At 35.6% G+C, this 57671-nt stretch carries 48 protein-coding genes and 1 rRNA gene (1 of these 49 running past the window's edge); 29 read left to right on the forward strand and 20 right to left on the reverse strand.

Annotated elements, in window-relative coordinates; all coding sequences use genetic code 11:
* Nucleotides 1-69: 69 nt before the first annotated feature.
* The 4 genes from rrf to WH188_RS10580 all read left to right on the forward strand — a co-directional run bounded on the left by rrf (nucleotide 70) and on the right by WH188_RS10580 (nucleotide 5852).
* Nucleotides 70-181: ribosomal RNA gene (gene rrf, locus WH188_RS10565) — 5S ribosomal RNA — on the forward strand.
* A gap of 219 nt (nucleotides 182-400) precedes the next feature.
* Complete coding sequence (locus tag WH188_RS10570) at nucleotides 401-1459, forward strand: efflux RND transporter periplasmic adaptor subunit (protein ID WP_339423908.1); 1059 nt, start codon at nucleotides 401-403, stop codon at nucleotides 1457-1459.
* Between the two features lie 9 nt (nucleotides 1460-1468).
* A complete protein-coding gene (locus tag WH188_RS10575; RefSeq protein ID WP_132770033.1) occupies nucleotides 1469-4546 on the forward strand; it encodes an efflux RND transporter permease subunit in 3078 nt (1025 codons plus the stop codon).
* A 1-nt stretch (nucleotide 4547) separates the two neighbouring features.
* Nucleotides 4548-5852, forward strand: coding sequence for a TolC family protein (locus WH188_RS10580; RefSeq protein ID WP_206368580.1), 1305 nt, complete (start codon nucleotides 4548-4550; stop codon nucleotides 5850-5852).
* A 37-nt stretch (nucleotides 5853-5889) separates the two neighbouring features.
* Here the strand turns inward: WH188_RS10580 and WH188_RS10585 are convergent, their stop codons facing one another.
* The 4 genes from WH188_RS10585 to WH188_RS10600 form a co-directional block, all read right to left on the reverse strand.
* A complete protein-coding gene (locus WH188_RS10585) occupies nucleotides 5890-6279 on the reverse strand; it encodes an SRPBCC family protein (RefSeq protein WP_339423909.1) in 390 nt (129 codons plus the stop codon).
* A gap of 223 nt (nucleotides 6280-6502) precedes the next feature.
* Complete coding sequence (gene coaBC, locus WH188_RS10590; protein ID WP_132770031.1) at nucleotides 6503-7714, reverse strand: bifunctional phosphopantothenoylcysteine decarboxylase/phosphopantothenate--cysteine ligase CoaBC; 1212 nt, start codon at nucleotides 7712-7714, stop codon at nucleotides 6503-6505.
* A gap of 20 nt (nucleotides 7715-7734) precedes the next feature.
* Complete coding sequence (locus WH188_RS10595) at nucleotides 7735-8064, reverse strand: DNA-directed RNA polymerase subunit omega (RefSeq protein WP_132770029.1); 330 nt, start codon at nucleotides 8062-8064, stop codon at nucleotides 7735-7737.
* Nucleotides 8048-8989, reverse strand: a complete 942-nt coding sequence (locus WH188_RS10600) for an outer membrane protein assembly factor BamD (RefSeq protein ID WP_132770027.1) — start codon at nucleotides 8987-8989, stop codon at nucleotides 8048-8050. The genes WH188_RS10595 and WH188_RS10600 overlap by 17 nt, the downstream gene beginning before the upstream one ends.
* A gap of 229 nt (nucleotides 8990-9218) precedes the next feature.
* Between WH188_RS10600 and WH188_RS10605 the strand changes: the two genes are divergently transcribed.
* A complete protein-coding gene (locus tag WH188_RS10605) occupies nucleotides 9219-9500 on the forward strand; it encodes a NifU family protein (RefSeq protein WP_021190738.1) in 282 nt (93 codons plus the stop codon).
* A gap of 62 nt (nucleotides 9501-9562) precedes the next feature.
* Nucleotides 9563-10195 carry a hypothetical protein gene (locus WH188_RS10610; RefSeq protein ID WP_021190737.1) on the forward strand — a complete coding sequence of 211 codons (633 nt, stop codon included), beginning with the start codon at nucleotides 9563-9565 and terminating at the stop codon, nucleotides 10193-10195.
* 8 nt (nucleotides 10196-10203) lie between these two features.
* Here WH188_RS10610 and WH188_RS10615 read toward each other — a convergent pair whose 3' ends face one another.
* From WH188_RS10615 to polA, 11 genes are all read right to left on the reverse strand, one after another.
* On the reverse strand, nucleotides 10204-11433 hold the full coding sequence (locus tag WH188_RS10615; RefSeq protein ID WP_021190736.1) for an FtsX-like permease family protein: 1230 nt from the start codon (nucleotides 11431-11433) through the stop codon (nucleotides 10204-10206).
* A 5-nt stretch (nucleotides 11434-11438) separates the two neighbouring features.
* On the reverse strand, nucleotides 11439-12080 hold the full coding sequence (locus WH188_RS10620; RefSeq protein WP_132844408.1) for an MBL fold metallo-hydrolase: 642 nt from the start codon (nucleotides 12078-12080) through the stop codon (nucleotides 11439-11441).
* A gap of 82 nt (nucleotides 12081-12162) precedes the next feature.
* The gene (locus WH188_RS10625) at nucleotides 12163-12906 is read right to left on the reverse strand and encodes a shikimate dehydrogenase family protein (protein ID WP_132770023.1); all 744 of its coding nucleotides are present in this window, start codon (nucleotides 12904-12906) and stop codon (nucleotides 12163-12165) included.
* Nucleotides 12907-14313 carry a tetratricopeptide repeat protein gene (locus WH188_RS10630; protein WP_339424106.1) on the reverse strand — a complete coding sequence of 469 codons (1407 nt, stop codon included), beginning with the start codon at nucleotides 14311-14313 and terminating at the stop codon, nucleotides 12907-12909.
* A gap of 178 nt (nucleotides 14314-14491) precedes the next feature.
* Nucleotides 14492-15868: an OmpA family protein gene (locus tag WH188_RS10635; RefSeq protein WP_132770022.1), complete on the reverse strand. Its 1377-nt coding sequence runs from the start codon at nucleotides 15866-15868 to the stop codon at nucleotides 14492-14494.
* A gap of 248 nt (nucleotides 15869-16116) precedes the next feature.
* A complete protein-coding gene (locus tag WH188_RS10640) occupies nucleotides 16117-17127 on the reverse strand; it encodes an inorganic phosphate transporter (protein ID WP_132770020.1) in 1011 nt (336 codons plus the stop codon).
* A gap of 32 nt (nucleotides 17128-17159) precedes the next feature.
* Nucleotides 17160-17807 carry a DUF47 domain-containing protein gene (locus WH188_RS10645; protein WP_021190730.1) on the reverse strand — a complete coding sequence of 216 codons (648 nt, stop codon included), beginning with the start codon at nucleotides 17805-17807 and terminating at the stop codon, nucleotides 17160-17162.
* Nucleotides 17808-17896: 89 nt separating this feature from the next.
* Complete coding sequence (locus WH188_RS10650) at nucleotides 17897-18931, reverse strand: sensor histidine kinase (protein WP_132770019.1); 1035 nt, start codon at nucleotides 18929-18931, stop codon at nucleotides 17897-17899.
* 69 nt (nucleotides 18932-19000) lie between these two features.
* Nucleotides 19001-19654, reverse strand: coding sequence for a phosphatidylserine decarboxylase family protein (locus tag WH188_RS10655; protein WP_132770017.1), 654 nt, complete (start codon nucleotides 19652-19654; stop codon nucleotides 19001-19003).
* Nucleotides 19655-19689: 35 nt separating this feature from the next.
* Nucleotides 19690-20793 carry a toxin-antitoxin system YwqK family antitoxin gene (locus tag WH188_RS10660; protein WP_339423910.1) on the reverse strand — a complete coding sequence of 368 codons (1104 nt, stop codon included), beginning with the start codon at nucleotides 20791-20793 and terminating at the stop codon, nucleotides 19690-19692.
* A gap of 22 nt (nucleotides 20794-20815) precedes the next feature.
* Nucleotides 20816-23602 (reverse strand): DNA polymerase I, encoded by a 2787-nt coding sequence (gene polA, locus WH188_RS10665; protein ID WP_339423911.1) that lies wholly within the window; start codon nucleotides 23600-23602, stop codon nucleotides 20816-20818.
* 109 nt (nucleotides 23603-23711) lie between these two features.
* Between polA and rsgA the strand changes: the two genes are divergently transcribed.
* Complete coding sequence (rsgA, locus tag WH188_RS10670; RefSeq protein WP_021190727.1) at nucleotides 23712-24632, forward strand: ribosome small subunit-dependent GTPase A; 921 nt, start codon at nucleotides 23712-23714, stop codon at nucleotides 24630-24632.
* A gap of 5 nt (nucleotides 24633-24637) precedes the next feature.
* Here rsgA and WH188_RS10675 read toward each other — a convergent pair whose 3' ends face one another.
* Both WH188_RS10675 and WH188_RS10680 read right to left on the reverse strand, forming a co-directional pair.
* Complete coding sequence (locus tag WH188_RS10675) at nucleotides 24638-27049, reverse strand: hypothetical protein (protein ID WP_168127819.1); 2412 nt, start codon at nucleotides 27047-27049, stop codon at nucleotides 24638-24640.
* On the reverse strand, nucleotides 27015-27914 hold the full coding sequence (locus WH188_RS10680; RefSeq protein ID WP_231577846.1) for a hypothetical protein: 900 nt from the start codon (nucleotides 27912-27914) through the stop codon (nucleotides 27015-27017). Before WH188_RS10680 ends, WH188_RS10675 begins: the two co-directional genes overlap by 35 nt.
* 268 nt (nucleotides 27915-28182) lie before the next feature.
* On the opposite strand from WH188_RS10680, the gene WH188_RS10685 reads away from it, so the two are divergent.
* From WH188_RS10685 to WH188_RS10700, 4 genes are all read left to right on the forward strand, one after another.
* Complete coding sequence (locus WH188_RS10685) at nucleotides 28183-29988, forward strand: hypothetical protein (protein ID WP_132770010.1); 1806 nt, start codon at nucleotides 28183-28185, stop codon at nucleotides 29986-29988.
* Between the two features lie 145 nt (nucleotides 29989-30133).
* Nucleotides 30134-31855 carry a TrkH family potassium uptake protein gene (locus tag WH188_RS10690; protein ID WP_232789373.1) on the forward strand — a complete coding sequence of 574 codons (1722 nt, stop codon included), beginning with the start codon at nucleotides 30134-30136 and terminating at the stop codon, nucleotides 31853-31855.
* Between the two features lie 10 nt (nucleotides 31856-31865).
* Nucleotides 31866-32552: a potassium channel family protein gene (locus WH188_RS10695; protein ID WP_132770008.1), complete on the forward strand. Its 687-nt coding sequence runs from the start codon at nucleotides 31866-31868 to the stop codon at nucleotides 32550-32552.
* Between the two features lie 93 nt (nucleotides 32553-32645).
* Nucleotides 32646-35123 carry a YfhO family protein gene (locus WH188_RS10700; protein ID WP_021190725.1) on the forward strand — a complete coding sequence of 826 codons (2478 nt, stop codon included), beginning with the start codon at nucleotides 32646-32648 and terminating at the stop codon, nucleotides 35121-35123.
* Between the two features lie 35 nt (nucleotides 35124-35158).
* On the opposite strand, the gene WH188_RS10705 is transcribed toward WH188_RS10700, so the two are convergent.
* The gene (locus WH188_RS10705) at nucleotides 35159-35755 is read right to left on the reverse strand and encodes a ribonuclease HII (protein WP_132770006.1); all 597 of its coding nucleotides are present in this window, start codon (nucleotides 35753-35755) and stop codon (nucleotides 35159-35161) included.
* A gap of 431 nt (nucleotides 35756-36186) precedes the next feature.
* Here WH188_RS10705 and WH188_RS10710 point away from each other — a divergent pair, with 431 nt between their 5' ends.
* From WH188_RS10710 to fabD, 4 genes are all read left to right on the forward strand, one after another.
* Complete coding sequence (locus tag WH188_RS10710) at nucleotides 36187-39027, forward strand: outer membrane beta-barrel protein (protein ID WP_232789374.1); 2841 nt, start codon at nucleotides 36187-36189, stop codon at nucleotides 39025-39027.
* Between the two features lie 161 nt (nucleotides 39028-39188).
* Nucleotides 39189-39641, forward strand: a complete 453-nt coding sequence (locus WH188_RS10715) for a GNAT family N-acetyltransferase (RefSeq protein WP_021190724.1) — start codon at nucleotides 39189-39191, stop codon at nucleotides 39639-39641.
* A gap of 21 nt (nucleotides 39642-39662) precedes the next feature.
* The gene (locus WH188_RS10720) at nucleotides 39663-40892 is read left to right on the forward strand and encodes a M16 family metallopeptidase (RefSeq protein WP_132844380.1); all 1230 of its coding nucleotides are present in this window, start codon (nucleotides 39663-39665) and stop codon (nucleotides 40890-40892) included.
* Nucleotides 40893-41076: 184 nt separating this feature from the next.
* The gene (fabD, locus tag WH188_RS10725) at nucleotides 41077-41967 is read left to right on the forward strand and encodes an ACP S-malonyltransferase (protein WP_132770002.1); all 891 of its coding nucleotides are present in this window, start codon (nucleotides 41077-41079) and stop codon (nucleotides 41965-41967) included.
* A gap of 45 nt (nucleotides 41968-42012) precedes the next feature.
* Here fabD and WH188_RS10730 read toward each other — a convergent pair whose 3' ends face one another.
* Nucleotides 42013-42738 carry an RDD family protein gene (locus tag WH188_RS10730; protein ID WP_021190721.1) on the reverse strand — a complete coding sequence of 242 codons (726 nt, stop codon included), beginning with the start codon at nucleotides 42736-42738 and terminating at the stop codon, nucleotides 42013-42015.
* Between the two features lie 33 nt (nucleotides 42739-42771).
* Here WH188_RS10730 and WH188_RS10735 point away from each other — a divergent pair, with 33 nt between their 5' ends.
* The 6 genes from WH188_RS10735 to WH188_RS10760 are packed head-to-tail and all read left to right on the forward strand — an operon-like array spanning nucleotide 42772 to nucleotide 48936.
* A complete protein-coding gene (locus tag WH188_RS10735) occupies nucleotides 42772-43734 on the forward strand; it encodes a stage II sporulation protein M (RefSeq protein ID WP_339423912.1) in 963 nt (320 codons plus the stop codon).
* On the forward strand, nucleotides 43725-44639 hold the full coding sequence (locus tag WH188_RS10740; protein WP_339423913.1) for an ABC transporter permease: 915 nt from the start codon (nucleotides 43725-43727) through the stop codon (nucleotides 44637-44639). Before WH188_RS10735 ends, WH188_RS10740 begins: the two co-directional genes overlap by 10 nt.
* Entirely contained in the window at nucleotides 44629-45423 is a 795-nt protein-coding gene (locus WH188_RS10745) for a DUF4129 domain-containing protein (RefSeq protein ID WP_339423914.1), read from the forward strand. The genes WH188_RS10740 and WH188_RS10745 overlap by 11 nt, the downstream gene beginning before the upstream one ends.
* Nucleotides 45420-46619, forward strand: a complete 1200-nt coding sequence (locus tag WH188_RS10750) for a DUF4350 domain-containing protein (protein WP_339423915.1) — start codon at nucleotides 45420-45422, stop codon at nucleotides 46617-46619. Before WH188_RS10745 ends, WH188_RS10750 begins: the two co-directional genes overlap by 4 nt.
* Nucleotides 46619-47608 (forward strand): AAA family ATPase, encoded by a 990-nt coding sequence (locus WH188_RS10755; protein ID WP_021190716.1) that lies wholly within the window; start codon nucleotides 46619-46621, stop codon nucleotides 47606-47608. Before WH188_RS10750 ends, WH188_RS10755 begins: the two co-directional genes overlap by 1 nt.
* Nucleotides 47608-48936 (forward strand): DUF58 domain-containing protein, encoded by a 1329-nt coding sequence (locus tag WH188_RS10760; RefSeq protein ID WP_168127814.1) that lies wholly within the window; start codon nucleotides 47608-47610, stop codon nucleotides 48934-48936. The genes WH188_RS10755 and WH188_RS10760 overlap by 1 nt, the downstream gene beginning before the upstream one ends.
* Before the next feature lie 101 nt (nucleotides 48937-49037).
* On the opposite strand, the gene metK is transcribed toward WH188_RS10760, so the two are convergent.
* Nucleotides 49038-50291, reverse strand: coding sequence for a methionine adenosyltransferase (gene metK, locus WH188_RS10765; protein ID WP_021190713.1), 1254 nt, complete (start codon nucleotides 50289-50291; stop codon nucleotides 49038-49040).
* A 311-nt stretch (nucleotides 50292-50602) separates the two neighbouring features.
* On the opposite strand from metK, the gene WH188_RS10770 reads away from it, so the two are divergent.
* From WH188_RS10770 to WH188_RS10805, 8 genes are all read left to right on the forward strand, one after another.
* Entirely contained in the window at nucleotides 50603-51481 is an 879-nt protein-coding gene (locus WH188_RS10770; protein WP_132769988.1) for a diacylglycerol/lipid kinase family protein, read from the forward strand.
* Between the two features lie 8 nt (nucleotides 51482-51489).
* Nucleotides 51490-51840: a translation initiation factor gene (locus WH188_RS10775; protein WP_132769986.1), complete on the forward strand. Its 351-nt coding sequence runs from the start codon at nucleotides 51490-51492 to the stop codon at nucleotides 51838-51840.
* Nucleotides 51841-52307: 467 nt separating this feature from the next.
* On the forward strand, nucleotides 52308-53138 hold the full coding sequence (locus WH188_RS10780; RefSeq protein ID WP_132769984.1) for a MotA/TolQ/ExbB proton channel family protein: 831 nt from the start codon (nucleotides 52308-52310) through the stop codon (nucleotides 53136-53138).
* A 98-nt stretch (nucleotides 53139-53236) separates the two neighbouring features.
* Entirely contained in the window at nucleotides 53237-53896 is a 660-nt protein-coding gene (locus WH188_RS10785) for an ExbD/TolR family protein (protein WP_021190709.1), read from the forward strand.
* A gap of 24 nt (nucleotides 53897-53920) precedes the next feature.
* Nucleotides 53921-54475, forward strand: a complete 555-nt coding sequence (locus tag WH188_RS10790) for an ExbD/TolR family protein (protein ID WP_021190708.1) — start codon at nucleotides 53921-53923, stop codon at nucleotides 54473-54475.
* A 36-nt stretch (nucleotides 54476-54511) separates the two neighbouring features.
* Nucleotides 54512-55399, forward strand: coding sequence for an energy transducer TonB (locus WH188_RS10795; RefSeq protein WP_021190707.1), 888 nt, complete (start codon nucleotides 54512-54514; stop codon nucleotides 55397-55399).
* A 300-nt stretch (nucleotides 55400-55699) separates the two neighbouring features.
* Nucleotides 55700-56635: a PstS family phosphate ABC transporter substrate-binding protein gene (locus WH188_RS10800; RefSeq protein WP_132769980.1), complete on the forward strand. Its 936-nt coding sequence runs from the start codon at nucleotides 55700-55702 to the stop codon at nucleotides 56633-56635.
* 26 nt (nucleotides 56636-56661) lie between these two features.
* Nucleotides 56662-57671, forward strand: the 5' portion of a protein-coding gene (locus WH188_RS10805; protein WP_132769978.1) for a tetratricopeptide repeat protein. The gene runs 709 nt beyond the window's last position; 1010 of the gene's 1719 nt are visible here — the first part of the coding sequence; its start codon is at nucleotides 56662-56664; the stop codon falls past the right edge of the window.

A 57671-nucleotide genomic window follows, 5' to 3' on the forward strand; every position in this document is an offset into this window, starting at 1 on the left:
TAGCCTTTTAACAAGGCTATTTTGCTTTAATCTGATTTGTTTACATCAACATTGTTGATTCAAAATATTTTAGGTGTCTATATCGGCGGTGTCTACCTCTTCCCATTCCGAACAGAGAAGTCAAGCCCGCCAGAGCCGATGGTATTGCCGTAACAGGTGGGAGAGTAGGTCGATGCCTTTTTTTATACAGCAAAAAGCCTCTAGAATTATATTCTAGAGGCTTTTTGCTGTATAATGCTTTTTTATAGATCTGTAATTGTACAATTGGAATTTATAATGGTATTATTTATTCTGTTATTATCATAACAATATTACGAAGTTCTACTTATTTAGTCGTTAAATTTTTATAAACTTGAATATTGAAATGTATTTTACGCATTTCTATATGCTATACTGGATTATGAAAATTAAATATATTGTCATTGCGCTACTAATTCTTGTATTTGGATACTTGATCTGGCAAAGAATAACGACAAATAAAGAGAAGAATGAAGTTCCGACAGCCGGAAAAGGAAAAGCGGCTACCATGTCTGTATATGGTGCTGTTATTTTTGCTGAATCGTTCGCTGATAACCTTAATCTGACAGGTACCATTGAACCAGATGAACAAGTGGAAATTCGTTCTGAGGTTTCTGGATTAATAGATCAATTAAATTTTTCTGAAGGAAGTCGCGTAAACAAAGGTGCTATACTTGTGAAAATCGTTGCCTCAGATTTATTAGCACAATTAGAGCAAGCTAAAACAAGAACGCAATTGACTTCGGAAAATGAACGAAGAGCAAAACTGCTACTGGAGAAAGAGGCGATTAGTCAAGAGGAGTATGATATTGCAAGTGCTGATTATAGAACGGCGAAATCGCAAATCGCATATATCGAAGCACAATTATCTAAAACATACATACGGGCACCATTTTCTGGAATAATTGGTTTGCGATCTGTATCTAAAGGCGCATATATCACTCCTACTACCCCTATTGCGAAACTTGTAAAGTCAGATCGTGTTAAATTATCATTTGCGATCCCAGAAAAGTATGTAAGCAGAGTGTCGGTGGGTAAAAAGATTTCATTTACAATTCCTGAATCTAAGGAGGTTTTTGCAGCAGAAATTTTTGCTATTGATCCTGCTGTTGATTTGACAACTCGAACTTTACTAATAAAAGCTCGTGCTGATAATTCAAATAATAAATTTGTTCCTGGTGTCTTTGTGAATGTGATCTTACCACTGGAGAGCATTGATGATGCTTTAATGGTTCCTTCCGAAGCACTAATTCCTATACAGAATGGAAAGAAAGTATTTGTTGTAAAAGAGGGGAAAGCAAGAGAGGTGATTGTAGAAACAGGAGGAAGAACTAAGGATAAGGTGAATGTATTGTCTGGTTTAATGAACGGTGATACTGTTTTGACTACAGGAGTAATGTCGCTGAAGAATGATGTTAAAGTGAAGGTTAAATTACGTTAATCGTGTTATATGAGTTTATCTACAACAAGTATTAAACGCCCAGTATTAACTATTGTACTGAATTTGATGTTGATCTTATTTGGTATCATTGGTTATTCCTACTTGGGTGTACGAGAATTCCCTTCTATTGACCCGGCTCAAATATCGGTTAGGACAAGTTACGCTGGTGCTAATGCCGATATTATCGAGTCTCAGATTACGGAACCTTTGGAGAAGGCTATTAATTCCATCGATGGGATCCGAAATATTTCCTCATCGAGTAATCAAGGTACTAGTAATATAACGGTGGAATTTAATCTAGGTAAAAACCTAGAGGAAGCGGCAAATGATGTGCGCGATAAGGTGTCACAGGCTGTTCGAAGTCTACCTCAGGATATTGATGCAGCACCTGTGGTATCAAAAGCTGATGCAGACTCTGAACCTATTATTACCATGACAGTGCAAAGTTCTGAAAAGAATATTTTGGAATTGTCTGATTATGCTGAAAATACGATTTCACAGCGTCTTCAAACAATTCCAGGGGTTAGTTCGGTACAAATCTGGGGGCAGAAGAAATATGCTATGCGACTTTGGCTAGATCCAGTCAAATTGAATTCTTATGGTGTTACTGTTCTGGATGTGCGATCTGCTTTAAACCTACAGAATGTTGAATTACCTTCTGGTAAATTAACGGGTTCTAACACGGAGCTGACAGTAAAGACCATCGGTAACTTGGCTTCGGAAGAGGAGTTTAATAATATTATTATTAAATCGACAGGAAATAGTATTATCCGTCTGAGTGATGTTGGGAAAGCTGCGCTAGAGGCTGAAAATTTCGAAACTAAAATGTCTGACTCAGGATTACCCATGTTGAGTATGGCTGTGATCCCACAGCCCGGTACGAATTATCTGGAAATTGCAAAAAGTTTCTACAAGGAATTTGATCAGTTGAAAAAGGACCTCCCTGATGATATTGTCATGAAAATAGCGCTTGATAATACGCTTTTTGTTAAGCGTGCTGTTCTAGAAGTCGCGGAAACATTATTGATTTCTGTTGTACTGGTGGTCCTCATCATTTTCTTATTCTTTCGGGATTGGTCGATTGCATTTCGACCTTTAATTGATATACCTGTTTCATTAATTGCTACATTTTTTGTGATGTATCTCTGTGGTTTCTCGATTAATGTGTTAACGTTATTAGCGATCGTTCTTGCTACAGGACTTGTTGTTGATGATGGTATCGTCGTCACAGAGAATATATTTAAGAAAGTGGAAGAAGGTATGTCTCCTATTCAGGCGGCTATTAAAGGTTCTAATGAAATTTTCTTTGCTGTTATATCGATTTCTATTACACTTGCCGCTGTATTCTTACCAGTCGTGTTTTTAGAGGGATTCGTAGGTCGGCTTTTTAGGGAGTTCGGAATCGTTATTGGAGCTGCTGTACTTATCTCAGCATTTGTTTCCTTAACATTAACTCCGATGTTGAATGCTTATTTAATGAAGGGCGGAGAACAGAAGAAAACTAAATTTTATGATCGGACAGAACCTTATTTTGTGGCGCTAACAGATGGATATGCAAGTTCTCTGATAAAATTTTTGAAAAAGAAATGGATCAGTTATCCAATTGTTTTAGCTTGTTTTGGTCTTATTTATCTTTTCTTTAGCTTATTACCAAAGGAAACGGCTCCCTATGACGATAGAAGCTATCTGACAGTGCGAGTCACTGCTCCTGAGGGTGTATCTTATGATTATATGGATCGTTTTATGACTGAATTAACAACTCTTGTCAATGATTCAGTTCCTGAAAAAGATGTCAGTTTGGTGATTACTTCTCCCGGATTTGGGTCAGCCGCGGCTAATAGTGGTATGATTCGTCTTGGTCTTGTACAGCAGGAGGACCGAGAGCGTACGCAGGCGGAAATAGCACGTGATTTGTCCCGTTTAACGCGATCTTCTTCTGAAGCTAAGGTTTCAGTTATGGAACAACCGACTATCTCTGTGAATAGAAGAGGAGGGCTACCTGTTCAATATATTATACAGGCTCCTAATTTTCAGAAGTTGGAAGAGAAAATACCTGAATTTATGGACGCGGTGAATGATGATCCAACTTTTTCAATCTCTGATGTTAATTTGAAATTCAATAAACCTGAGCTTTATGTCAATATTGACCGTGAAAAGGCCCTAAGTTTAGGTGTTTCTATATTAGATGTTGCTCAAACATTACAAATGTCTCTTTCTGGACAGCGATTTGGGTATTTTATGATGAATGGGCGTCAGTACCAAGTTATTGGTCAGTTTGATAAAAAAGATACGAGTACGCCACTCGACCTTGCCTCGATCTTTGTTAAGAACAAGGATGGACAATTGATTCAGCTGGATAATATTGTAAAGATTGAGGAACGGAGCAGCCCTCCTCAGCTATATCATAATAATCGCTACATGTCTGCTACTGTTTCTGCTGGTTTAGCCCCAGGAAAGAGTTTAGGAGAAGGAATAGAAGCAATGGACCGGATTAAAGCCAAGGTACTGGATGAGACTTTTACGACAGATTTAGGTGGTGAGTCGAGAGATTTTAAAGAGAGTGGATCCAATACAATGTTTGCCTTTGGTTTGGCTTTACTTTTAATTTATTTGATTTTAGCAGCGCAATTCGAAAGTTTTATTGACCCTTTCGTCATTATTATTACAGTACCACTAGCCGTTGCAGGAGCATTATTTTCACTTTGGTTATTTGGTCAGTCTTGGAATATATTTAGTCAGATTGGAACGATTATGTTGATTGGACTGGTAACGAAAAATGGTATTCTAATTGTAGAATTTGCCAATCAGTTAAGAGAAGAGGGGAAATCTAAATATGATGCAATTGTTGAGGCTTCTGCTGGACGATTACGCCCGATTTTAATGACGTCTTTAGCAATCGCGCTTGGAGCATTGCCGATTGCCTTGTCATTGGGAGCAGCCTCTACAAGTCGTATAGGAATGGGCGTTGTTATCGTAGGAGGAACTATGTTTTCACTCGTATTGACTTTATTTGTGATTCCTGCAATCTATTTAATGTGGTCTAGAATAAAGAAACACAATCCTGAACTGACGAATATTGAAGATTAATATGAATAAGATTTTTTATCTACTAGCCTTGCTTTTTATTCCTGTAGGCAGTGCTTTCTCACAAAATGTACTTACTGCTCACGATGCAGTTGCTATAGCTATGGAAAATAACTTTGATGTATTGTTGACAAAGAAGGATGTGATCATCGCTAAGGAAAATGCAACATATGGGAATGCTGGAATCTTACCAAATCTTACTGCAAATTTTAGCCAGAGCAACAGTAATCAAAATTCCAAGCAAACACAAAGTACAGGTGAGGTGAGAGAGTTGGAAAACGCAAAAAATAACAGCATGAATTATGGTGTTAGTTTAGGCTGGACCATTTTTGATGGCTTTGGTATGTTTGCGAGGTACGAGAAATTGAATCAACTGAAAGCAAGGGGTGACCTCGAGTTGAAATCGATCATTTTAACGACTGTTGGCGATGTGCTGAATATGTATTATACAATTGTTCTGGAAGAGAATCTTTTGCACACCATAGATTCTTCAATAGTTATTTCCACTGATCGTTTAAAAACGGCAGAAAATCGTTTTCAAATTGGAAAAGCTTCTAAATTGGAAGTTCTCAATGTACAGGTGAACTTAAATGCGGACCAATCCTTGCGATTAAAAAAATTGGAAACAATTGCCAATTTGAAAACGGAGTTAAATAGATTGATGGCTCGGGATTTAACGATAGATTTTGAGGTTCAATATGAGTTTCAATTCAATGAGAATTTGGAAATTAATGCTTTACTAGAACAGGCTACTAATCAAAACATCGAGCTCCAATTAATCAAATTGGATAAACGTTTGGCCGAGCTGGAGCAAAAGGATGTCCGCTCGAAACGCTTACCTGTTGTTCGTCTTAATTCTGGCTATAACTTTTCGTCATCAGAATCTAGTTTGGGATTTGTTTCTCAATCTAATGCAAGAGGTTTGACTTATGGTGTAACGGCATCGATGAATATTTTTGATGGTTTTAATCAACGGAGGAGTGAGCGAGTGGCTAAACAAATGGTGGAAAAAGCCTCGATTCAAATTGAGAGATCCAAAGAACTCATTAATGCCACTATTTTGAAAGCATATCAAAGCTATGTGACAAATATCAGCTTAGCTAAACTGGAAGAGCGAAATGAAAAAATCGCAAAGCAAAATTTAAATATAACTTTAGACAAGTATAAGATAGGTACGATAAGTGCAGTTGAATTTAGAGATGCTCAAGAAAACTATGTAAATGCTATGAGTAGGCTTAAAGAGGCTAGCTATCAGGCTAAGCTGTCTGAGATAGGTTTAAAAGAATTAGTCGGTAACTTGGACCTCTAACTCTTTTATAAATAAGCTAAGAGCCTTAAAAGGGCTCTTAACGTCCATCTTCTGTATAGAAGTCTAATAAAGAGCTCATGTATGGATCATCCCATCCATCAACAATATCATCATAAGCTTCATCAGGTATATTGACGTGGTTTATCTCGACTGAAGTTCCTTTTTTGTGTTCATGTAGTTTGATGGTAACAATGGAATCAGCCTCTTCTTCTCCAAAATACCATTGCTGAACAATCGTTTTATTGGGAACCAAATCGATAAATTTTCCTGTGATAGCACCATCCCACATCGAGAACTCACCACCGATAACAGGATCGATTTCTACTAAATCACCTGTCCAAAGACGTATGGTAATGTCCGTCTTCAGTGCTAGGTATATTTCTTCTGGCTCTGCAGGTATTATATAATATTTTTTGAAATCTTTCATAGCACAAAAATACGTTAATTATGAAAGAGTGCCTTCATCTATTTTAATCTTTTCTTGAATGAAAAAGGCTCTTGGAAAATATTTAGAAAACTGTTATTTGTTTTATGATGGGGTGATCTAACAGGGAACAGCTTGGTAAGAGCTCGTGCAATATCTGATCAGTTTTAATTATGATGGAATAGTATCTTGTTCGGCTTTTGAGGAGAAGCTATAGTTAATAGTACTATTTTTGAGTTAAAATAGGGTGTTGTACGATCAGTTGACAAATATCTTTTGCAACATCTTCTTTTGATTTTAATGTAAATTCTTGAATATGCTGAAAACGGTCAATTACAGTTACTTTATTGGTATCTGTTGCAAAACCTGCTCCTTTATCCTGCATTGAATTTAAGACAATGAAATCCAGGTTTTTACGTATTAATTTATCTTTTGCATGCTCAACTTCGTTATTTGTTTCTAAAGCAAAGCCGATTAAGAGCTGTTTTTCTGTTTTCTTAGTTCCGATAGATGCTAGAATATCTGTCGTTTTCTTGAGTGCAATGGAGAATTGATCTTCTTTCTTTTTTATTTTCTGCGAAGCAACTTCGATCGGAGTATAATCCGCAACAGCAGCACTCATAACAATAATGTCTGATTGTGAAAAATGTTGTACGACAGCTTCAAGCATTTCATGTGCAGAAGTAACTTGAATACGATCTACGTTTTGCGGGGCGTCTAAAGCGGTAGGTCCACTGATTAAGGTTACCTTAGCACCAAGAGCTACAAGCTGTTTTGCTAAAGCATAGCCCATTTTTCCACTAGAATGATTCCCAATAAATCGTACAGGGTCTATCGCTTCATATGTAGGTCCAGCAGTGACTAATGCATTCCTTCCGCTTAAAGGGAGTTGAGGAGAAAAGCTTTGCGTAATAAAATCTAAAATTTCTTCAGGTTCTGCAAGTCTTCCTTCTCCAATTAAGCCGCTAGCTAGTTCTCCATTACCTGGATGAATTATTCTGTTTCCATAGGATTGGAGTAAGCGGATATTGTTTTGAGTCGAGGGATGTTTCCACATGTCTAGATCCATCGCAGGAGCTATAAACACAGGACATTTTGCAGATAGGTAGACCGCAGTTAACAAGCTATCACAGATTCCATTTGCGAGTTTTCCAATAGTATTGGCAGTTGCTGGTGCAACCAGTATCAGATCAGCTTGTAATCCGATATGGACATGATTATTCCATTCCCCTGTTTTAGGATCGAAATAATCGATTAAAACGGGGTTATTTGAAAGGGTTGACAACGTGAGTGGCGTAATAAATTCAGCCGCTTCTTTTGTCATAATGATCTGAACATTCGCTTTTTCTTTAACTAGCAGTCTAGTCAAATGTGCAATTTTGTATGCGGCAATACTACCGCATACAGCAATCACAATATTTTTTTTAGCTAAGCTCATATCAACTGAGATAAAGCAAATTATTCTTGCTCTTTAGCGGGATTTCTGAAATAAACCTTATCGTGTAAGAATTCATCAATCGCAATAAGTGTAGCTTTTGGCATACGCTCATAGTGTTTTGAGATTTCAATTTGCTCACGGTTTTCGAATACCTCTTCTAAGTTATCATTGTTAGTAGCAAATTCTGCAAGTTTGCTGTTCAACTCCTCTTTGATGTCAACAGAAATTTGATTAGCACGTTTGCTGATCACTACGATTGACTCATAAATATTGTCGGTAACGGTGTCTAATTGTCTTAAATCACGAGTTACAGTTGAAGTTGCTACAGTGCTGTTATTTTTTTGACTCATTTTTTTGGGTATTATCTTTATTATCTTTATTTTCTTTAGCGGCTATTGCTGCTTTTCTTTCTTTTTCTTGTTCGGCTATGGCTTTATTAACAGTTGCCATGTAGGTCGCCGCAGTTTTCATTTTTTTCTCGGCGCTATCACGAAGAGATTCAACTTCCTTCATATATTTGCTATTCGGGAATGACATTGCAAAAGAGCGATAATAGTCAATAACTTCAGAAAAGCGATCTGCTTGCTTGACAGGACTACTCTGAGTTGCAAGTTTATACTGAGACTTTACCGTAAGGTACTCAATTTCTTCTGCATACTTGGTATCAGGATAGGCTTTCAATACATTTTGCAATGCAATCACAGCAGCTCTATAGTCATCGTTTAATCCCATGTCATAGAGCAACCTAGCATTTGAAAATGCTTTAAGCTCTAATTTATCACGCAGCTTTTGAATTAATTCACCAGCTTCTTTTGCCCTTTCAGATTCAGGATACAAATTGACAAATAACTGTAGTGCATCGATTGCTTTCCTTGTATTCTCTTGGTCAAGACTTGACTTTGGAGAATCTAGATAATAACAATATGCAGACATAAAACGACATTCTTCGGCTCTAGGACTATTGGGATAAACATCTGCGAAATCTTTAAAATGATAACGTGCAGAGGTATAATCCTTTAGTCTGTAGCTTGCAAAAGCTGTGAAATAATATAAATTTTCTGCTTCGGCCTGTCCTCTAAATTTAGTTCTTAAATCTTCGAACAATATTAAAGCCTTGCTATATTTTTTGTTTTCGTATAGTTTTACCGCTTCTTCGTACTTCTGAGCGATATTATTGCTTGCTCGCAACTTCTCAAACTTACTCTTACAGCTACTGAACGATACCAATAACAAAATTCCGGCACATAAAGCCGCTATACGCCTATTTAAAAACATTTTACAAAGATAAGTGAATTTGTAATACTAATCAATTAAATTTTTATGTTGCAATATAGTGCAATATTGGAAGCTATACAATGAATTTAATCATATTAACTTTTTTTAACCATAAATTCTGGAATGTTAATACTATTGTCATTTGCTTGTTTAAAAACAGTATCAATCGGATAGTCTTCTTATCATTTTAGTAAATTTTGATTATATTTACATTCAAATTGTTTTTAGTATGACATTAAAAGAAAGAGTTGAACAAGCATTGGATACAATTAGACCGTATTTGGAAACTGATGGTGGTGATGTTAGTGTGGAAGAAATCACTGCAGATAATGTTGTTCGTTTGAAATTATTAGGAGCATGTGCTTCATGCTCTATGAGTATTATGACTTTTAAGGCTGGTCTTGAACAAGCTATTAGAAAGGCTGTGCCTGAAATTACTGCTGTGGAAGCGATTAATATTACGGACATGAATGACCCTAATGCTAGTTTGCCGACACCTAAGGCATTATAATTGACCGCTTTAATTAACACAATTTAACAGCAGTGTAACTGTTAATGTCTTAGATTTGTGCTATGAAATTCAACTACCACTTTATTTTTGTTCTATTTTTCATCCTCTCTGGGTATGCTTCATATTCCCAAGAGCGTAAAATCTTGCAGTTTAGTGGTATTGTAGAAACGATTAGCTCTGGTCTTCCTGTGGGCTATACAACTATAACGAATGAAAGCTTTCGCAATGAAGCCTATATGGCCAATAACGAGGGCTTTTTCTCTTTTGTAGCGCATGTCGGAGACACGCTCCGTTTTACATCTGTCGGTTATGAGACCTTAAGGTATGTTATTCCAAATATTCAGGGTGATCGTTTGTCCACTGCGATCGTTATGAAAAATCTGATTACGGAGTTACCGATGGTGACACCTTATCCTTGGGCAAGTATTGAGGAATTTAACATTGCATTTATGAATCTGGAGGTTGATTCAGACAATATTATTCGTGCGAAGCGAAATTTGTCGAAGGAATCTTTAGATGCTTTGGCAGCTAGAGTACCTCGAACTGCCGATGAGATGCATAATTATAATGTAAATGATAATCATCGCAGTATGAATAATAAAGTTATTAATCAGCGGTATGCGAATCCTCTATTAAACCCTTTTGCTTGGGGCAGCTTAATTCAACAAATTTCCAAAGGGAAAAAAGGGAAGTAAACTATCCTTTATTCTGTCGCTTCTAATTTATTTAATTCCAGTACACTTATTTTCGAAGTAAAATAGGCAATTAATCCGGCTATACTTGTTATGGTAAAGAAGACGATGACAAAGTCTGTCCAACGGATTGCAATGGGGTAGCTGTCAATTAACATATTAGCTCCCTCTTCCACTTTTATGATACCATAGTTTATTTGTAAATAACAAAAGATGTAACCAATTAGCAAGCCCGTTACACAACCCACTAAGGATATCATTAGTCCTTCATAGAAAAATATTCTTTGTATTAACGAGCTGTTAGCACCGAGATTCTTTAAGATGTTCATATCTTCTTTTTTATCTAGTACGAGCATGGTTAATGATCCTACAATATTGAAAAGGGCAATTATACTGATCAATGTCAAAATAAAAAATACGGCCCATCTTTCAACGCGAACATTTTTATAAAGAGTCGGATTTTGTTCTTCCCTGTTTTTTACAACATATTTTTCTCCAAGATCCGTCTGTAGTTTCTTTTTGAAATGTTGAAGATTTGCTTTGTCTTTTATATAAAATTCAATTGCTGAAACGCGATCATATTCTCCAAGCACTTCTTGTGCAAAGGAAATTGGGGTGATAATTAAATTGTCAAAATCTTGTTGACTTTTTAATATTCCTTTTGGCTGTATAGATCTGATATTAAATTCATCGGCAGGATTTGCTGCATTTTTAGCTCCCTTTCTAGGTGAATATACATCAATATTACGGAGGCCACCGTGAATAGATACGCCCAAGTTTGCTTGAACACCTGCTCCAATAACGGCAGATGGAATACTGTCAGTTTGCAAGGTATAACTTCCACTTATTAATAAACTGTCTTTGCTTTTATGGTCTATTGAATTTGCCTGAATACCTTTAATAGTACCAATATACTGGCGGTTATCGTATTCCAATAGTACCTTTTCCTGCAGTACTTCGGTGTAATCGATTACATTGGAATCTTTCTTTAGCGCAAGGATAGGAGGTTGATTTGCATCAAACAGCTTTCCTTGGGCAGGTTCTATCTTTATTTCTGGCACAAATTGGCTGTACATGGAAATTATCAGGTTTTCCATACCGTTAAATGAAGAAAGTAAGATAATGAGTGCCGCACTGCTTACCATAACGCCAACGATGCTAATACCTGATATAATGTTGATCGCATTAACAGATTTTTTTGAAAATAAGTATCTTTTAGCAAAAAGGTATGGTAAGTTCATTGTGATTAGCCTCTAATAAATGGATTGGTCGCTTTTTCAAAACCGATGGTCGTAGTCGGTCCATGCCCAGGATAAATAGTAACTTCATCGGGAAGTATATATATTTTTTCCTTGATATTCTTTAATAACAAATCATGGTTACCTCCTGGAAGATCTGTTCTACCAATGCTGTTTTTAAATAAAACATCGCCGCCAATCAGAAATTTTTGCGGCTCACTATAAAAGCATAAATGAGCAGGGGAATGACCAGGAGCAAATATAATTTTCAATTCATGATCACCAATCTTTATCACATTTTCTTCAGTAAGAAATGTTTCTCCAATCGGGGAGATATCATACCTGAAACCCATTTGTGGAGCATAGTTCTGTACCTCGATCAATACCGGAAGTTCTCCCTCATGAAACTGGGGATAAAGACCATAAGTGTCAAATATAAATCTATTACCTAGCACATGGTCAATGTGACAATGTGTATTTAATAAGATCTTTGGATTTAAACTATTTTGCTCAATGAAATCTGTTAACGTTCTTTCATCAGCAGGTCCATACATGCCGGGATCAATGATGACACAGTTTTTTTGTTCATCATAAATGACGTACGTATTTTCTTGGTAAGGGTTAAAGGTAAAAGTCTTGATCTGCAACATAATTTGTAAAAATAAAGTTTTATTTCGAATGTAAGGTATTCAACTGATCTTCTATAAGGCCACTGTGAATGAATAATTATAATTACAATTCATTCCAAATTTCCCAATTTTTTTCTGCCTGAAGTTCTAGCATTTCCAGTCCATTCTTAATTTTTGCACCATTGTTTTTCCCTTTTTTAAGAAATGCGGTTTCTGCTGGATTATAAACAAGATCGTATAATAAATGCTTATTGCCAATATATTCATAGGGAATATTGGGCGCATCTTCCATATTAGGGAAAGTTCCGACAGGCGAACAGTTAATAATAATATAATGTTCATTGAGGATGTCGGCATCAAGTTCGCTGTAAATCAGATTATTTTCACTTTTATTCCGGCTAACAAATTTATAAGTAATTCCAAGTTCATTTAATGCATACTCCACAGCTTTCGCTGCACCCCCATTGCCTAGAATCAATGCTTTTGTATGTTGCTCTTCCAGGAGTGGTTTCAGCGATTCTTTAAAGCCGTAAACATCCGTATTGAAGCCTTTTAAGTAAGGTCCTGACGGCGTATGTTTAATCTGAATACAGTTGACCGCCTGAATTGCTTCGGCCTCAGGAGATAGCTCCTGAAGATAAGGTAGCACATTGATCTTATGTGGTATTGTTACATTAACACCATAAAAGTTTTGATCGTTAAAAATCCGTTCAAATTCCCGAATGTCTTCTATACTATATAAATCATAGTTAATATCTGTAATAATTTCTTTATCAAATTTATCCAGATAGTATTTTTTAGAAAATGAATGTCCTAATGGAAAACCGATGAGTCCTAATTTCTTCATTTATTTAGGAGTATATTTTTTTATGATTTCTGAAATAATATGATTTCCTTGCAATTGCGGAAGATAATCAAAAAGAATATAATGTTTTTCAGGGTCGGTTGCCAAGCCTAATTCAAGAAAAACTATAGCATCATTGTACTTGCCATTAGCAAATAAATAGGCTACCATTCTAAAATATAATTCGGCAGCTTCTGGGTTATTCGTAATAGCCTCCGATACAATTTCAATTGCCTCATCTACTTTATCTTGTTCAAAGAAGATCGAAGAATAATCTAACCAGGCATCAACATCTAACGGGTTTAATGCGACAACCTTAGCATAGGCTTCTTGTGCAAGATCAATCTGTTTTAATTTATAGCGAGCATCCGCGATTGCAAACCAGTAATCTGGATTAGCATCGTCAAGTTCAAGTGCTTTTTTATAAAAATGGAGTGATTCAAAGTGTCTTTCTTCAAAGTCTAGTGTAACGCCTATCCCAAACCAGGCATCAGCTAAATCACCGTCCATTTTGACTGCTTTTTTATAGAAAACTCGAGCTTCTTCCATTTGCTCTAATTTTTCTAGGCATTCTCCTATAGCACAATAGGTGTCGGCGCTAGGTTTTTCATATTCAAAAGTTTGTTTATAGACCTCTAGAGCCTCCTGATAACGATCAAGGTTTACTAAAGCATTTCCTTTATTGAAGTATGCTGAAGAAAAATTTTCTTTAATTAAAATAGCATAATCGTAAGCATCAATAGCTTCCGGATATTGCGTCAGCTTGTGATATGCGTTACCTAGGTTATACCAGGCATAATAAGAGTAAGGCTCTGAATCGATGTATTTTTTATAAAACTCTACGCTCTCCTCTTGTTTGTCCAATATGTCATAGCAGTAAGCGAGTTCATAAAGTGCTTCCTGATTTTCCATATTGAGTTCTAGCGTTTTCTTTAAATAGTAAATCGCTTTTTCAAAATCACCTTCTCCCTGATAAACTACGCTAATGTGGAAATAGATTTCATCTTTATTGTCAGAGAGGCTCAATGCTTGGAATAATTGTTCCTTAGCTTCGTTAAATTGCCCTCTAGAACCATAGACTCCGCCTCGGATAAAAAAAATATCTCCTTCAGAGGGTTCTAACAATTCCGCTTTTGCCAGTGCATGCAACGCTTTATCAAATTGCTGTGTTGAAGAATAGAGTTGTGCCTGTTTGAGTAAAAATGTAATATCAAAAGGGTGCTGATTAATTGCATAATCGGCAACCTGTAATGCTTTTATAGGATCATTTTTTTCAATGTAATAGTCTATAATCCCTTCAAATGCTTTGGAATCAAAGAAATATTGGTCTTCGTTCCTAATCATTTCTTCGTACCGATCCACCGAGATTTTTCTTTCCTCAGGGGATTCAAAATCAAATTCCTCTTGCATCATCCTTATTTAATCTATCAATAAACCCAACTTAGTTGAAAATAGTGATTTTTAATAACTATGTCTAATTAATTTACTAACAAAATTAATTTCACTTTACAAAGATACGGATTAAAGTATGCAAAATAAAAAAGCCGATTCGCAAGAATCGGCTTTCTAAATTATATGTTAGCTATAATTATTTTTTGATCTCAACACGACGGTTTTGAACACGACCTTCTTCAGTTGCATTAGATGCTACTGGATTAGCCTCACCGTAACCGTTAGCTGTGATTTTAGAAGAAGCAACACCAGCGTTAACTAAGTATTGTTTTACTGCGTTAGCACGGTCTTTAGATAAAGAAACGTTGTAAGCTTCAGAACCTTCAGCAGATGCATAACCATCTAAAGTAACAGAAGAGTTGTTATCACGAACTTCTTTAGCAACTTTGTCTAATGTAGCGTAAGATTGAGTTTTCAATACAGAGCTATCAAATTCAAATTGAATAGGAGCAACGTAACCGTTTGATGAAGTGAATTCATTTGCAACTGGCTCAGGGAATTTGATTTGACGACCAGATCCATCAACTACTGCACCTGCAGGAGAGTTAGGCTCTTTATCGAATTTATCAGAAACACCGTCACCATCAGAATCAGTATTTAAAGCATTAACTGTACCTTCTAAAGTAGATACGCGTTGTTTTAAAGCTTCAACTTCGTTACGTAATGAAGGATCTTTCAATTCATCATACATTGTAGCAACTGGGTTAGCAAAAGTCAAGTTTTGTTTGTCTCTTGAACCTAAAGTGAATTCTAAACCACCGTATACGTTAGAGAATTTACCTTTAACATCTGAACGTCCTGGGCCAAACAATAAGTTGTCATCAGTGAAGTTCATTGTGTAACCTAAGTTTAAAGCAACAACTTCAGATAATTTGAATTTAGCACCAACACCTACCGGAACGTAAGCAGACAATTTGAAATCTCTATCTCCAACTTTTTCACGGTCTCCGAAAATTTCTTCACCCCATTTACCTTTGTTTGAATATTCTGCACCAGTAAAGTCATTGTTCGCAAATTGAACAGGATTACTAGCCATAACACCTAAACCAACTTTAGCGTAAAAGTTTACTGAATTTTCTCTTCTCAAGAAATCGATAGTACCTAATTGGAATACACCATTTAAGCTAGCAGCCCAGTTTACTTCAGTTTCAGCAGATTTAGCACCACCAGAAAGCCATTTTGTACTTTCAACTGCATTGTTTTTGTTGAAAGTTTTAACTTTACCACGGTTACCTTCTAATTCTAAACCGAATAAGTGAGAAAATTGTTTACGAACTGTTAATCCGTAGTACTCACCTACTTTATTTTGGAAGTAACCAACTTTCTGACCGAAGTTGTTAGATCCACCGACCAAAGCGTTAGGTGTAGTGATACCACCTTGAACACCGATTGACCAAGTTCTGTATTGTGATCTTCCACCAAATACAGTTTGAGCTTGTGCTACATCAGCGAAGCCTAAAGCGGCAACTAAGGAAGCAGCAACAGCTGTTTTTTTAATTGTAGAATAGTTCATACTCTTGTTTTAAGGTTATTATTAAATTTTAATTGTTCTTGTTTTGTATGCAATTGTTTAAAGTGCAATCACGGTTTGAAATAATCAAACACCGTGCCGAAATTAAAAAAGGATCAATTGTTTTAATTCTTACTATAATAAAAACTCATTTTTCCCGCTTTTATTGCAAAGCAGTAAAACAAAAATCCGGACGAATGTACCAAATTTTTGTTTTACTTTATATTTTTTTGAGAAAATACTTTAAATTATTACAATATGTAGTGTATAATAAACAATGTGATCGCCCCAAGCAATGCGGAGACAGGAATAGTTAATACCCAGGCCCATAATAAACTAATAGTAACTCCCCATCTTACTGCCGAAACTCTTTTAACAATACCTACCCCGATAATTGAACCGGTGATGGTATGTGTAGTAGAAGCTGGAATACCGAAGTGTTCAGTAAGTCCTAAAGTCAAGGCACCTGCAGTCTCTGCTGCTACACCTTCCAAAGGAGTCACTTTTGTAATTTTAGTACCCATTGTTTTTACAATTTTCCAACCACCACTCATTGTTCCCAATGAAATTGCTAGGTAACAGGTTAATGGAATCCACTCGGGCATGTGCTCTGTGTTGGGTAAATAACCTCCTGCAACCATTGCAACTAAGATAATACCCATTACTTTTTGCGCATCATTACCACCATGAGCAAAACTTAATGCCGCAGAAGAAACGAGTTGCAATACTTTAAACCATTTCTCTGCCACTGCAGGTCTTGAGTTTTTGGCAATATTAATAATGACAAGTGTAATGATAATGGATATGATCATCCCGATAATGGGGGCGAGGACAATAAAGGCAATGATTTTTAATGTTGCATCAATGTTAATCGCATGGATTGGATCTCCACCTACAATGAAAGCATAAGCCATACCTGAACCTGCAAATCCTCCAATAAGCGTGTGAGAAGAGCTGGATGGTACACCATAGTACCAAGTGAAAAGGTTCCAACCTATTGCGGCTAATAAACCAGCAAAAATAACTTCTAATGTAATATATTCTTCTAATACAGTTTTTGCAACCGTATTGGCCACTTTATGGTCGGTAAAATAAAAGTAAGCTGCGAAGTTGAAAATCGCGGCCCACAATACTGCCATAAAGGGGGTTAGTACTTTTGTTGAAACAACTGTAGCAATTGAGTTGGCCGCATCATGAAAACCATTAATGTAGTCAAAAGCAATCGCTAGTATAATTACAACAATTAATAATGTTGACATCATAATATGAATGTGTTAATATGCTAAATTCGCAATTATGCGTTTTTAACCAAGATGCTTTCTAATACGTTTGCTACGTCTTCACATTTGTCTGTAGCGTCTTCCATTGCAGATAATACTTCTTTGTGTTTAATTAAAGTAATGGCATCTTTCTCGAATTCGAATAAATCAGCTACCGCTTTGTCAAATATATAATCAGCTTTATTTTCAACACTGTTGATACGAACACAAGAATCTGTGATGTTACGAATATTTTTTAAATCTTTTAATTCAAAAATTGCTTTTGCAACATGGTCAGTAGCCTCAACAATCAGATCCGCCATTTCTATCATGGGTTCAGTTGCTTTTTGAACCTTGTATAGATCCATTTTATTAGAAGCACCATTGATGAAGTCAGCAACGTCGTCTAGTGAGCTTGCTAATGCGTGGATGTCCTCACGGTCAAAAGGAGTGATAAAATTTTTACCTAATTCTAAGTGTATTTGGTGTGTGATGTTGTCACCTTTATGTTCTAAATCTTCGATTTTGCGAACGATTTCTTTACGTTTTTCCGCGTCACTAGCGTTAACGGCTTCTTTAAGTAGCTTAGACATTTCTATCAAATTACTACCTGCTTGTTCAAATAAAGGGAAAAACTTTTTATCCTTAGGAACGAAATACTGAAAAATGCTATTTAAAGACATATCATTATTAATTATTTTTTGCGAAATTACTAAGTTAATGTTAAGTTAATGTTAAGTTTTGAGGAATGTTAAGTTGTGTTTTGTTAACATTAGATTTGCGAAACTTTTTCTAAAGTAAACCCAAATGTTGTACCTATACCTTCTGTACTTCTTACATTTACATTTTGCTGATGTGCTTCAACAATGTGTTTAACAATGGATAAACCAAGGCCAGAACCACCTATCCCCCTAGATCTACTTTTATCGATTCTATAAAATCGTTCGAAAACACGGCTTAGATTTTTCTCTTCAATGCCATAACCATCATCTGTTATCTCCACCAAAACTTGTTCAAATAGTGGGAATATCCTGATTTGGCTTTTGCCCCCGTTCTTACCATATTTAATGGAATTCTCAATTAAATTGACAAGTACTTGACTAATCTTATGCTTGTCGGCTTTCACCCAGTATGGAGTACCAGGTTTAGTTTTTAGTTGGACCTCTATATTATGTGCTTTTGCTTTGTCATCCAGAGATTCTTTCGTTTCTTTAATAAGTTCTACGATATCAAATTTTTCGATATTTAAAACCATTTTACCAGATTCAAGTTTTGAGATTTCGTCTAAATCTTGAATGAGGTAATTCAAACGATCTACATTTTTAGATGCTTTGTTTAGAAATGTCTTAGCCATCTCGATATCCTCTTCCATCAGCCCATCCTGTAATGTTTCTATATATCCTTGTATAGAGAATAAGGGAGTTTTAAACTCGTGTGAAACATTTGACAAAAATTCTCTTCGAAACTTCTCCTGTGATCTAAGTTGTTCTATTTCTATTTTCTTTGCTTTTGCCCATGCCTTAACCTCATTTTCGGCATCCCCTATAGGATCTGCTGTAACATGTTCACCCAAAGCGTCCTTTAGATCCTTACCTAATTTTAGGTTATGAATCAGTTTGTACATGGTATTGATCCTTTTATAGATGTAGCGTTCAAATACAAAGTTGAACATGAGAAAACTGATCAGCGTAGAAACGGCGAAAATGATGAGGAAAGATTTCCAGTCCGAATGATAGTAAAAACTAACAGCAGAAATAGCTAATCCTACGGCTAATGAACAATTTAAAACAAGTTGTCTAAAATTCATGTATGTAATAAAAAAGGCTTTAGTAAAAATACCAAAGCCTAAGTTAGTGATTCCTATATTAATAAATTGTTATAATTTTCCTATGATCGTTTTACCTCCAACCACTTTATCGCCAATATTGACATCGATCTGTGTTCCCAGGGGGAGGAATAAATCTACTCGTGATCCGAATTTAATAAAGCCAAATTCCGAACCTTGTGTAACAGCATCATTTTCTTTTAAATACCAAACAATACGACGGGCAAGTGCTCCTGCAATTTGTCTAAAAAGAACCTCTACGCCATTAGCATTTTTAACAACTACTGTTGTTCTTTCATTGTCTGTTGAAGATTTTGGATGCCAAGCGACTAAAAACTTTCCTGGATGGTATTTGAAATAGCTGACCATACCAGAAATCGGGTTACGATTTACGTGTACATTTATAGGTGACATGAAGATGGAAACCTGTAATCTTCTGTCATGAAAATATTCGTTCTCTTCTGTTTCCTCTATCACAACAACTTTTCCATCTGCAGGACATAAGATCGTTCCTTCTTGTACAACGATTTGTTTTGTTGGACTACGGAAAAATTGAACAATCGTAATAAAAAGAAATGCTGAAAGGATGTAAATTATCCATTTAATAACTTCAGGAGCATCATAGTAGTCCGCGATTGCGTTAGCAATAAATATTACTAAAACAGTAATTGCCAGACTTGTATATCCTTCTTTGTGAAATTTCATGTCTATAAGTTTTTTGCAAATATAATCAAATAGTCCTATTGTCCTTTTTCTCGATGAATTATTATCGGTAGGACTTCAATTTTACCTTCCGAATTCTTGTACATTTTACCTGTTACTGTAAGTATATCAGCTATTGGTTTACCATTTTCTAATGATGGATAATAGAAGCTGATATCCGCAATTAATTGTTCCAGTATGTTATTAAGATTTTCAGAGGATGTCTTTTTTATAAAATCTACTTTTGAAGGATTCCCTTCTTTATCTAATTTAGTTTTGTATTCAAAACTCTCTTCTGTAAAGTTTTCAGCACTGATTAGGATCATTGAATTGGTTAGTTCTTTACTAATGAGTATATTGAAGTTAGAGAAATCGTCAAAATTACATGCTTTGAATGTAAGAAATTCTCCTCTAGAAAAATTATCATAGGGAATAATGCCAAATTTACTATGTCGGTAATTATTGTCCAAAAAGTAATCCTCTCCGATTAGTAGATTGCCGTTTTGATATTTTTCCAATGCAATTAATGTCTGCTTACCTCCTTTGTCATGACCTAAAATTTGCCAATTTCCTTCTTGTTTACCATCTTTAATTTTTCCTTTTGCAAGATAAAATTCGAAACCATACTGATTGTAGCCTTCAAATGGTATTGAAAAGGAATAGTTTCCTTCTCCGTCTTTTATTTTTTGAGTTCCGTTCGGAAGCCAGAAATCTTGAATCAGAATAACGCTATCGGTATATAAAAGCTCCATAGCCACTTTATCACTTGGGTAACGATGTATAACGTTACCCATCGGCATATCATTCTTAAATGTCGCTTCCCATTTCAATATCCCATTTGGATGATATGCTTTAAAAGTACCTTCTTTACTTCCGTTAATATAGTTTCCCTCTAGAATTAAGCGGCCATTGTTATTAAAGTCTTTAAATGCACCGTCAAATTTTTGCGTCTTCGGATTTAATGTCGCAACACGTTCTATGGATTTGAACTCACAAGATTTGTCAGCTAAATAATAATTCTTATCAAAATAGAATCGGAACATATTGCTATCTAATTTTTCATAATAGATTGCTTTTTCTTGTCCAAAGGCAAAATTTAGCAACAAAATCAAGGATGATAATATGAACAGAAATTTTTTCATAATTCTTGTTTACAAAATGTTATTAATGTGCTTCCAGCCAGTTTTTACCCTGTCCAATCTCTACTACCAGTGGAATTTCTGTCTTAATCGCGGTCGTCATTTTTGTTTGGATGATTTCTTTAAAAATTTCTACCTCATTTTCTGGGATATCAAAAACAAGCTCATCATGTACCTGCATAATCATCTTGCCGGATAATCCCTGCTCGGTAATCGCTTTCTGGATTCCAAGCATGGCTATTTTAATTAAATCTGCTGCCGATCCCTGAATAGGAGCATTAATGGCATTTCGTTCAGCAAAGCCCCTAACAGTCATATTGGCCGAGTTGATATCTCTTAAATAACGTCTTCTTTTGAGGATTGTTTCCACATATCCATTTTCTTTTGCAAAGTCTAAAACCTCGCTCATGTATTTTTTTATCCCGGCATATTGACTAAAGTACTGATCAATAATTTCTGCTGCTTCTTTGCGGGGAATAGCAAGACTTTGGGATAGCCCAAATGCAGATTGCCCATAGATAATACCAAAGTTTACTGCTTTTGCATTTCTACGTTGATCTGATGTTACCTCCTCTAGCTCTAAACCATAAACTCTGGCTGCTGTGGCGCGGTGAATGTCATGACCGGAAGTAAATGCTTCCATCATATTTGGATCTTTACTCAACTCTGCAATGAGACGCAGTTCAATTTGAGAATAATCGGCAGAGAGTATAACATTATTTTCATGACGCGGAATAAATGCTTTTCTAACCTCACGGCCTCTTTCTGTGCGAATCGGAATATTTTGCAAGTTGGGATTGGTTGAACTTAAACGGCCGGTCGCAGCGACAGCTTGATTGTATGAAGTATGAATTAAACCGGTATCAGGATTAATTAAACCAGGGAGTGCATCTACATAGGTCGATTTTAGTTTTTGTAGCTGTCTAAAACTTAATATATCTTGTACGATATCCGATTTATAAGCTAAAGCCAATAAAACATCTTCGCCTGTTTTATATTGACCTGTTTTGGTCTTTTTCGCTTTTGGATCTAATTTTAATTTATCAAAAAGCACTTCTCCAAGTTGTTTTGGTGAAGCGATATTGAAATTAACACCTGCTTTTTCATAGATAGTCTCCTCCAATTGTCGGATATCTATTTCAAGATTTTGTGAGAACTGTTGTAATGCATCGGTATCGATCCGAACACCGTTTCGTTCTATCTCTGATAAAACATATACTAATGGAAACTCGACTTCATTTGCTAAATTTAGCGTATTTGTTTCCTCCAGTAGTGGTTTGAAGATTTCTTTGAGCTGTAAAGTAATATCGGCATCTTCGGCGGCATATTCCTTGATGATCTCCAGCTCAACATCGCGCATATTACCTTGTTGTTTTCCTTTGCTACCAATTAGTTCTGTGATAGAAAGGGGCTTATAATTAAGATAGTTTTCGGCAAGTACATCCATACCATGTCTGGTGTCCGGATCAATTAAATAGTGCGCCAGCATCGTATCGAAAATAGGGCCTTTTACTGCTACCTGATATCTCGCTAATAACAAAATGTCGTATTTGATATTTTGCCCTATTTTTTCTATTTGTTCATTTTCTAAAACAGGTTTAAAAATATTGATCACCTCCTGCGCTTGGTCACGATCCGCGGGGGTTGGCACATAATATGCCTTTCCTTTTTCAAAAGCAAAAGAAAGACCTACAATAGCGGCCAAATTAGCATCTAAACCCGTAGATTCAGTATCAAAACAGAAGCTGGAAAGTGTTGCTAGTTGTTTTGCTAGTGCTTCTTGCTCCTCTTTGGTATTCACTAAAATATAATCATGTGGAGTGTTCTCAAGGCTATTGACTGGCCCTGTGTAGGGTACTCCTTCTTCTGTATCTATCTGTTGTGGCAATGAAAATAAATCCATTTGACCATTTGTACTTCTAGGAGCATCTGCTACACTATTGGTTTCTCCAAAAACACGTTTACCTATTGTTCTAAATTCGAGTTCGTTGAATAAGGGTTCTAGTATTTCTTTATTAGGTTCTTCTATTAATAAGTTTTCTTCTTCAAGTTCTACCGGGACATCCAGCAGGATGGTGGCTAATTTTTTTGAAATCAAACCTTGTTCAGCATAATTTTCAACGTTTTCACGTTGTTTGCCTTTCAATTTATCTGCATTTGCAATGATATTTTCCATTGATCCAAATTCTTGGATCAATTTTTTAGCTGTTTTTTCACCGATACCCGGTATTCCGGGTATATTGTCAACAGCATCACCCCAAAGACCTAATATATCGATCACCTGATTGACGTCTGTTATTTCCCATTTTTCAAGAATTTCTTTTACCCCTTGTATTTCAGCACCATTACCCATACGGGCAGGTTTGTAGATAAAGATATTTTCAGACACAAGCTGTCCAAAATCTTTATCTGGCGTCATACAGTAAACGGTGAAGCCTTTTTTTTCTGCTTTTTTTGCAAGCGTTCCGATGATATCATCGGCCTCGTAACCGTCCTTTGTAATAATGGGAATATTAAAACCGGTGATTAATTTGAAGATATAGGGTATTGATGCTGAAAGATCTTCAGGCATCTTTTCGCGGTGTGCCTTGTACGATTCAAATTCAATATGACGTGCTGTGGGTGCTTCAGTATCAAACACTACTGCTAAATGAGATGGTTTCTGATTTTTTAATATTTCTAACAAAGTGTTAGTAAATCCCATTATCGCACCGGTATTTAAACCATTAGAGGTAATACGAGGTGTTTTGTTTAATGCAAAATAGGCTCTGTAAATCAGGGCCATTCCATCTAGAAGAAATAGTTTTTTCACGAATGCTAATTTTAAGGTAACTCTTACAAAGATAATAAAAACGATAAACCTTAAGTTTAATAAATTTTTACGATTTTTGTAAGATGATATATGCACAAAAGGAACTTATATGAGAGGATTAGTAACCAAATCTACGGGTAGTTGGTATCAGGTGCTGGGTGAGGATGAACAACGTTATGACTGTCGTATAAAAGGGAAATTTCGTACCAAAGGTATTAAAAGTACTAACCCTGTTGCTGTTGGAGATTGGGTACATTTTGAAGTAGAACCGGATCTTGAAAGTGCTGTTATCAATGAATTGGAACCTAGACGTAACTATATTATCCGTAAATCTGTCAACCTTTCGAAGCAAACACAGATTATTGGTGCGAATCTGGATCAAGCCTTTTTAGTTGTAACATTGGCTTCTCCTCCTACTTCTCTTGGTTTTATCGATCGTTTCTTAGTTACTACAGAAGCATATGGTATACCTGCTGTTTTGATTTTCAATAAGCTGGATTTGTTCAGTGATGAGGGACTAGCTATTTTACAGGACTATAAGAGTATCTATGAGCGAATCGGTTATCCATGTTACGAAGTTTCAGCTTTGAACGGCGTGAATATAGATCAATTAAAGGAAGTGCTTAAAGATAAAACCACTTTAATTTCTGGACATTCGGGAGTAGGAAAATCTACATTACTGAATTCAATTGTTCCAGAATACGCCGTTAAGACAGGTGATATTTCAGACTGGTCTGATAAAGGAAAGCATACCACAACTTTTGCAGAGATGTATGACCTTCCTTTTGGTGGAAAATTAATCGATACTCCTGGGATACGTGAGTTAGGAATTGTCGATATCGAAAAGCAGGAATTATCACATTTCTTTCCAGAAATGCGAGCGCTAATGAACCAATGTCGATTTGACAATTGTCGACATGTGAATGAACCAGGTTGTGTCGTTATAGAAGCTGTAGAAGAGGGAGAAATCGAATCCTCTCGTTATGATAGTTATTTAAGTATCTACCATAACGAGAACAATCGGATGTAAATGTATTATTTACTGGCTATAAAGTCTCTTAAATAAGTACATTCGTGGACTGCAGTTTGGTAAAATGCAGTCTTACTGTATTGTGATTTTAATTGATGAAAGTATTTATTATGTAATGAGAACTTGTAAAATGGGTTTTCACTACTATTTTCATAGTATGTCCATCTCATGTCGTCTTTTAACTCGAAGTCTTTCTGTTCGCACTTTGCTAGCATAAAGGTACACTTGGCTTTAAAGTCCAGGCTTGTAGCCAATTCTCGAGCTTTTAGGTACCACTCTTTTGCAGTTTTTGCCTGTTTGTAGTTTCTTTCCCAATACCTGTCTGGTTTGGCATTGTTGTCATATGATGACCAACTGTACGATACTAAAGACCAGGCATTACCATAGGTGCTTGTTTGATATATGCCATTAGCCATATGAAAATAGTAATCGGCTTTTTTACCATTGTTTTGTTCATCCTTTATTAATGTCTGGTACTTGAGCATTCGAGCTGCATATTCAAGTTTTGTCATACTTGATTGTCCAATCTTTTTAGGATAATCATTGATCGTAACGATAAATGGATTTGGAGCAATTGTTTCTTCCGCATACCAATTGCTGTATTCTTTTGATTTATAGGTTCCTGGTAAATTTTTGAAAGTTTTTACGGCATTTGTAAAGTCTAATTCTCTTAAATATGCTGTCCCTATCAATTCAGTTAAATAATTACTGTTTACTTTTTTAATATCTTCAAGTAGAAACTGGACCATTTTCGTCTGTTTTTCAGGAGACTGTATATACCTTTGAACTTGTATTAAGGTTTTGGGAGTTAAATCTTCTTGCCAAAACCGAATGGTACTGTATTGCATGTTGTTTTCAAGTGTGTCATTAACGTATCCATGGTTATAAAAAATATCTCCCTTTACTGCTGCTAAACTTGCCAGTGCGGTATCTCCTTTGGTAAGGTATTGGTTAACAACGATATTTTGTATGATGTTTTTTGAAATGAGACTGTAAGAACCATTCTCAAAAGAACTCCATGAATTATTGTTTTCCATGTTTTTTTCCTTCTTAGCTTTTTCCTGCAACCACTTCAGTGTTGCAATCAATTGATTTTCATCTAAGGATTTTTCTTTTTCCCAATCTGTCAATAAGGTTAACATTTCTGTAATGCGTAACTGATCTTTCAGATTTTCATTTAAAGATTTGGGCTCTACCATCTTTAAGTATTTTTTTGCGAGATCATTTTCGGCATTGAGCCAACTCAAGTAGGCCGCTGTAACTAAGCCTATTTGTGGTTGAATATATTTTTTATCCTTATACATGGTTAGCGCAAGTTCTCGGATGTTTTGGAGGTGTTTTTGAATTTCTTCTTTGTTTTCATCATGATACCACTGCGACATATTATAACCTAATGTATGGTCTTTAATGAAGAAATTTTCTATTTTGTTAACCTCCCGTGTGAGGAGTACGGCATTTATAGTATTAGCAGGATCCAGCTTATAACAGTTTTCGAGATATTCAATAGTACTATTTGGGTTGTTGAAACCGATGATTGCATTGATATTGAATTTGTCTGCTTTAGTTTTGGTATAGGCAAAAATTTCAGCATCAGTTGCTTGTATATAATGAAAATTGTTGTACGCGAGTATTCTTCTTTCGGGCGATAGCGTAAATACGCTAGAAAATAAAAAGGCAGCTTTTGCAGGTTCACCATTTTTCCTGACAGCACCTGCATAATTGGATAATGCCCAACCTAATACGGGAGATTTCAGTTTTGACCGAGCGATGTATTTATCATAAACGGTGATGCTTTTTTCATATTCTTTAGCAAAAAGAAATAATCTTGCCGCTTGATATGCGTAACGTAATAATAAGAAACTATTGTTCTTATGGACCGAAATTTTACTTTCTGCCTCAAGCGCAAATTGCTTTATTTCATCGAAATTACGCTCATCAGGACTCCAAGGGTCTTGTGCAATATTGGTGACAGGTTCTTGCTCTTTTGTAAAATGAAAGTAAGCGAGTTCCTTTTTATTTTTAGGAAGAAATAGACTTTGAATAAATGTGTTATTTCGAAGTGAATCTGGAAGATTATCCAGGATTGCTGTATTCTTTAAAACCTGTATTGTTTCCGGGTTTGATTGGTACATGACTGCGTATAGATCATCTGGTTTCACATTTTTTCCTAAATGATTTACCCAGTCTGTAACATTTACAGACGCTTCCAGTACAGGTTCCTGTTCTGTATATAGAAATTGATAGGGAATAAACTGAAAAGCGGAGTAGCTATTATCTTCCAGATTTGGTAGGAAATAGGTCTGTTGATTGTCATAAGGGTCTATTTCGGGACCACAAGCGATATTAATCGCAATTTCACTGAAATAGAGCATAAATGTAGCGCTAAAAAGCAGCAATAACTTCTTGTAAATCTGCATAATTATAGTTCGATAAAACTTCTGGGGCCAAATGGTAGAAGATGATTCTTTTCTCTTTTCCTTGAAGTTCTTTATTTAAAAATTTGGCGGTTGCAATTAACTGTTCCTTCGTTATAAATTCATGACGGATCACATCTCCTTTTTTTAGATTCGCTTTTTGTAAGTCCTGGTTCAGAATAAATAATTCCGTCTTTGGATTTCTTGTAAAGAGTGATTTATCATCCAAATCGCTCTTGTCGATATACTTAGAAATACCAATATATTGATGATCGCGAAAGGCTACATACCAATCGAATAGGGGTAAAGCAATATCTAATTCTAAAGGATAGTCTTTAAGAGTTCCACTCAGGTAAGTTGTTAAATCTTGCTGATTTAAAATAGAATTATGATCTCCAAATTGTCTTAAATTTCCCATATTATAGCACATCAGTGTTGCTCTTTTTACAGGAGGTATACCACTGGACTGAATATTTTTAACTTGATGAAGCCTTAATGTCGTGGTTATCGTCACTTCATTTAATTCAGGTATCTTTTGTAGGTATTCTAGCAGATAGAAAAATTTATCACGGGAGCTTTTAGTCCAGTCGCAATCAATCTGTAATTCTTTAAAGTCTTCTTTTCCGGATTGTTTAGCCTTTTCAGATACAAAAGGTATCATTTTATGTGCAAGTCCTCTAATCTGGAGACTATCTAATTCTGTAAATATTCTTTGGTTGATAAATACAACAGGCACAAGTGTTTGATTTGATGGAAGAGTTTTTTCAAAAGAAATTGGAGAGATGGGAACGGGCTCAATACCCCCATCAGTAAAATCAATATCCATTATACGAACGAATAATGTATTTGATTTTAGATCTTGTATCATCTTTTGTGATAAGGTGTCGGACTTATAGTTTGTCTTCCAATAATAAAAGCCTACGGAGGGTTCTTTTTTTTGACAGGAAATGTGTAATATTATACTAAGCGAGATACAGAAGAACAGCTTTATTTTATATGGTGTCATGAATTTGGGACCAAGTGAAAGAATCGATACTAATCTACTTTTATTGAAAATCAAACAAAAGTATTAATAAGTTGTTTTGTATTAGATAAAAATAACCAAATAAATTTACTAAAAGAGGAGCGCGTTTTACATGAAGGCTGTTTGGAAATGGATAATCGGTATTTTCGTAATACTGTTGATTGTGCTTGGTGGGGTTGTTTGGTATTTTAGTGTGCATTGGAAGCCAATTGTAGACCAAAAATTCAGAGAAATAGTGCTCGCATCTACCGATAGTTTGTACACGGTTGATTATGATGACTTGGATATTAATCTTGCTTTAGGAAATGTAACGATAAGCAATCTGGTTTTACGCTCGGACAGCAATGTTTATGCGCGACTAGAAGGAATAAATAAAGCTCCTGATAATCGTTTTCAAATCGAAGTCGCCAAATTAAAATTTCGTAATTTCTCTATACGGGATATGCTGCTGAATAAAGAGCTTTATTTAAAGAATGTCGTTTTAGATACTCCGAGTGTCCATATGATCAATAAGTATCATTCCTATAATGATACAGCATCTACAGAAAAGAGTAAACCCTTATATGATAAAATAAAGAATACCCTAAAAAGAATCCGCATAACCGGAATCGATTTGAATAAGGTCAATTTTAAATATTCGCAGATTCAAAAAAGTATCTACCAAGATTTTGAGATCAAGAAAGTCAATATAAAGATTCAGGATGTTTTGGTCGACTCGACATCAATTTCCGATGCGACACGTTTCTATCATACCAAAATGGTTGATATAGAAGTTCCTGCATTTACTTATAAAACTCCTGATGGATTTTATAAGGTTGATTTTGATCAATTAAAAATCAATACTAGGGATCGTAATATCATGTTGACAAAGGTGGCTTACCAACCTATTTTGGGTAAGTCGGCCTATTATAAAGCAAAGGGTAAAGGAGGAAGCTATGTTGTCATGAAATTCGACACGGTTCGTTTTGAATCTTTTGATTTTAATAGTTTGTTACGTAATAAGAAGATCTATGCAGGAAAAGCGCAACTGAAAAATGGACTCTTGGATATTTATTCGGACAAGCATTATAAATCAACACCTGTAAATAAAGTTGGAAGATCTCCGCATCAAGCTTTAATGCATATGAAAACGCAATTAGCAATAGATACGGTATTGGTACAAAATGCTGATATAAGCTATTCGGAGTTAAGTGGTAAATATAACCAGGTCGGGAAGATTACCTTCGATAAGAGTTATGCGACTATTAGTAACATGACCAATGATGTTTCAAGTCTGGCTAAAAATAAGTGGATGCGTGTCGATGTTCTGACAAAAGTGATGAATAGTGGGCGTTTACATGTTTTATTCGGATTTGATATGACATCGAAAACAGGTTTTCATACTTATAAAGGAACAGTAGGAGCAATGCAGGCACCAGCCTTTAATAAAATTTTAAAGCCGCTCTTAAATGTAGAAATAGCCTCGGGAAATATCAAAAAAATAGCTTTTGATATGGAAGCAACCGATCACAGAAATTGGGGAAAGTTTAATTTTGATTATGATGATCTAAAAATCACCATTTTAGAGAAGAAAGAAGATGGGACTGTTAAAAGAAAAGGTTTTATCTCTTTACTGGTGAATGAACTTTTGGTTAACGGTAGTAATCCAAACCTTTCTGGAGAATATATTATTGGAAAGGTCAATTGGCATAGGCATGCTGACCACACTTTTTTTAAGACCCTTTGGCAAAGTCTATTGGATGGAATAAAGCAATGTGTGGGGCTTAGCAAGGAGCGGGAAGCTAAATTAATGCGTACTGCTGACCGCGCACAACATACAGTAGAGAAAGCCAATACTGTTGTTGGCAAAACGAAAAGTTTTGTATCGAAGCTTTTTAAGAAGAAAAAAGGTGACGAAGAGAGCAAAGTCGCCGAATAAAAAAGAGGGTTTCACGTGAAATATGATCATCGGGGCAGGAAGTTCTGTTTTTCCTAAGTTATCAGTATGTTTGTGACAGATGGGGTCAATATTGAGTTTTTTAAAATTCGTCTTTAAGTATAAGAATAGCATTGTAGATCAAATCATGTTTTATGTCAGCATGATCTGTGCTTTTGCCGTTATTTTCAATGTGGGCTATGTAAGAGATCCAAATCTTGCAAACCTCCTCGATCATATCATTAATGCAATGTTCTATGTTTTGTTCATCATGACAGGACTTCGTACAGCTTCTTCTATTTTTGCGTTGAAAAGAATTGAAGTAGAACATTATTCAGGGCTGGTGATCCTAAGCTATTTTGCTTTAATCATAATAGCGCGATTTGCAAGTGTTCCCGCAGTTGATCTTTTCGGTAAAGATCAGTGGATCTATCTAGGTATTTATCTGGTGTTTATTGCAGAGCTTTCCAAGAGTACCTTGTTTTTTGATAACTTCTATTTTAATCCCACTATTTTATTTGTTATCAGTTTTTTTGCATTGATTCTTATCGGTACTGTTTTGTTGATGTTGCCCCGAACAACAATAGAAGCCCCTTTGAGTTTTATTGATGCACTATTTATGGCGACAAGTGCTGTATGTATTACGGGACTATCGGTGACAGATATTTCAACTAACTTTTCTCTCTTTGGACAAACAATTATTCTGGTGTTGATCCAGATTGGTGGATTGGGAATTATGACTTTTACCGGTTTTTTCGGATACTTCTTTTCAGGTGGTTTTTCGTTCAAGAATCAATTGATGTTTGGCGAAATTCTTGGTGAAAATAAAGTGGGATCGGTGGTTAAAACACTTCTCACGATAATTTTTATTACATTATTATTTGAACTTCTCGGTGCTTTATTAATCTTTAGCACGCTAGATGCAACTCTTTTTCCTTCTCTGGGAAATCAGGTGTTTTTCGCTATTTTTCATTCTGTATCTTCTTTTTGTAATGCTGGTTTTTCGATCCTAACGGATGGAATCACCAATGATGGCTATAAATTTAATTACAACTTCCAATTGGCTTTGTCTGTATTATTTATACTAGGTGGATTGGGTTTTGGGATCGTATTGAATATTTATTCCTATGTAAAAGATTCTTGTATTTACTGGTATCATCGGTTGGTGACGAAGAAGAATTATAAGCATAAAGCTTGGAACTTCAGTTTTAATTCAAAATTAGTGCTGGCGTGTAATGCGGTTGTCGTTGTGTTGGCAACAATATTCTTTTTTCTGTTAGAGCGGAACAAGACTCTTTCTTTGGAACAGGGGCAGATGGGCGAGTGGATAACCTCATTTTTTATGGCCAATGCTTCGCGTTCGGCTGGATTTAATAGTGTTGATCTCTCATTTGTATCCATGCCCACAGTCTTGTTAATTATCCTACTCATGTGGGTAGGAGCATCTCCTGGTTCCACTGGTGGTGGTGTTAAAGTTACGACCATTGCGGTGTCTATAATGAATATCATTGCTTTGGCAAGAGGAAAAGAGCATATTGAACTTTTTAAAAGACGGATCGCAGGCGAATCTGTACATAAAGCATTTGCCATTATTCTATTGTCGCTATTTACGATCGGTGTGAGTTTTATGCTGCTGGTTTTTTCAGATCCTGATAAGAGTTTTAAAGCATTGTTATTTGAGGCAGTATCTGCCTATACGACCTGTGGGCTGAGCTTGGGAATTACACCATCTTTGAGTGTTGCAGGTAAATTTATTGTAATGATGACGATGTTTGTCGGTCGTGTCGGTACATTGACATTATTGGTGGCTTTTATTAAAAATATAACACGAAGAAATTACACTTTTCCAGAGGAAAAGATACTCTATTAATCGAATTTATATGAAATATATCGTTTTAGGACTAGGGCATTTTGGACGATCACTTGCAGTTCATTTGACAGAATTGGGGCATGAGGTGATCGGGGCGGATAAAAGTCTGATTATTGTTGAGCAATTAAAAGATAAAGTAACACATACGGTCTGTCTGGATACAACAGACCGGGAGGCAGTATCATCTTTACCGCTTAAGGACTGCCATGCCGTTATTATTGCTATTGGAGAGGATGAAGGAGCTTCATTGCTAACAGTAGCTTTAATGAAACAATTAAAAGTAAAGCGAATCATAGGAAGAATTGTTTCGGACCTTCAGAAAACAGTGCTTGAAGCAATGGAAATCGCCGAATACATTATGCCAGAGGAAGAGGCTGCAGAAAGGCTAGCGATGCGTTTGGACAATATTGATATTGTAGATTCATTCAAAGTATCTGAAAAATACAGTATTATTGAGACAAAAGTTCCATCAAAATATGTTGGAATGACCCTTCGTGAAGCTAACCTAACTAATCTTTTTAAAGTGATCGTCATGACAACACTCAAGATAACCGAGGTAAAAGATAGCATCAAAAAGAAAGAAATTAAGGAGGCTTCGGGTATAGCGACTTCGGAAACATTATTGGAAGAAGGGGATATATTGGTTCTTTTTGGTGAATTGTCGAATATTAATAAGCTTATCCAAAAAGGGGAATAGGAGAAATAAGTCTTGGGTTTGGAAAATAATATAAATTGTAAAATCAAATGTATATTTTTGGTTTTCGTAAGTTTTAATAACCTAATAATATAAATGAAAAATTGGTTTAAGGAAAATTCAGCACATCTTATCGTGATAGCGATTTTTGTAGCGCTTGTATTCTTTTATTTTACTCCAGTGTGGCAAGGGCAGACTTTGGCACAAAGTGATGTTGTGCAGGCTCAAGCTGCACAGAAGGAAATGTTCGATTATAAAGCTCAAGATGGAAAAGCTCCGTTGTGGACAAATTCAATGTTTGGTGGCATGCCCACTTATCAAATCTGGTCTGCAAGTGAAAATAATATTGGAACCTATATCTTAGCGGCGGTCAAAACCGTTTTTCCACAACCCATTGATATCGTTTTATTTTATTTATTGGGAGGGTATTTCTTATTGAGTGTATTACGTGTTCGACCATGGCTAGCCGCATTAGGCGCCGTTGCTATTGCGTTTACATCTTATAATTTTATTTATATCGAAGCTGGACACGTCACAAAAGCGTATGCTATTGCTTTTATTCCTGCTGTCATAGGAGCGGTGATCATGTGCTTTAGAGGGAGCAGAGTTTGGGGCCCAGTTCTGTTGGCCTTATTTATGGCTCTTGAGATCCGTGTCAACCATTTACAAATGACTTATTATATGCTTATCGCATTGATGGTTTATGTAATCTTTGCCTTGGTATACGCCATTCGTGATAAAAAGATCAAGGAGTTTTTTATTGCTTCGGGTTTACAGTTGGCTGCAGTAATTGTCGCTATTTTAGTGAATGCTTCGATTTTAATTCCGACTTATGAGTACAGTAAATTAAGTACACGCGGTCACGCCAATATTACTAAAGTGGATGCCTCGAAAGAAAAGGGATTAGATAAACAATATGCTTACGAATGGAGCCAAGGTGTAGGAGAAACATTGACATTTTTGATTCCGAATGCGTATGGAGGAGGAAATAGTGGTATTTTGGATGAAAAGTCTAATGTCGCAAAGTTTTTGCAGTCTACTTTTGGAGCACAGGGAATGAGCACTGTTCAGGCAGGTGAATTCGCAAGTAGAATGCCGGTTTATTGGGGAGACAAACCATTTACTTCTGGTCCATGGTATTTTGGAGCTGGTGTATTGTTTCTTTTCATTTTAGGTCTATTTATTGTCAACAATAGACTAAAATGGTGGATTCTTACAACAACTGTCCTAATTTTATTGCTGTCGTTCGGAAAGAATTTTACATTGGTTTCAGACATATTCTTTGACTACTTCCCGATGTACAATAAGTTCAGAGCGGTCGAGTCGATATTGGTGATCGCGGCAATTTTGATTCCATTGATGGCGGTGTTAACGTTGAATGAGTTGATCACAAAGGCAGATAAAATTGAGAAATTAGATAAGAAAGTACTGTATACTTTTATCGGATTAGGTGCTATTTGTTTACTTGTTGCTTTTGTACCAGATCTATTTTTAAGTTTTAAAAAGAAAGAGGATGTGCAATTGCTGGAGCAACTGACAAGCCAGGTCGGTGATCAGGCAGTTGCAAATCAGTGGTTAAACAATTTAATAAAAGATCGTTCGGCAGTGGCGAGTGCAGATGCGTATCGTTCTTTTGCCATCGTTTTGATTACCTTTTTAGCAGTATGGTTTTTTATTAAGAAGAAGCTTTCTGCAAATGTTTTGATTATTGGATTGGCGGTTGTTTTTCTGTTTGATCTCTGGAGTGTCGATAAGCGCTTTTTAAATGACAAATCATTTGTAGAGAAACGCATGGTAACAGGTCAGGCTTTTCAAGAGCGGGAGGTCGATCAATTGATTCGTATGGACAAGGATTTGAGTTACCGTGTCATTGATTTAACCACAAATCCATTTTCAGATGCCCGTGCGTCATATTATCATAAATCTTTAGGTGGTTACCATGCTGCGAAATTGATGCGGTTTCAGGAGATTTTGGAGAACCAATTTAATGGAGCTATAAACGAAGACGTGTTGGATATGTTTAATGTCCGTTATGTCATTACAGGAGATGAACAAAAGGGGCAACGGATACAACGTAGAAGTTCTGCTGCTGGAAATGCCTGGTTTGTTGATCAAGTAACATTTGTTAAAGACAATGCGCAGGAGATGCAGGCGATTGGTAGTTTCACTCCTTCAAAAGAGGCTTTTGTTAGTGAAGAATTTAAAGATAAATTTGACGGTAAACGTTTAGGTTTGCCCGTTAATGCATCGATAAAGCTGACTTCTTACCATCCTGATAAAATGGTTTATGAATATTCTACTCCTACAGATGCATTTGCTGTATTCTCTGAGGTATATTATGAAAAAGGCTGGAAGGCTTTTGTTGACGGTAAAGAGGTGCCAATTATACGTGCTGACTATATTCTGAGAGCATTACAATTACCAGGTGGGAATCATAAGGTCGAGTTTATTTTCGATCCGGCATCTCATAAGCTCGGTAATATATTGACATTAATTGCGTCCATAATTTTAGGATTAGGGATTGCTGTTGCAATTTACTTCTCAATCAAAAAGAATAAAAAAGCAACAATCTAGAAAGATTGTTGCTAAAAATAATTTTTTAAAAACCTTTAGAATAACTTGAGCTGTGGATCAGTTATTCTAAAGGTTTTTCTATGATGTGGTGTTATTCCTCTGGCAAGTACTGCACTTCTGTGCTTGACTGTAGGGTAGCCCTTATTGTTTAGCCAATCATACTCAGGATAATCTTTTGCAATATTGTCCATATAATCATCACGGTACGTTTTAGCTAAGATGGATGCTGCCGCAATAGATAAATATTTTCCGTCACCTTTAACAATACAATTATGGGGGATTTCCTGATAGGGAATAAATTTATTACCATCGACTAAAATGTACTCGGCTTTTAATTTTAATTGATCCAGAGCTCGATGCATGGCGACATAAGAGGCATTATGAATATTTATCCGATCAATCTCTTCTGCGGAAACGCTAGCTACTGCATATGCTAAAGCCTCCTGCTCTATAATACTGCGCAATTGCATTCTTTTTTTTGCACTAAGCTGCTTGGAGTCATTTAATACTTCATGATGGTAGTCTTTTGGGAAAATCACTGCAGCAGCAAAAACTGGCCCCGCCAAACAACCTCTCCCAGCCTCATCACAACCCGCCTCTATAAACTCATCTTGAAAATATGATAATAGCATTTTATTTATTTTTGAGTAGCAAAAATACAATATATTATTAATAGCAAAAGGATGTGTTTATAGTAGCTTTATATATGAATTGTGGTATTTGATTTTTTGAACAAAATGCGAACGATTTTTTATACTTCGATTCATCTTTAAAAAGTTTTTATTAGCCCGCCAACTGTCGTGAAATTAGGTTTTATTGTAACTATTATGTTAAAATTTAGGTTTTACGTTTATTAACACTACTATTTTCTTCTTTTGTATAAGTATCAAATGAATATAACCCTGTGCTGTATACGATCGTTGTTTACCTGTTGGCTTTATTCTTTATGTTAGAAAGATTCAGTACAGCGTATCATGAGATGAATGGGAAGATTGGGTTGATTTATTTGAGCCTGGTGGGATTACCACACAGAATAAGAACCGATAATTACAAAAAGATGTATATGATGAGGATTACTTTCCTTTTATTTTGCAGTATGTTATTGAGCTGGGTTGCTCAAGGACAGACGAAATCCGTTCAAGGGATGTTGAAAGATGACAAGATTCGTGTTGTCGCTGGAGCTTCAGTAAAATTGATTTCAGATCAAGATTCCCTAGTAACCAGTTCTTCGATTGCCGGTATATTTATTTTTAATAATGTAAAGGCGAGTAAGTTTAAAATTTCTGTTTCAAACTTAGGTTTTGAAAGATTTGAGCAAGAGTTTACCTATCCGGAAGGAGAAAGTAAATACATTATTCCAAGCTTTACATTAAAGCCGGCCTCAGAATTATTGGAAGAAGTGGTTATTGATGGTGTGCCGACTATTGTTGTTAAAGGTGATACATTGGAATATACCATGAAGGATCTAAAATTACGAGATGGATCTGTGGCCGAAGATGCGTTGAAGAAATTACAGGGAGTTGAGGTGGATAAAGACGGTAATGTAACTGCTCAAGGTGAATCCGTGAAACGTGTACGCATTAACGGTAAAGATTTCTTTGGTGGGGATGTCAAAACTGCAACACAGAATCTTCCTGCCAATATCATTGAGAAGATGCAGATTGTTGATGACTATGGAGATATGGCCAATATAACAGGCAACAAAAATGGTGATTCGGAGAAAGTTTTGAATATCCAGATTGATCCCAAATATAATAAAGGGCAAATGGCAACTTTACGTGCTGGTTACGGTACAGAAGACCGTTATCAAGCTACCGGTATGTGGATGGGTATGAGAGAAGGAGAGCAGATTTCTATTTTAGGAAATCTTAATAATACAAATGCACCATTATTTGATTTTAATACTACCGGTGGGGGAGCTCGCCGTCAACAAGGTGGTGGAGGTCGTCGAGGTGGCGGTATGTTTGGTGGATCAGATGGTTTGACAAAATTGGGCTCAATTGGTTTGAATGCAAGGAAAGATTTTTCGGATAAGCTGACTGTTTATGGAAGCTATAGCTACAGTCATAGTGATAATACTACTTTGTCCGAGCAATTTCAAGAGATTACCTTGAGAGGTATCACGCAAAATGATAGTATAAAGTCAAACTCAAATAATATTGGTGCCAGTCATCGTTTCGAGGCCAATCTGGAATGGAAACCATCGACAAAGGATTATATTAAAATAACACCTCAGTTTGGATTTGATGATGGTGATGCGAATACAGTAACAAATTCGATTACTTTTAGAAATGAGGAATTTAATAATTCGCAAGATCAAAGTATTTTTTCAAATTCAACGGCCCCGCGTTATGGTATAAGTGGTTTATATAATCGTAAGTTGAATGAAAATGGCCGTAATATTTTCATGAATATGAATTATAATAACGCCAAAACAGATAAGGATCAAAATGCAATATTACAACGATTATTGGAAGATCCTAATAATGCTGATGCCTCTTTAAATTCAATCTACGAGAAAACTATCCAAGAAGCAAAAAATAAGAGTTGGAATGCGGGAGGTTCATTGAACTACACAGAACCTTTGTCAAAGAACGGTAAATTAGAATTTACATATGACTTCAATAAGAATAAATATGATAATTCAAACCAACAACAGGGTTATGATAAAGATGAAAATGAGATTCTTAACGATCCTAAATTGAACTTTGATTATAATTATGACTACTCGTTCACAACGCATAGAGTTGGAGCTAATTATTTGTATAGTGGAGAAAAAGTAACTTATTCCATTGGTGCGGCCGCGCAACCGTCTCAATTAAGAGGTAGTGCCTTGAGTTCAGATTTATCTGTACCTATTCATCGTAATAACTTGAACTGGATGCCAATTGCACGGTTTGAATACAAATTTTCGCGCCAATCTAATATTTCCCTAAATTATAGTGGATCAACAACTGAGCCATCAGTAACACAGATTCTTCCGTTTGATATGAGTACCAACCGTACCAGTATTGTTATGGGTAATGCGAATCTAAATCCCGAGTTTAATCATCAAATGAATATTAGATTTCGTAAAAATGATTTTCAGAAGGGAAATAATTTCTTTGCTTTTGTAAATGCAAATTTAGCAGAAAATAAAATTGTAAGTTTAAATAAATCATATTTGGGCCGTTTAAAGAATAGTAATACAGGAGGAGTCGATACTACTTTAATTTCTGAGACGCGCTATCTCAATGAATCAAATGATCATCCATTTGGAATTAGTTCCTTCTATCATTATGGTAAATCTTTGAAAGAAAAGACGTATAACATCATGTTGATGGGAGGTGTTTCTTATAACAAAAGAATAGGCTATTCATCAACAGATAGTCTTGATAATATTGGTTTGAAAAATGTGTCTAGAAATATTGTATTCAATCAAGGATTAATGTTGCGATATAATCCTTCAGAGAATCTGGAGATTAATCCTGGAGTTAGGTATCAATATAATCATACTGAAAATTCATTAACAAATAGAACCACTAATATTTCATCTTGGACACCAACCTTAATTGGTTCTGTAAATATTACCCCTACCACAATTTTCGGGGCGGATTTGTCAAAACAATTCAATCAGGGTTATGGGGATGGTATAAATGCTAATCCATTTATCATCAATACTTATGTAGAACAAAAGTTTTTAAAAGGTCAGCGTGGAACAGTGCGCTTACAGGCATTTGACCTCTTAAATGAGCAAACAAATGTTTCCAGAACAGTTAGTGAATCTATGGTTGTCGATAGTCGTACTAATAGATTGGGACGTTACTTTATGCTATTATTCACATATAAATTTCAAAAATTTGCATTAGGCTCTCCGACAGGAGATGGTGGCGGTCATGGAGGCATGCGCCCGCCACGCATGTAAGCTTACCACCTACCTATCGAAAAACAAGTGGATAAAATGGTTCTGATCGTAAGATCAGAACCATTTTTTGTTTGGTGCTATATCCCATCCACGTCATTTTTCGACTGTTATAGAATTCGACTGTTTTTATTTAGTTATTTTTGCCACTAAACGAATGCATTATGATCACATTTGAAAAATTAACGTCTGAAAATATTGATATCATTGTTGCTATGATGCAAGATTTTTATGCAATTGATGGATATGATATCGATCCTATTGTAAGCCGAGAAAATTTTAGAATTTTTCTTGACGATGAAAAGCTGGGGCAGTCTTGGCTAATTAAAGAAAATGATTTAGTCCTGGGGTATATTATTGTTGTTTATTTCTTTAGCTTTGAATTTAAGGGAACGGTAGCTTTGCTGGACGAATTATATTTAAATGCTGATGCAAGAGGCAAAGGTTTAGGTAAAAAGGCTGTTGAGTTTGTCAAAGAATATGTTCAGGACAAGGGCTGTAAATTGGTTCTGCTAGAGGTTGAACCGCATAACTTACCGGCACAAAAATTATATGAAAGTCAAGGTTTTGGTTTTCATCCTAGAAATATAATGCGATATGGCATTAAAAATAATTAAATAGAATCTCCAAATTAATATATGGAATACGAAATAATACGCTTATCCAATGGTATCCGTGTGGTTTTTCAACCGCAAAACCTACCGATTACACATGCTTGTATGTTAATCAATGCAGGGTCAAGAGATGAAAAAGAAGGTAAATTTGGCGTTGCACATTTTATTGAGCACCTACTTTTTAAAAGAACTGAACGTAGAAGTACGAATCAGATTTTAAACCATTTGGAAGCTGTTGGTGGAGATCTTAATGCCTATACGACAAAAGAATATACATGTGTACATGCATCATTTTTGACCCCGTATTTGGATAAAGCTTTAGATCTATTTGAGGATATCTTTTTTCATTCGACTTTTCCTGAGGAGGAATTAGATAAAGAGAAATCGGTTATTGTCGATGAAATGGCTTCTTATCTGGACAGTCCTGAAGAATCTATTGTAGATGATTTTGAAGATCTATTATTCAAAGGAGCTGGTTTGGGGCATAATATACTCGGTCTTGAGGATCAATTGTTGGCACTTACAAAAAGCGATATTCATGATTTTATTCAGTCAAATTACGATACAAATGAAATCGTGATTTCGATTACAGGAAATTATACGGTTAAACAGGTCGAAAGGCTTGCCAATAAAATTTTTGCATCCGTTGCTGAAAATAAAATTCAGCGGGAGAGGAATGATGTTGTTGCGGTGCCTGTATCGCATGTCGAGATTCCTAAACCAATTAATCAGGTCCATTATATGGTCGGTGCACATGCATATAGTTTTAGAGACGACCGAAAAACAGGTTTATTGTTATTAAATAATATGCTGGGAGGAATGGGGATGAGTTCGATATTGAATCTTTCCATTCGTGAAAAATATGGAATAGCTTATACAATCGAATCTAATTATACCATGTTTTCAGATTCGGGCTTATTTAGTATTTATTTGGGAACAGATGAAGAAAAGATAGAGAAAGCAAAAAAACTTGTTTTTAGGGAGCTTAATAAATTTTGTGAAAAGGAGATGAGTGCTGTACAGCTTCAGAAAGCAAAACGCAAATTTATCGGTCAGATCGCACTTTCAGAGGAAAACAGGATGAGCATGATCATTGCTGCGGCAAAGAATGTGATGGACTACAACCAGATTATTGAACTAGATGTTATTATTGATAAAATAAAAGCGATTTCAACGACAGAATTATTGGAAACATCACGGGAGATTTTAGATCCCGCTCGCATGACATCACTGAGTTTTGTTCCTGAATCTTAGTGTTTAATTTTTTTATTCCTTAAAGGAATTTAAGAGATGCATAAACGGATTGACTGTATACGATTTCATGAATTAAAATATTAAAGTATAGGTAACGCGTACAGCTTCTGATATTCGACTTTATGATATTGTATATAAAAGACAATTTATCTAAGTTTGTGCATTAGAACAGATAATTTTAAATATGAAAACAGCATATGTATTTCCTGGTCAAGGCGCTCAATTCGTAGGAATGGGGCAGGACCTGTATAATCTGAATGAAGAAACAAAAGCTTTATTTGAAAAAGCAAACGATATATTAGGGTTTCGTATTACCGATATTATGTTTGCAGGAACTGATGAGCAGCTGAAACAGACCAACGTTACTCAACCAGCGATTTTTTTACATTCAGTGATTTTAGCGAAAGCCTTGGGAGATCAATTTCAACCTGATATGGTTGCAGGTCATTCTTTAGGTGAGTTTTCTGCTTTAGTATCAGCGGGAGCTTTGTCTTTTGAGGATGGATTGAAATTAGTGTCACAACGTGCTAACGCGATGCAAAAAGCTTGTGAATTGGAGCCTTCCACTATGGCTGCGATTTTAGGTCTTGAAGATGCTGTTGTGGAGGATATTTGTGCAAAAGTGGATGATGTAGTGGTTGCGGCAAATTATAATTGTCCAGGTCAATTGGTAATTTCTGGCTCTATCGCCGGAGTAGATAAAGCTTGTGCGCTTTTGACCGAGGCTGGCGCTAAACGTGCTTTGAAATTAAATGTTGGCGGTGCTTTTCACTCTCCATTGATGGAGCCGGCTAAAGTTGAGCTACAGGCAGCAATCGAAGCGGTTGAAATTAACACGCCGATTTGTCCTGTTTATCAAAATGTGGATGCAAAGCCATATACAGATGCAGCAACGATAAAAGAGAATTTGATCGCACAGTTAACTGGTGCAGTACGTTGGACTCAAACAGTTCAAAATATGTTAGCAGACGGAGCAGAAGCTTTTGTCGAAGTAGGCCCGGGCAATGTGTTACAAGGTTTGGTGAAAAAGGTGAACCGTCAGGTACAGACTTCTGCAGCAAGTATTGCGGAGTAATTACTTTAAGAATAAATAGAAAAAGTCGCCCATAGGCGGCTTTTTCTATTTATTACGGAATAAGATATAATGATCTTTCATGACTTGATTGACAAAATCATTAGGATGCATCGTTGATTTAACATCCATAATGTTTTCTAGTTTCTGAGTAAGGGCTAAAAGAATATTGTAGTCTTTCCTTCTGACAGCGCCATCGTAAATCTCCTTTACCTTATTTGCATCTTGATCGCTCAATTTAATTACTTGCGGAAAGATGATGTCTTTTTCTGATGGGACATCCTCAAAGATGGTCTGTTGTAGGTTTAATTTTGCTTTTAAACTAATGACAGATGTCTCACCGGATAAATCGCCAATACGTTGTCCATATTTGGATAGGGCAATTGAAGTAATTGCAATCCCGCCCATACACATCCAGATATCAACCAGAGAAAATGTCCAACGGGCAAAATATTGATAAAAGTTGGCGCGGGTTCCGTCGATCTTAACCACTTTAATTTTCATGATTTTCTTTCCTATGCTTTGTCCTGACATTGCGGTTTCCATAACAAGAGGATAGAAGAGGGCGGGAAGTGTCAATAATGATAGAATACCAAAGAATAACCAGGAATCTCCCATATTAATATGGAAAGAGTCAAGAATGACAATTATTAAGATATAATAAACAAGAATAATAAAGTAATCAATAGCAAAAGCAATAATTCTAGAACCTAATGAAGCTAAATTGTATTCTATTTTTACGTTCTGTGGAGTATTTATTAATAGTTTATTCATATATTTGAAATAGCCGGTTTAAAATTTATATTCATGAGAGAAGCATCATTCATCGAGCGAAATAAGGAAAAATGGTTGTCAATTGAAAATAATTTATCCATTCATGTTGATGTTAATCCCGATGAACTGGCGTCAAATTATATTGAACTCACCAATGACCTAGCCTATGCACAAACTTTCTATCCAGAAAGTAGGACAAAAGATTATTTAAATGAGTTGGCCATTTTAGCACATCAAAAAATATATAAAGATCAGAAAGCTTCTGAAAATAAACTTAAGCATTTTTTTTCATATGAAATACCTTATGCTGTTTGGCAAATGCGGCGGCCGTTGTTGTTTTCTTTTTTGATTTTTCTTTTGGCGAGCATTATTGGTTTTTTGTCTGCTCACTATGATGAAAATTTTGTGAGGTTAATTTTAGGAGATGCCTATGTCGATCAGTCCATTGATAATATCGGAAAAGGGGATCCTGCTGCCATTTATGCATCAGGGAATAATTTTGGATCTGCGCTAGCGATCACCATTAATAATGTACGGGTAGCTTTTTTAGCTTTTACGTTTGGTGTTTTTTTTAGTGTGGGAACGGGTTATATTCTTTTCTCTAACGGTATCATGTTAGGTGCATTTCATTATATGTTTTATGAATACGGGGTTTTACAAAAGGCGATGTCTGCCATATGGATACACGGAACTATAGAAATTTCTGTTATTATCATAGCAGGAGGTTGTGGTTTGATGTTAGGTAATAGTTTCTTGTTTCCAAAATCCTATAGTAGAATGGAAGCCTTTATTCGAGCGGCAAAATTATCAATGAAGGTTTTAGCGAGTACAATTCCATTTTTTATACTTGCTGGTACATTGGAGGGGTTTGTTACCCGTTACTATCATATTTCTATGACCATGTGCTTGCTGATCATAATAATTACATTGGTGATGATTTTATATTATTATATTCTCCGTCCTTTTCAATTAGCTAAAATCAATCAATGGAAATAAATTTCGAATTTCAGAAGGAACGTAAAATTGGCGATTTTTTACAGAGTTTTATCGATTTGTTAAAAATTGTTTTGGGTCATTTTGTCGGAACAGTTTTTAGTGTTTCTATTATACCCTTGAGTATCACGACAATCCTCTATTATTTCCTGTCTACAAAGATTACGTTTTCATCCGAAAGTGATTCGTTTGAAGATCTTAACGTGTATTTATGGGTAAGTCTTCTGTGTGTTACTATCTTATTATTAGGATTATACATTTACGGTATCTGCATCGAATATTTTATTTTATTGAAGAATCAAAAAAATACGGACTTTACAGGTAGAGATTTATTGAACGCATTTCGAAACCACATCGGTATGTACGTGAAATTTTTCTTCGCTTCTTTGTTGGTCGTCGTAATAATTGGCATTCCCGCAGGGATAGCCATGATTATTCTGATGTTTATTCCTTTGTTTGGCAGCTTTGCTATTGGAATCTTATTTTCAATAATTGGATTGTGGTTTTTCTGCTCGTTCTTGTTTTATCGGGAAGGATATTTTTCTTTGACGACGACTTTTTTAGAGACATTTAATGTCATTCGAAAGAATATTGTTCAATATGGTATTGCCACTTATATTGTTAGTTTCATTTTTCAAGTAGTAATGATGATGTTAACTTTCATTCCAGGTTTAATCATCGGACTAATTTCCTATAATTTCTTAGAATTTGATAGCTCTTTTTTCGATGGATCTTTTGGGAAAATGTTAATGACCATAGGAGGGCTCCTTGTAACTCTTCTGACAATTTTTTTATATATGGGAGGTGTTCTGGCAAATGGGATTATTTACGAAACGGCGAAAGATTTTAAATATGGCGATCGTATCTATGCGATGATTGCAAATTTGGGAAGGAAAAATGATGAATAGATATTTTTTTGTTATTCTTTTATTTTTCACGACAGCTAGCTATGCAAATAAAGACTCTACGCGTATGGCTATGCCGAGTATAGATACAATAAAACAAACACGCGTCGATATCTGGAACAAGAATTTGTTTCAGGAAATTCCGAAAGATAATCGTGCTGCTACAGTAACGATTACAGATTATAAAAGTGTCTTGGATCGCTATCAATCCGAAGAGTTTATCTATTCTGAGAATATTAAAGATAAAATTGGTTTTTTTGATCGTTTAATGACCCGTTTCAATCGTTGGTTAAGCAGTTTGATGCCAAATTCTTCTTTTAATTATAATGAAGAGTTTTTCTATTTCTTAGGAATATTAGGTTTAGTGGTATTGATTTATATCTTTTATAAATTAATTTATTCAGTCAACAGTTTCTTTAGAAAAGACAATAAAGAGCCTGAAACAGAAGGTGTTCAAAATTTGGGGTATGTAGAAAAGAATTTGATGAATACCGATTTAAAGCCCTATCTCGTTGATGCGATTAAGGACAGAAATTATACTCTCGCTATTCGTTATATGCAATTGTTAAATATTCAAAAACTAGCACATGCTCATGTGATCAAGTGGAAGTATAGTAAAACAAATAATGATTTTGCAAATGAAATTTCAGATTCAGTTTTAAAAAATGAGTTTATTAAATGCACTCGGGTGTTTGAATATGTTTGGTTTGGTGATTTTAATTTAACTGCTACCGATTTTGAGCGTTATCAACAAGATTTTAAAAATTTTCAATCTAAAATCTCATGAAAGGCTCGTTAAAATTTAGCATATTTATTTTTATAATAGTATTCGTTGCAATCGGTATCATTGATCTAACGAGTAAGAAACCTATTATTTGGGATAGAACATTTGATCAAAAAGATAAAAATCCCTTCGGACTTTATGTGACCCATGAAGAGCTTCCACATATACTTGGCAAAAAAGTTAAGGTCACTAATATTAAAGAAGATCTTTTTACATACTTTGAATCGGACAATAGACTTAATGCTCCAAAAGAACAATTGCTATTTATTTCAGAAGCGTTTGACCTTGGTGATGCTGTTAATAATCGCATATTAAAATTCGCGGCAAATGGCGGCAAAGTTTTTATTGCTGCCGAGCAGATCAATCAAAAATTGTTAGATACGTTACAAGTTGATTATGAATACTTCTATGATAATCAAGATGATATTGAGGAAGAAATAAAAGTAGAGCTTACCCAAGATGGGATACCTATTTCTTTTAATAAGAGTACTTTGGATTATTCGTTCACTAAACTACCAAAGTCTGCAACGATTTTAGGTGGTTTGCGCTATAAGGAACATTTGTTGCCGAACTTTATTTCTTTGAAAATAGGTAAAGGGAGCATTATGCTACATATCACACCCGAGTTATTTGGTAATTATTATTTGTTGAACAATCAAAAGCAATATCAATATGTCGCCAGAGCTTTTAGCTATTTGGATGGAGAGACTATTGGGTGGTATGATTTTAAGAGTAAATATAATGAATCGAAAACACCACTTCGTGTTCTGTTAAATCATATAGGATTGAGACAAGCTTGGTATTTACTGCTAGTCAGTTTACTCTTGTTTTTAATTTTTAAGAGTAGAAGAGAGCAGCGCGCTGTTAAAACAGTTCTTCCAGAACCTAATTTGTCTAAACAGTTCTGTGAAACCATTGCAACATTATACTATGAAAATGGTTCTCCAGGAAATATGGTGCACAAAAAAGTTGATTATTTTTTACATGATATTCGTAAAAAATTTCATGTTGATACATTACTTATTCATGAAGAAGAATTTTTAGAGAACTTGTCTCAACGCTCTGGTGTCTCAAAAGAAATAACAGCAGAAATGATTCAATTGATAACAGAATGCCAAAAAGGAAGTCATTTTACAGAGCAAGATTTAAGAAATGTCAATACTAAAATAGAAGAATTTAAAGTTAAAGCAGAAATGTAATGAGTGAATTTGAAAAATATATGCCCTTTGAGAATCGTTTAGATTTGACGGTTCTGTATGATAAAATGGCAGCTGTAAAAGCTGAAGTAAAGAAGGTGATTGTCGGTCAGGATCAACTCTTGGATATGTTATTGATTTCGATCCTAGCATCAGGTCACTCTTTGATTGAAGGTTTGCCTGGAGTGGCGAAGACATTATCTGCGAAATTGGTTTCGAAAACAATTGCTAGTGATTTCAAACGAATTCAGTTTACACCGGATTTAATGCCTTCAGATGTCACAGGTTCTTCTATTTTGGATTTAAAGACGAATGAATTTATTTTTAAGAGAGGACCTATTTTTGCGAATATCATCTTAATTGATGAAATAAATCGTGCTCCTGCCAAAACTCAGGCATCTTTATTTGAATCTATGGCCGAACGCCAGGTGACAGTTGATGGGGAAACTTATTTTTTACCGACCCCGTTTATTGTATTTGCAACACAAAATCCAATTGAGCACGAAGGAACTTATCGACTTCCAGAGGCACAATTAGATCGTTTTCTTTTTAAAATAGATGTTCATTACCCTGATCAAGAACAGGAGTTGTTGATTTTAAAGGAGCATCACTTACAAAAGGCGCAAGATAAAGAAGCGTTGGTTCAACAGGTCGTGTCTTCGCAAGAAATTGCTGATTTTCAGCGTTTGATCAAATCCATATATGTACATGATGAAATTTTGGTTTATATCGCTCATTTAATTTCTAAGACCAGAAACAATCCTAATTTGACATTAGGTGCATCACCTCGAGCTTCAATTGCTATTTTGGAATCTGCTAAAGCTTCAGCAGCACTAAATGGTCGTGATTTTGTCACACCTGAAGATATTAAAAAAGTTGCTTTTGCGGTTTTAGGACACCGTGTTATGCTGACTCCTGAGAAGGAAATGGAAGGTTTCACAACAGATTACATTATTGATCAAATCATTGCTAGTATAGAAATTCCGAGATAATGAAGAAGCTCAAACAACTGTATTTCACAAATCGATTTTTTTATGGTCTGCTGACCATTGCAACATTTTTTGTTATTTCATTTTTTGTGAAAGTGTTGTTTATTCCTGTAGCTATTCTTTTTTGGATCTTAACTGCCGTGATGATCTGGGATTTGATATTCTTATTTTCTGGTAAAGGGAATGTTTCTGTGATACGGAATTATCCAGAAAAATTTTCTAATGGTGACGAAAACCCACTTATTATCAGAGCCGAAAGTCGGTATCCCCGTCGGATATTCGTTCGTATATTAGAAGAATTTCCAGTGGAATTACAGGTTCGAGATAAAGATTTTGAAATTACATTATCCCCTTTCTTAGAAAAGGAAATTCATTATAGTCTGAAATTGACACGTCGGGGTATTTATTCTTTTGGAAAATGTTGTGCTATGGCTCGTTTTTTGGGTTTTTTTGAAAGAAGGTTTGCAACAAATGATACCTTAAGCATTCCATGTTATCCTTCTTTTATTCAATTACGTAAATATCAGCTTTTAGCCACGACCAACAGGTTGAATGAAATGGGTGTTAAGCGTATTCGAAGAATTGGTGCAGCCATGGAGTTTGATCATGTGCGTGATTATGTGCAAGGAGATGATTACAGAAGGATGAATTGGAAGGCTTCAGCCAAAGTTAAGAAATTGATGATAAATCAATTTGAAGAAGAAAAATCACAACCCATTTATAGTTTCATTGATACTGGACGAGCGATGCGTATGCCGTTTGAAGAGATGACATTATTGGATTATGCCATTAATGCTACTTTAGTTTTATCAAATGCGGCTATTTTGAAACATGATCGTGCAGGTATGCTTACTTTTTCAAAAGAGATCGGTAATCAGGTTGTTGCAGAGAAACGTAATAATCAAATGATGCGGATTTCAGAGGCACTCTATCACATTCAAACCGAATTTCAAGAGTCTGAATTTGGCAATTTATATACTTACGCGAATAAACATATTAATAAACGTTCTCTTATCTTTATTTACACAAATTTCGAAACTTTGGACGCTCTTAATAGGCAGTTGGCTTATTTAAAAATGCTCAATCGTTCCCATATCTTAGTGGTTATTGTATTTCAAAATACAGAATTGGATGAACTCGCGAAAAGTTCGCCTTACAGGACGATTGAAATATATAACCAAATTATTGCTGAAAAATTCATTTATGAGAAAAATCTCATTATTCAAGAATTGCATAGAAACGGAATTCAAACAATTTATACAGCACCAGAAAATCTAACCATCAATTCGATTAACAAATACTTAGAGATTAAAGCACGAGGTCTTATCTAATCAGTCTGTAGAGAGATTAAACTACCATATCATAAAAACACAGCAGGCTCATCATATGATGAGCCTGCTGTGTTTTTATGAGTGTAGCCAAATTTAAATGACTATAAACCAAAAGCTGTCTTTACCTTATCAATAAAGTCCAGTTTTTCCCAAGTAAATAGCTCAACTTCAACTGTTTTTTTATCACCGTTAGAATTTTCAAATTCTTTCGTTACAGTTTTTGGGGTTCTACCCATATGTCCATATGCTGCGGTTTCCGAATAAATTGGGTTTCTTAGGCCTAGCCTGGTTTCAATACCGTAAGGAGTCATGTCAAAAATTTCAGTGATTTTATCGGCAATTTGACTATCGTTTAATTCCACTTTGCTTGTTCCATAGGTATTGACATAAATTCCCATAGGATCTTTTACACCAATCGCATAAGAAATCTGAACTAAAATTTCATCTGCAATACCTGCGGCAACTAAGTTTTTAGCGATGTGACGTGTTGCATAAGCAGCAGAACGGTCTACTTTTGACGGATCTTTTCCTGAAAAAGCTCCACCGCCATGTGCACCTTTACCACCGTATGTATCAACAATAATTTTGCGACCTGTCAGACCGGTATCACCATGTGGTCCACCAATAACAAATTTTCCTGTTGGGTTAATATGAAACTTGATATCACCATTAAATAATTCTTGCAGTTCAGGTTTTAATTGTGCTTTCACCCTTGGGATTAAGATATTTTTAATATCAGCTGTAATTTTTTCACGCATCTCTTCTTCTGATGAAAAATCATCGTGTTGTGTAGAGATCACGATGGTGTCGATACGTGCTGGTTTATGATCTTCCGTATATTCTAACGTTACTTGTGATTTAGCATCAGGGCGTAAATAAGTAATTTCCTTATTTTCACGACGTAATGCCGCTAATTCATAAAGTAAGCGATGCGATAAATCTAAGGCCAGTGGCATATAGTTATCCGTTTCATTGCTTGCATATCCAAACATGATTCCTTGATCGCCGGCACCTTGATCTTGCTTTGCCTTACGGTCTACACCCTGATTAATATCTGCCGACTGTTCATGGATAGCTGATAATACACCACATGAATTTGCTTCAAACATATATTCAGACTTGGTATAACCAATGCGCTCTATTACTGCACGTGTTATTTTTTGAACATCTAAATATATTTTTGATTTCACTTCACCTGCAAGCACAACCTGTCCCGTTGTAACCAAAGTTTCGATTGCAACGCGTGCATCTTCGTCCCAAGCTAAAAAATTGTCAATCAGTGCATCTGAGATTTGATCAGCAATTTTGTCTGGATGTCCTTCTGAAACAGATTCGGACGTAAATAAGTAAGCCATATTACCTTTTTTAATATTATATTATAAGGATTTGCGAGGAGAGGTTATTTCAATAGAAAAGTACTAAATAGCCTTGCTATATGATGGTTTTAGCACTTTTTTACTGTGGTTGCAATCTCCTGTTATATTCTCATTAAGAATATACTACGCAAATCAGTCCACATTTTTATTGTCGACACAAAACTACAATACTTTCTGTTAAGTTTAAAGATTTCTTGTAGAATAGTTTAAAATAGCTGGATCAATTTCAATGGTATTTAAGAATTTTGACATTGTTTCAAGAAATTAGTGAATAAGCGTATATTTGATTTATGGGAGAACGTAAACAAATACTGTTTGTTATCAATCCGATTTCGGGAGGGAAGCGCAAAACATCTTTTAAGAAGCAGGTGTTGGATGTGCTTGATTTACAAAAGTTTGATCCTACTTTTCAGGAAACATCCTATGCAAATCATGCGTACGAAATTGGTTTGCGAGCTGTTGAAGAAAAGTACGATGCAGTGATAGCAGTAGGAGGCGATGGAACAATAAATGAGTTAGGATCGGCATTAGCAGAGAGCGGTATACCCTTAGGTATTGTTCCTGAAGGTTCAGGTAATGGGCTTGCCTTGTATCTTGGTATTCCCTTAAATGAGACTGCTGCAATTCGTCGAATAAATCGATTTGAATTTGTAGAGGTGGATTGTGGCACGATAAATAATAGAAAGTTTTTTAATATTGCTGGATTAGGTTTTGATGCATCTGTTAGCGAGAATTTCGCTAATGAGAATATACGTGGGCCTTTGGGATATTTGAAATCGGCAATAAACGTACTTAGTAAATATAAACCGTGCGATTATAAACTATGGATTGATGGTAAAGAGTACGAGCGTAAAGCTTTTATGATTTCTGTCGCCAATTCACCACAATATGGTAATAACGCTTACATCGCACCACAGGCATCAGTCAACGACGGGATATTAGATGTGTGTATTGTTCATCAATTTCCAATGTACATCTTACCAAAAATGTTGTTTCATTTGTTTAATAAGTCAGCGGATCAGTCCGACTACGTCGAAATAATTCCGGGAAGAAATATTAAGATTGAAGCGATTGTAAAATCGGTTGTTCACATTGATGGTGAGCCAGTTGACTTGGGGTCGAGTCTTGATATTGGTATTATTCCTAAGGCATTGAAAGTTATTTGTTAAAAAAAGTTATGAGTAAAAATAAGAAACAGCAGTATGAGGGCGTTGTATATTCAACAGATAACAGTTTTGAATATCAATTTTCAGAGTTATTAGAGGACCTAGAAACACTTCCTAATCAAAAGCAACAGCTCAAAGTTCAATTGGATCGTAAGATGCGAAAAGGGAAAGTTGTCACACTCGTTACCGGATTTAAAGGTAAACAAGAAGACCTTGAAGCGTTATGTAAGTTTTTAAAACAGAAATGCGGTGTTGGAGGAAGTGCTAAAGATGCTGAAATAGTTGTACAGGGAGATTTTAAACAGAAAGTTGCTGATCTGTTACTTTCTGAGGGATACAAAGTAAAATTGGTGGGAGGTTAGTATTCCATTATTTTAGCCTTAAAAAGGTCATATTGATCAGGGGTAATCTTTGTAAATGACTGAAAATTAATAAGTAATATTCGTTTAAACATAGATGGAAAGTTTTTTGATAGACGTAGATAGGTGAGTGAGCGGTTACTTGAATTTGCAATTAAATCGTTTGTTTTCTTGCATATCAAAAAAAAAATGGTTTTCATTGTAAAAAATTTATTGCTTTCTCCTGATAAAAGGGATTAGTCGTATAGATTCAAAGTCGGAACCGCTGAGGTGATAACTTAATATTAAGGAATTGTAAAGGGAATTTAAAGTCTCTTTTATATTTCTAATATATTTCGCTTTAAGATTTTAAATATGGCATAAAAGACTATATTTGCTTGACAAATTTTAAAACGAATACATATAACAAGCATATAATTAAAAAAAACATATTATATTTAACAACAGTAAAAAACTAAAAAATTAGAAAAATGGCAAACGCACCTAAAACAAGTCCTGCTGCAAAACAAGAGAGCAATAATTCAGGTTCTTTCTTTGCACAAGCTGCAATTATCATTTGTTTCATTCTCGGTTACCTTTTATGGAAATTTGTGATGGGTAGTCCTTCAAACTTTCTTGATAATAATCCAGAGAACCAACCTTTACCAGGTAACTATTTAGGAATGGTTTATCACGCAGGTGCTGTAGTACCGGTTTTATTAGGTTTATTCTTCATGGTATGGGTATTCTCTATTGAGCGTTTCATTGTAATTGGAAAAGCTTCTGGAACAGGAAATGTTGGTAATTTCGTAAGAAAAGTACAAGTATTAATTAATGGCGGTAATTTAGATTCAGCTATTGCTGAGTGTGACAAACAAAAAGGTTCTGTTGCAAACGTAATCAAAGCTGGTTTAGTAAAATACAAATCAGTTTCTGCTGATACTGCTGTAGATACTGAGAAAGCAACAATTGCAATTCAAAAAGAGATCGAAGAAACAACAGCATTAGAAATGCCGATGTTAGAGAAAAACTTAAACGTAATCGCTACATTAGTTTCTATCGGTACATTAACAGGTTTATTAGGTACAGTAACAGGTATGATCAAGGCCTTCAGTGCGTTAGCAACAGGTGGTACTCCTGATTCAGCTAAATTAGCAAACGGTATTTCTGAGGCCCTAATCAATACAGCGACAGGTATCGGTACTTCAACAATTGCGATTGTAATGTACAATATCTTAACAGCTAAAATTGATAAATTAACTTATTCAATCGACGAAGCTGGATTCTCAATCGTACAAACATACGCTGCGAACCACAAATAGTAATTATATGATGTTTTTGAAAATTATTTTATGGAATAATTGTTTCATTAGCATCATATAGAAAGAGATTGAATAATTAATTTATAAAGAAGTTTAAAATGGGTAAAGCAAAAATAAAAAGAGCCAGTACATCCATTGATATGACCGCGATGTGTGACGTATCATTCTTGCTTCTTTCATTCTTCGTAATGACATCTACAGCGAAACAACCGGAAGCATTCGAGGTTGATACGCCGGCGTCTACCACGAAAGATAAATTACCAGATTCAAACGTAGGTATTATTACGGTTGGGGATAAAGGTAAAATATTTTTTGGTGCGACAGACCGCGATGTTAGGGTTAAAACTTTAGAGAAAATGTCATCAAGATATGGCGTTAACTTTTCTCAACAAGATTACGACCAGTTTGCGTTGATGGAAAATGTCGGTACTCCTATGAAAGCGATCAAGCAAGTGTTGGCAATGGAGCCAAGCAAACGTCTTGAGCCAGGTGTTCAGAATGGTATTCCTGTCGATAGTACAGAAACATTATCTAATGAATTATACCAATGGATACAAACAGCACGTTTAGCTGCAGAAGAGGTAAATAAGGCAAAAGAAGGGGAAAAGGATTTTGTTTATCCAGGACCATTGAAAATTGCTATCAGAGCTGACGCAACGGAAAAGTATCCTTCAATTAATGCGGTAATCGAAACATTACGTAATCAAAAGCAAAATAAATTCAGTTTCATTACTGGTTTACGTGCTGAAGATAAATAATGTTGATTTAATAAAAAGACATAAATGGCAGAATTAAATCAAGACAGTGGTAAGGGTGGCAAAGGCGGAAAAGTAAGATCTAAGAAAAACGGTGGTAAAGTCGATTTGACAGCCATGGTAGATTTAGCATTCTTATTAATTACCTTCTTCATGTTAACTACGTCTTTAAATAAACCACAAGCAATGGACGTTGCGATGCCTGATAAAAATAAAATTAAGGATGAACAATCTGAAGTACTAACAGCAGATAACCGTTCCGTAACGATTTTATTAGGATCTGACAACAAAGTTTCTTGGTATTATGGACAGGTAAAAGCACCTATTGAAGGTCCAACGGTTACAGGGTTCGGAGCAGATGGAATACGCAAGGTTTTAATTGAGAAAAAAGCTTACGTTCCTCGTGTTTCTGGCGGAAAAGATGTAATCGTGATTATCAGACCTAGCGATATGTCTACACAAAAAGATCTTGTTGATATTCTTGATGAGATGAAGATTGTAGATATTAAGCGTTATATGATTGCGAAGATTAGTCCTGAAGAAATAGATGTTTTAAAACGTGATAATATTTATAATGACTAAGTTAGTTATTATAGAAATCACGAAAACTATAGAAATATGATTGGGTCAAAATTAGATATTTTTAAAAAGGAATGGCTTGATGTAGTATTTCAAGGCAGAAACAAGGAGTATGGTGCTTACGAGCTTCGTAAGCTTGCTCCTAAAGCTACCAACGTAGGTTTGTTGGCTGTAGTTGTTGCCGTGGTACTATTGAGTCTTCTTAGATTATTTGGAGGTAGCTTATTTCCTGATAAACCTGTTGAAGCCCCTCCAGTTGTTACTGAAGTGACTTTAGAGGATTTGGAGGAAATTAAACCACCTGAACCAGAAGAAGAAGAGCCACTTCCGATTGAGGAGGAGAAGCCTCAGCAAGTGGCGATGGACATACCAAAAGAAGATTTGGTACGTTTTCCAGAACCAAAAGTAGCTCCGGCTGCACAAGTGAAAGAAGAAGTCGCTGCTCAAGAAGAGTTTAAGGATGATAAAAAAACTCCTGCTCGTTTAACTTTAAAAGGTAGCGCAACAGGTTCTTCAGTAGCTCGTGGTGAGTTCGGTACTAAAAAACAAGATGGTGCTATTACAGGTGTTAAGAAAGGTGATCCAAATGGTGATCCAGATGGATTAATTTCCTTCAATGCTGTAGAGGTTCAACCATTGCCTCCTGGAGGTATGGCTGCTTTTATGAAGTGGGTAGGAGAAACTTATGAATATCCTTCTGGCGCTTTAGAAAATGGTATCATGGGTGTAGTTGAGGTATCTTTCGTTGTTGAAAAAGATGGTAGTTTAACAGATATTTCTGTAAAACGCGATCTTAAATACGGAACTGGTGATGCTGCAGTTAGAATGTTGAAAAAAGCTAAGAAATGGAAACCAGGTATTCAAAATGGTCGTCCTGTTCGTGTAGCTTATACATTACCTATTCGCTTAAACACACAAAATCAGTAATTAGTGGCGAACTTTAATTCGAATAATACAAATTACAGACAGAAATCGCCTATAAAGCGATTTCTGTCTATTTTAGGACTATTTATGTTTGGCTTGTATTTTGGGCTGGGCTTACTGGTTATTTTTTGGAAAGATTTACCCTTGGACATCAACCCAACGTATAGAACATTGTTTGGAGTTGTTCTGATTGTTTATTCTTTCCTTCGTTTCGTCAGATTGTGGCAAAGTAATTTTAATTAGCCTCGTTACGAAATTAGATTTGCCTTAATTTTTGCAACCTATTTATTAAATGATTGCCCTATGAAAAACAGCTTAAAAATAATTTTATTTTCAATTTCTGGAGTTTTTATGTTGATGAGTTGTAATCGTAATGGCAAGCAAGCTCCAACAGCTCCCAGTGAGGATATTCTACGAGGTAAAGTAAATGTACTTGTTGATGAGACCTTGTATCCAATCATTAAAGAACAGGTTGATGTATTTCAAAGTTCATACTCAGATGCTACCATACAATTGTTGGCCAAACCTGAAATTAAAGCCATAAATGCGTTATTGGCGGATACTTCAAATGTGATTATTTTAACACGTAAGTTGACAGCTGCTGAGGGGAAAAATTTTAAGGACCGAAAAATTGTTCCAAAGGAATATCAAATAGGGAGTGATGCAATCGCTTTGATAAATAATGTTAGTGATGCAGATACTATCATCACACTTTCTGACGTTAAATCATTGTTAAACGGCACACTTAAAGGTAAGTACAAAGTAGTTTTTGATAATGCAAACTCAAGTACTTTACGATTTTTAAAGGAATATCTATCTATTGATAAAATTGATCCAACAGCGATTTCTGCCTTAGAGAATAATACTGATGTCATCAAATATGTGAGTGAGAATAAAGGAAGTATCGGAATTGTAGGTTTCAACTGGATATTGGATATGACTCAAAAAAAATCTGAATTATTGAATAAAATTCGTACATTGAGCGTAGAAAATGCTTTAGGAGCTAAGAAAGACGGTTTGTTCTACAAACCTTCGCAATCCAATATATCTTTAGGTGTATATCCTTTTACAAGACCTATATATGTATTGAATTATCAGCCGAACATGGGCTTAGGCCTGGGCTTTAGTGCCTTTTTGACAGGAGATAGAGGTCAGCGTATTTTTTTAAAAGCTGGACTTTTACCTGCAACAATGCCAGGACGTGATATTATTATTAGAGAAGAAAACAGTTTAAATTAGAGTATAAAATAGTACAACAATAGATTATGACAAACAGTAAATTATTATTTAGTCTGTTATTAGCAGGTTCTGTTGGCACAGCAAGTGCACAAAGTTTAAAGGATGCTAGAGCGGCTATTGAAACAGAAAACTACGGTAAAGCAAAAACAATTTTGCAACAATTAGTAAGTAAACAAGCTAAGGTTGGTGATAATTACTTCTATTTAGGTCAGATTTATTTAGTCAATGATAAGCCTGATTCTGCGGCAATTTTCTTCAATCAAGGTTTGACTGCTGATCCAAAATCACAGATTAATAACGTTGGTTTAGGCTACATTGATTTGTTGAAAAAAGATAAGGCTTCGGCTGAAGCTAAATTTTCTGCAGCTAGTGCAAACTTAAAGAAAAAAGATTACGAAGAATTGTTGGAAATTGGTCGTGCTTATATTAAGGCGCCAGAGCCAGACTATGCAAAAGCCTTGGATTATTTAACACAAGCTAAAGCAAAGAATGCTAAAGATGCTGCTATTCCTTTAGCATTGGGAGATGCTTACAGAGGATTGAAGGAAGCAAGTAGCGCTTACTCAAGTTATAGTGAAGCAACTGATTTGGATCCGAATTCAACTCGCGCTAAAATTGGACTTGCAGTAATTGTTCGTGGTGCACAAGCTTTTGATGAGGCAGTTGCTCAATTGACAGAGATTACTACAGCGTCACCTACTTATGCTCCGACTTACCGTGAACTGGCGGAGACTTACAATATGTGGTCAAAAGCACCTGGTACATCTGACGAGAAGTATGTGGAATTAAATAAAAAAGGTGTTGAGCAATATAAAAAGTATTTAGAAGTTAATGGTGATAACTCTTTGGAAGCAAAGATCCGTTATGCCGATTTCTTGGTTTATGCTAGACAATACGATGAGTTAGGAGCAGTTTCTGAAGAATTAGCGAAAAATCCAGATGTAGATCCTAAGATTTATCGTTATTTAGCATACAATGCATTTAGAAATAAAGACTACGCTAAAGCATCTGAGAATATACAAAAGATGTTTGCAAA

Source organism: Sphingobacterium sp. MYb388, assembly GCF_037479535.1.
Lineage (GTDB): Bacteria > Bacteroidota > Bacteroidia > Sphingobacteriales > Sphingobacteriaceae > Sphingobacterium > Sphingobacterium anhuiense.

Excerpts from the sequence above, each read along its gene's own strand:
- WH188_RS10640 (WP_132770020.1), bottom strand. The coding sequence starts at position 17,127 with ATGATGTCAACATTATTAATTGTTGTAATTATACTAGCGATTGCTTTT.
- WH188_RS10625 (WP_132770023.1), bottom strand. The coding sequence starts at position 12,906 with ATGAAGAAATTAGGACTCATCGGTTTTCCATTAGGACATTCATTTTCT.
- WH188_RS10795 (WP_021190707.1), top strand. The coding sequence starts at position 54,512 with ATGATTGGGTCAAAATTAGATATTTTTAAAAAGGAATGGCTTGATGTA.
- WH188_RS10780 (WP_132769984.1), top strand. The coding sequence starts at position 52,308 with ATGGCAAACGCACCTAAAACAAGTCCTGCTGCAAAACAAGAGAGCAAT.
- WH188_RS10735 (WP_339423912.1), top strand. The coding sequence starts at position 42,772 with ATGAGAGAAGCATCATTCATCGAGCGAAATAAGGAAAAATGGTTGTCA.
- WH188_RS10720 (WP_132844380.1), top strand. The coding sequence starts at position 39,663 with ATGGAATACGAAATAATACGCTTATCCAATGGTATCCGTGTGGTTTTT.
- WH188_RS10700 (WP_021190725.1), top strand. The coding sequence starts at position 32,646 with ATGAAAAATTGGTTTAAGGAAAATTCAGCACATCTTATCGTGATAGCG.
- WH188_RS10675 (WP_168127819.1), bottom strand. The coding sequence starts at position 27,049 with ATGCAGATTTACAAGAAGTTATTGCTGCTTTTTAGCGCTACATTTATG.
- WH188_RS10650 (WP_132770019.1), bottom strand. The coding sequence starts at position 18,931 with ATGAATTTTAGACAACTTGTTTTAAATTGTTCATTAGCCGTAGGATTA.
- WH188_RS10760 (WP_168127814.1), top strand. The coding sequence starts at position 47,608 with ATGAAGAAGCTCAAACAACTGTATTTCACAAATCGATTTTTTTATGGT.
- WH188_RS10600 (WP_132770027.1), bottom strand. The coding sequence starts at position 8,989 with ATGTTTTTAAATAGGCGTATAGCGGCTTTATGTGCCGGAATTTTGTTA.
- WH188_RS10570 (WP_339423908.1), top strand. The coding sequence starts at position 401 with ATGAAAATTAAATATATTGTCATTGCGCTACTAATTCTTGTATTTGGA.
- WH188_RS10605 (WP_021190738.1), top strand. The coding sequence starts at position 9,219 with ATGACATTAAAAGAAAGAGTTGAACAAGCATTGGATACAATTAGACCG.
- WH188_RS10595 (WP_132770029.1), bottom strand. The coding sequence starts at position 8,064 with ATGAGTCAAAAAAATAACAGCACTGTAGCAACTTCAACTGTAACTCGT.
- WH188_RS10695 (WP_132770008.1), top strand. The coding sequence starts at position 31,866 with ATGAAATATATCGTTTTAGGACTAGGGCATTTTGGACGATCACTTGCA.
- WH188_RS10775 (WP_132769986.1), top strand. The coding sequence starts at position 51,490 with ATGAGTAAAAATAAGAAACAGCAGTATGAGGGCGTTGTATATTCAACA.
- WH188_RS10620 (WP_132844408.1), bottom strand. The coding sequence starts at position 12,080 with ATGTTGCAGATCAAGACTTTTACCTTTAACCCTTACCAAGAAAATACG.
- coaBC (WP_132770031.1), bottom strand. The coding sequence starts at position 7,714 with ATGAGCTTAGCTAAAAAAAATATTGTGATTGCTGTATGCGGTAGTATT.
- WH188_RS10660 (WP_339423910.1), bottom strand. The coding sequence starts at position 20,793 with ATGAAAAAATTTCTGTTCATATTATCATCCTTGATTTTGTTGCTAAAT.
- WH188_RS10575 (WP_132770033.1), top strand. The coding sequence starts at position 1,469 with ATGAGTTTATCTACAACAAGTATTAAACGCCCAGTATTAACTATTGTA.
- WH188_RS10655 (WP_132770017.1), bottom strand. The coding sequence starts at position 19,654 with ATGAAATTTCACAAAGAAGGATATACAAGTCTGGCAATTACTGTTTTA.
- WH188_RS10630 (WP_339424106.1), bottom strand. The coding sequence starts at position 14,313 with ATGCAAGAGGAATTTGATTTTGAATCCCCTGAGGAAAGAAAAATCTCG.
- WH188_RS10615 (WP_021190736.1), bottom strand. The coding sequence starts at position 11,433 with ATGAACTTACCATACCTTTTTGCTAAAAGATACTTATTTTCAAAAAAA.
- WH188_RS10690 (WP_232789373.1), top strand. The coding sequence starts at position 30,134 with ATGTTTTATGTCAGCATGATCTGTGCTTTTGCCGTTATTTTCAATGTG.
- WH188_RS10715 (WP_021190724.1), top strand. The coding sequence starts at position 39,189 with ATGATCACATTTGAAAAATTAACGTCTGAAAATATTGATATCATTGTT.
- rsgA (WP_021190727.1), top strand. The coding sequence starts at position 23,712 with ATGAGAGGATTAGTAACCAAATCTACGGGTAGTTGGTATCAGGTGCTG.
- WH188_RS10680 (WP_231577846.1), bottom strand. The coding sequence starts at position 27,914 with ATGATACAAGATCTAAAATCAAATACATTATTCGTTCGTATAATGGAT.
- WH188_RS10710 (WP_232789374.1), top strand. The coding sequence starts at position 36,187 with ATGATGAGGATTACTTTCCTTTTATTTTGCAGTATGTTATTGAGCTGG.
- metK (WP_021190713.1), bottom strand. The coding sequence starts at position 50,291 with ATGGCTTACTTATTTACGTCCGAATCTGTTTCAGAAGGACATCCAGAC.
- WH188_RS10610 (WP_021190737.1), top strand. The coding sequence starts at position 9,563 with ATGAAATTCAACTACCACTTTATTTTTGTTCTATTTTTCATCCTCTCT.
- WH188_RS10685 (WP_132770010.1), top strand. The coding sequence starts at position 28,183 with ATGAAGGCTGTTTGGAAATGGATAATCGGTATTTTCGTAATACTGTTG.
- WH188_RS10800 (WP_132769980.1), top strand. The coding sequence starts at position 55,700 with ATGAAAAACAGCTTAAAAATAATTTTATTTTCAATTTCTGGAGTTTTT.
- WH188_RS10750 (WP_339423915.1), top strand. The coding sequence starts at position 45,420 with ATGAAAGGCTCGTTAAAATTTAGCATATTTATTTTTATAATAGTATTC.
- WH188_RS10790 (WP_021190708.1), top strand. The coding sequence starts at position 53,921 with ATGGCAGAATTAAATCAAGACAGTGGTAAGGGTGGCAAAGGCGGAAAA.
- WH188_RS10745 (WP_339423914.1), top strand. The coding sequence starts at position 44,629 with ATGATGAATAGATATTTTTTTGTTATTCTTTTATTTTTCACGACAGCT.
- WH188_RS10785 (WP_021190709.1), top strand. The coding sequence starts at position 53,237 with ATGGGTAAAGCAAAAATAAAAAGAGCCAGTACATCCATTGATATGACC.
- WH188_RS10770 (WP_132769988.1), top strand. The coding sequence starts at position 50,603 with ATGGGAGAACGTAAACAAATACTGTTTGTTATCAATCCGATTTCGGGA.
- WH188_RS10580 (WP_206368580.1), top strand. The coding sequence starts at position 4,548 with ATGAATAAGATTTTTTATCTACTAGCCTTGCTTTTTATTCCTGTAGGC.
- WH188_RS10585 (WP_339423909.1), bottom strand. The coding sequence starts at position 6,279 with ATGAAAGATTTCAAAAAATATTATATAATACCTGCAGAGCCAGAAGAA.
- fabD (WP_132770002.1), top strand. The coding sequence starts at position 41,077 with ATGAAAACAGCATATGTATTTCCTGGTCAAGGCGCTCAATTCGTAGGA.
- WH188_RS10730 (WP_021190721.1), bottom strand. The coding sequence starts at position 42,738 with ATGAATAAACTATTAATAAATACTCCACAGAACGTAAAAATAGAATAC.
- WH188_RS10635 (WP_132770022.1), bottom strand. The coding sequence starts at position 15,868 with ATGAACTATTCTACAATTAAAAAAACAGCTGTTGCTGCTTCCTTAGTT.
- WH188_RS10740 (WP_339423913.1), top strand. The coding sequence starts at position 43,725 with ATGGAAATAAATTTCGAATTTCAGAAGGAACGTAAAATTGGCGATTTT.
- WH188_RS10755 (WP_021190716.1), top strand. The coding sequence starts at position 46,619 with ATGAGTGAATTTGAAAAATATATGCCCTTTGAGAATCGTTTAGATTTG.
- WH188_RS10645 (WP_021190730.1), bottom strand. The coding sequence starts at position 17,807 with ATGTCTTTAAATAGCATTTTTCAGTATTTCGTTCCTAAGGATAAAAAG.
- WH188_RS10705 (WP_132770006.1), bottom strand. The coding sequence starts at position 35,755 with ATGCTATTATCATATTTTCAAGATGAGTTTATAGAGGCGGGTTGTGAT.